Source organism: Thiocapsa sp. C2-2m, assembly GCF_041903745.1.
GTDB lineage: Bacteria > Pseudomonadota > Gammaproteobacteria > Chromatiales > Chromatiaceae > Thiocapsa > Thiocapsa roseilacustris.
The window spans coordinates 57,672-99,465 of the sequence record NZ_JBBWVD010000025.1; the positions used below are offsets into that span (position 1 = coordinate 57,672).

At 63.7% G+C, this 41,794-nt stretch carries 34 protein-coding genes and 3 pseudogenes (1 of these 37 running past the window's edge); 13 read left to right on the plus strand and 24 right to left on the minus strand.

All coding sequences use genetic code 11. The annotated features are described in order from the left end of the window. From AADX97_RS18805 to AADX97_RS18815, 3 genes are all read left to right on the plus strand, one after another. A protein-coding gene (locus tag AADX97_RS18805; protein WP_374235635.1) for a hypothetical protein crosses the window boundary here: on the plus strand, positions 1-617 show its 3' portion. The gene continues 7 nt to the left of window position 1, outside the view; 617 of the gene's 624 nt are visible here — the last part of the coding sequence; the start codon falls outside the window, past its left edge; its stop codon occupies positions 615-617. A gap of 348 nt (positions 618-965) precedes the next feature. Further along, on the plus strand, positions 966-3,404 hold the full coding sequence (locus AADX97_RS18810) for a diguanylate cyclase (protein ID WP_374235637.1): 2,439 nt from the start codon (positions 966-968) through the stop codon (positions 3,402-3,404). A gap of 186 nt (positions 3,405-3,590) precedes the next feature. Further along, positions 3,591-3,899 (plus strand): hypothetical protein, encoded by a 309-nt coding sequence (locus AADX97_RS18815; protein WP_374235639.1) that lies wholly within the window; start codon positions 3,591-3,593, stop codon positions 3,897-3,899. On the opposite strand, the gene AADX97_RS18820 is transcribed toward AADX97_RS18815, so the two are convergent. The 3 genes from AADX97_RS18820 to AADX97_RS18830 form a co-directional block, all read right to left on the minus strand. Further along, on the minus strand, positions 3,896-4,261 hold the full coding sequence (locus AADX97_RS18820; protein ID WP_374235641.1) for a DUF3800 domain-containing protein: 366 nt from the start codon (positions 4,259-4,261) through the stop codon (positions 3,896-3,898). The two genes, AADX97_RS18815 and AADX97_RS18820, sit on opposite strands and share 4 nt — an antisense overlap. Before the next feature lie 6 nt (positions 4,262-4,267). Next, entirely contained in the window at positions 4,268-5,080 is an 813-nt protein-coding gene (locus AADX97_RS18825; RefSeq protein WP_374235643.1) for a hypothetical protein, read from the minus strand. A gap of 74 nt (positions 5,081-5,154) precedes the next feature. Next, positions 5,155-5,568, minus strand: coding sequence for a DUF2177 family protein (locus AADX97_RS18830; protein ID WP_374235675.1), 414 nt, complete (start codon positions 5,566-5,568; stop codon positions 5,155-5,157). Positions 5,569-5,634: 66 nt separating this feature from the next. Between AADX97_RS18830 and AADX97_RS18835 the strand changes: the two genes are divergently transcribed. Further along, entirely contained in the window at positions 5,635-6,489 is an 855-nt protein-coding gene (locus AADX97_RS18835) for an aspartate/glutamate racemase family protein (protein ID WP_374235644.1), read from the plus strand. A gap of 167 nt (positions 6,490-6,656) precedes the next feature. Here the strand turns inward: AADX97_RS18835 and AADX97_RS18840 are convergent, their stop codons facing one another. From AADX97_RS18840 to AADX97_RS18860, 5 genes are all read right to left on the minus strand, one after another. After that, on the minus strand, positions 6,657-9,038 hold the full coding sequence (locus AADX97_RS18840) for a nitric oxide reductase activation protein NorD (protein ID WP_374235677.1): 2,382 nt from the start codon (positions 9,036-9,038) through the stop codon (positions 6,657-6,659). Positions 9,039-9,084: 46 nt separating this feature from the next. Further along, positions 9,085-9,444 (minus strand): four helix bundle protein, encoded by a 360-nt coding sequence (locus AADX97_RS18845; RefSeq protein WP_374235646.1) that lies wholly within the window; start codon positions 9,442-9,444, stop codon positions 9,085-9,087. Between the two features lie 60 nt (positions 9,445-9,504). Then, the gene (locus AADX97_RS18850; protein WP_374235648.1) at positions 9,505-10,311 is read right to left on the minus strand and encodes a CbbQ/NirQ/NorQ/GpvN family protein; all 807 of its coding nucleotides are present in this window, start codon (positions 10,309-10,311) and stop codon (positions 9,505-9,507) included. Between the two features lie 126 nt (positions 10,312-10,437). Next, a complete protein-coding gene (locus tag AADX97_RS18855) occupies positions 10,438-10,794 on the minus strand; it encodes a ribulose bisphosphate carboxylase small subunit (RefSeq protein WP_120795431.1) in 357 nt (118 codons plus the stop codon). Positions 10,795-10,951: 157 nt separating this feature from the next. Continuing rightward, on the minus strand, positions 10,952-12,370 hold the full coding sequence (locus tag AADX97_RS18860) for a form I ribulose bisphosphate carboxylase large subunit (RefSeq protein ID WP_093190954.1): 1,419 nt from the start codon (positions 12,368-12,370) through the stop codon (positions 10,952-10,954). Between the two features lie 386 nt (positions 12,371-12,756). Between AADX97_RS18860 and AADX97_RS18865 the strand changes: the two genes are divergently transcribed. The 4 genes from AADX97_RS18865 (at position 12,757) to AADX97_RS18880 (ending at position 18,840) form a co-directional block, all read left to right on the plus strand. Beyond that, the gene (locus tag AADX97_RS18865; RefSeq protein ID WP_374235651.1) at positions 12,757-13,710 is read left to right on the plus strand and encodes a LysR family transcriptional regulator; all 954 of its coding nucleotides are present in this window, start codon (positions 12,757-12,759) and stop codon (positions 13,708-13,710) included. 333 nt (positions 13,711-14,043) lie between these two features. After that, on the plus strand, positions 14,044-15,390 hold the full coding sequence (locus tag AADX97_RS18870; protein ID WP_374235678.1) for a glutaredoxin family protein: 1,347 nt from the start codon (positions 14,044-14,046) through the stop codon (positions 15,388-15,390). Between the two features lie 79 nt (positions 15,391-15,469). Then, on the plus strand, positions 15,470-17,446 hold the full coding sequence (gene dxs / locus AADX97_RS18875) for a 1-deoxy-D-xylulose-5-phosphate synthase (protein ID WP_374235653.1): 1,977 nt from the start codon (positions 15,470-15,472) through the stop codon (positions 17,444-17,446). Next, positions 17,443-18,840 carry a DUF945 family protein gene (locus tag AADX97_RS18880; RefSeq protein WP_374235654.1) on the plus strand — a complete coding sequence of 466 codons (1,398 nt, stop codon included), beginning with the start codon at positions 17,443-17,445 and terminating at the stop codon, positions 18,838-18,840. The genes dxs and AADX97_RS18880 overlap by 4 nt, the downstream gene beginning before the upstream one ends. A gap of 213 nt (positions 18,841-19,053) precedes the next feature. On the opposite strand, the gene AADX97_RS18885 is transcribed toward AADX97_RS18880, so the two are convergent. From AADX97_RS18885 to AADX97_RS18935, 11 genes are all read right to left on the minus strand, one after another. Next, the gene (locus AADX97_RS18885; RefSeq protein ID WP_374235656.1) at positions 19,054-20,292 is read right to left on the minus strand and encodes a DUF3322 domain-containing protein; all 1,239 of its coding nucleotides are present in this window, start codon (positions 20,290-20,292) and stop codon (positions 19,054-19,056) included. Further along, on the minus strand, positions 20,289-23,726 hold the full coding sequence (locus AADX97_RS18890; protein WP_374235659.1) for an ATP-binding protein: 3,438 nt from the start codon (positions 23,724-23,726) through the stop codon (positions 20,289-20,291). The genes AADX97_RS18885 and AADX97_RS18890 overlap by 4 nt, the downstream gene beginning before the upstream one ends. Then, entirely contained in the window at positions 23,698-24,135 is a 438-nt protein-coding gene (locus AADX97_RS18895) for a DUF29 domain-containing protein (RefSeq protein ID WP_374235661.1), read from the minus strand. Before AADX97_RS18895 ends, AADX97_RS18890 begins: the two co-directional genes overlap by 29 nt. Before the next feature lie 332 nt (positions 24,136-24,467). After that, positions 24,468-25,118 (minus strand): DUF4194 domain-containing protein, encoded by a 651-nt coding sequence (locus AADX97_RS18900; protein WP_374235662.1) that lies wholly within the window; start codon positions 25,116-25,118, stop codon positions 24,468-24,470. Positions 25,119-25,120: 2 nt separating this feature from the next. Further along, positions 25,121-26,575 carry a DUF3375 domain-containing protein gene (locus AADX97_RS18905; RefSeq protein WP_374235663.1) on the minus strand — a complete coding sequence of 485 codons (1,455 nt, stop codon included), beginning with the start codon at positions 26,573-26,575 and terminating at the stop codon, positions 25,121-25,123. Positions 26,576-26,644: 69 nt separating this feature from the next. Further along, entirely contained in the window at positions 26,645-26,851 is a 207-nt protein-coding gene (locus tag AADX97_RS18910) for a 2Fe-2S iron-sulfur cluster-binding protein (RefSeq protein WP_374235665.1), read from the minus strand. Positions 26,852-26,854: 3 nt separating this feature from the next. Continuing rightward, positions 26,855-28,336 carry a restriction endonuclease subunit S gene (locus tag AADX97_RS18915; protein WP_374235666.1) on the minus strand — a complete coding sequence of 494 codons (1,482 nt, stop codon included), beginning with the start codon at positions 28,334-28,336 and terminating at the stop codon, positions 26,855-26,857. Further along, entirely contained in the window at positions 28,333-28,674 is a 342-nt protein-coding gene (locus tag AADX97_RS18920) for a hypothetical protein (protein WP_374235668.1), read from the minus strand. The genes AADX97_RS18915 and AADX97_RS18920 overlap by 4 nt, the downstream gene beginning before the upstream one ends. Positions 28,675-28,744: 70 nt before the next feature. Beyond that, complete coding sequence (locus AADX97_RS18925; RefSeq protein WP_374235669.1) at positions 28,745-30,202, minus strand: N-6 DNA methylase; 1,458 nt, start codon at positions 30,200-30,202, stop codon at positions 28,745-28,747. 3 nt (positions 30,203-30,205) lie between these two features. Next, the gene (hsdR, locus tag AADX97_RS18930; protein WP_374235670.1) at positions 30,206-32,572 is read right to left on the minus strand and encodes an EcoAI/FtnUII family type I restriction enzme subunit R; all 2,367 of its coding nucleotides are present in this window, start codon (positions 32,570-32,572) and stop codon (positions 30,206-30,208) included. A 145-nt stretch (positions 32,573-32,717) separates the two neighbouring features. After that, complete coding sequence (locus tag AADX97_RS18935) at positions 32,718-32,999, minus strand: hypothetical protein (RefSeq protein WP_374238842.1); 282 nt, start codon at positions 32,997-32,999, stop codon at positions 32,718-32,720. Between the two features lie 53 nt (positions 33,000-33,052). Between AADX97_RS18935 and AADX97_RS18940 the strand changes: the two genes are divergently transcribed. The 4 genes from AADX97_RS18940 to AADX97_RS18955 are packed head-to-tail and all read left to right on the plus strand — an operon-like array spanning position 33,053 to position 37,298. After that, positions 33,053-34,777: a hypothetical protein gene (locus tag AADX97_RS18940; RefSeq protein ID WP_374239314.1), complete on the plus strand. Its 1,725-nt coding sequence runs from the start codon at positions 33,053-33,055 to the stop codon at positions 34,775-34,777. Positions 34,778-34,819: 42 nt separating this feature from the next. After that, positions 34,820-35,404 (plus strand): tyrosine-type recombinase/integrase, encoded by a 585-nt coding sequence (locus tag AADX97_RS18945; protein WP_374238890.1) that lies wholly within the window; start codon positions 34,820-34,822, stop codon positions 35,402-35,404. Beyond that, on the plus strand, positions 35,398-36,309 hold the full coding sequence (locus AADX97_RS18950) for a tyrosine-type recombinase/integrase (RefSeq protein WP_374238886.1): 912 nt from the start codon (positions 35,398-35,400) through the stop codon (positions 36,307-36,309). The genes AADX97_RS18945 and AADX97_RS18950 overlap by 7 nt, the downstream gene beginning before the upstream one ends. Next, entirely contained in the window at positions 36,306-37,298 is a 993-nt protein-coding gene (locus AADX97_RS18955; RefSeq protein ID WP_374238891.1) for a tyrosine-type recombinase/integrase, read from the plus strand. The genes AADX97_RS18950 and AADX97_RS18955 overlap by 4 nt, the downstream gene beginning before the upstream one ends. A gap of 78 nt (positions 37,299-37,376) precedes the next feature. Here AADX97_RS18955 and AADX97_RS18960 read toward each other — a convergent pair. The 4 genes and pseudogenes from AADX97_RS18960 to AADX97_RS18975 all read right to left on the minus strand — a co-directional run. Next, positions 37,377-37,931, minus strand: a pseudogene (locus AADX97_RS18960) (IS481 family transposase); the annotation flags it as partial. Positions 37,932-38,027: 96 nt separating this feature from the next. Continuing rightward, a complete protein-coding gene (locus tag AADX97_RS18965) occupies positions 38,028-38,222 on the minus strand; it encodes a hypothetical protein (RefSeq protein ID WP_374238887.1) in 195 nt (64 codons plus the stop codon). A 744-nt stretch (positions 38,223-38,966) separates the two neighbouring features. Then, positions 38,967-39,911 (minus strand): tyrosine-type recombinase/integrase, encoded by a 945-nt coding sequence (locus AADX97_RS18970; RefSeq protein WP_374238888.1) that lies wholly within the window; start codon positions 39,909-39,911, stop codon positions 38,967-38,969. Continuing rightward, positions 39,908-41,122 (minus strand): site-specific integrase, encoded by a 1,215-nt coding sequence (locus tag AADX97_RS18975; protein WP_374238889.1) that lies wholly within the window; start codon positions 41,120-41,122, stop codon positions 39,908-39,910. Before AADX97_RS18975 ends, AADX97_RS18970 begins: the two co-directional genes overlap by 4 nt. Before the next feature lie 129 nt (positions 41,123-41,251). Between AADX97_RS18975 and AADX97_RS18980 the strand changes: the two are divergent. Next, positions 41,252-41,470: pseudogene (locus tag AADX97_RS18980) on the plus strand (IS66 family transposase); the annotation flags it as partial. 8 nt (positions 41,471-41,478) lie between these two features. Here AADX97_RS18980 and AADX97_RS18985 read toward each other — a convergent pair. Next, positions 41,479-41,571: pseudogene (locus tag AADX97_RS18985) on the minus strand (transposase); the annotation flags it as partial. Positions 41,572-41,794 lie beyond the last annotated feature (223 nt).

A 41,794-nucleotide genomic window follows, 5' to 3' on the forward strand; every position in this document is an offset into this window, starting at 1 on the left:
TCATCAAGACAGCACTGACAGCCGGGCTTGCGAGCTTGGTCCTGAGCGGGCCTACATTCGCAGTGGACATGGGCGACATGATGAATCCATCCAAATGGATGGGCGGCAACAAAGATCGCCGCGGGGAGGGCGATTATCCGCCGCCTCAGGGCTACCCCCAAGGCTACTACCCACAAGGCGCACCCGGTTACGGTGGTGCGCCGGGATACGGCGCCGCACCCGGCTACGGAGCCCCGCAGCCGGGGTATGGCGGCGCACCCGGCCAAGGCTACGGTTCCCTGCCCGGTTACACTGATCCACAAATGGGCGGCGCTCCGATGCAGCAGATGCCCCTGCAGGGATACGGCGGTGGGCCAGGGTACGGCCAAGCCCCGGGGTACGGAGCCGGCACTGCGGAGGGCTATCCGCCTGCTCCCGCCTACGGGCAGGGTTACGGCCAAGGCTATGGCCAGGGCTACGCCCCGCCCCCCGGCGTCGGGCCGGGCTACGGTCAGGGTTATGGCCCCGAATACGGGCCCGGCTACGGACCCGGCGAGGAGGATCGCGGTGGAAGCGGCATGAACCCGATGAAGATGATGCCGAACCCGATGCAGATGTTCCGCGGCAATCAGGACTAGGATGGACCGGGCGGCCTTGGGCCGCCCCGGCTCGAGCTGACTATCCGATTGCGATCGTTTGCGTTTGCTGCAGCAAGATTAAGCGCAACCGGAGCGTCGGATTCATCGTCGTGGCGCTTGCACGCAAGACTCGACTGCCGGCTGTGGCGATCGAGCCTCATGGATGCCGAGCGAATCGGGAAGACCGCTGGAGCCACGCGCTCATTGCGGCGGTATGAAGGCTCCGGCCCGGACCGGGTTGGCAGCGGTGCCGGTGGGTCACGAAAACATCGTCTAATATTGAGTTCAAGATGTCATCATCATGTCACACTCGGATCGCTCCATCTTCCTCGGGATGGTTTCCACGTCATGACAGCAGTCGCCTCCGAGACCCCCGCCAGTCGCTCACCCGCGGCCGTGACCCTGGGTCCAAGGGGTTGGTTTGTCCTGCTCCTGCTGCTGACCACGGTGCTGATCGTCACCCTGAGCGTCGCTACTTTTCTTAGCTTTCGTACGCAGATTCAACGGGATGTCAACGATAACCTGACCCTGATCGCCGAACAGAAACGGCAACAGGTCGAGCACTGGCTCGCCCGCCACCGGATCGATGCCGAGTCCTACTTTTCCGGTCATGCGCAGATTCCCATGCTGTTGAGCCAGTATCTGGAGGGTGGACGGGAGGACGGAACCCTCCTGTCCAGGATGCGGGCGCGCATGGGGGAGGTCAGCCGGACCCTCGGCTTGAGCGGTATGGCCATGCTCGACACCGAAGGCCGCCTTCTCATGTCCATCGGCGATGTCGACACCCGGGACCAGGCGGACCTGCTTCAGGAGGCGGCGCGGCAGCCGCGCACCCAATTCGTTGATCTGTACCGCACGGCTGCAGGGGAAGTGGAGCTGGGTGAAATGGCGCCCATCAGTGCGCGGGGAGAGCCGCCCCTGGGCCTGATCTATCTGACCTGGCGGGCGGAGCAGGCCCTCTTCCCACTGGTGGCGTCCTGGCCGGTGCCGACCCGCACCGCGGAGACCTATTTGGTCCGACGCGACGACCACCAGATCCGCATCCTGACGCCGCTGCGCCACCATCCCGACGCCGCCCTGTCGCTGACCCAGTCCCTCACCGCGGCCCAGTTGCCAGGAGTCTGGGCGGCGCAGGGTCAACGCGGGATCCTGGATGACGCCCGGGATTTTCGCGACATCCCCGTCCTGGCCTACGCCACCGCGATTGCGGGTGCCCCCTGGTTGATGATCGCCAAGATCGATCAGGACGATGCCTATGCGGGTATCCGGACCATGGCCTGGGCCACGGGGCTGGTCGCGGGAATGGTACTGCTGCTGCTGTACGGGGCCGGCTATCTGCTCTGGCGCCAGGCCGCCGCCCGCCTGGCCGGCGAGCGGCGGCTGGCCACTCTGATCGAGCAGGGCCTGACCGGCTATGCCGAGGCGGACCTGCAGGGCCACCTGACCCGCGTCAACGACCGCTATTGCCAGATCGTCGGCCAGCCCCGCGAGACCCTGCTCGGCCGGCACCTACGCGACTTTACGCCGCCGGAGGACTGGGTGCTCAATCAGGCCCTGTTCGACCGCCTGCTGCGGGGGGAGGCGGCCTCCGGCATCATCGAGAAGCGCTACCAGCGTCAGGATGGCGGCCTGACCCATGCCCAGGTCGCGGTGGCCCTGGCCCGCGGTGCCTCCGGGGAACCCGCCGGCTACCTCGCACTGGTGGCCGACTTCACCGAACGGGTGCGGGCCGAGACCGCCCTGAAGCAGCAGACCGAGTTGCTCCTCAACGCTTACGCCGAACAAAAAGCCATCTACGACGCCGCCACGGTGGGGGTCGCCTTGGCCCAAAACCGGGTGATCCAGCGCTGCAACCGCACCATGGAGCAACTCTTCGGCTATGGTCCGGGCGAGCTCATCGGCCAGTGCGCCAGCCTCCTGTACGCCGACATCGCGACCTTCACCGCATTCGGTGGCCGCTTTACCGTGGGCCTGAAGCGGCAAGGCTATTATCAGGAAGAGATCGAAATGGTGCGCAAGGATGGCCGCCCGGTTTGGGTTCGCGTCTCGACGGTGCCCATCGACCCGCTTGACTTGAGCAAAGGTCTCGCCGGGACCTTCGAGGACATCTCTGCCGAGCGGGCGGCCCTCGGGCGCTTACGGGAGCTCAACGCCAACCTCGAACGGACGGTCGCGGAACGGACGGGCGAGGTGATCGCCGCCAATCAGGCGCTGCGGACCGCCAATGCCGAGCTCGCCCAGCTCGCCACCACCGATGACCTCACCGGCGCCTGGAACCGGCGTCACTTCCAAAGCCTTGGGGCGATCGAGATCTCGAAAGCTCAACGCTACGGGGAACCGCTGTCCCTGTTGATGTTCGATATCGATCACTTCAAGGCGATCAACGATCGATACGGTCACCAGGCCGGAGACCGAGTGTTGGTGGAGCTGACGAAACTGGTGCAACGCCAGCTGCGGACCTCCGATCTGCTGTCGCGCTGGGGGGGCGAGGAATTCACCCTCATGATGCCCCACAGCGATGCAGCCGGCGCCCGGGCCCTGGCCGAAAAGCTCCGCGTCCTGGTAGCGTCCTGGTCCTTCCCCGAGGTCGGCCGGGTCACGGTGAGCTGTGGGGTCGCACAGCTCAGGCCGCAGGAAACCTTCCACACCTGGCTCAAACGGGTCGACAATGCCCTTTACGCGGCCAAGGAAGCGGGGCGTGACCAGGTCATGGTTGACCTGGATGAAGCCGTGACCGATCCGGAACCCCCTGTTTTCGGGGTTGATGTCGGGAGTGCCCGGACTTAAACCGCGCCCGGTGCCGGTATGCGTCGTTTGTTGGCTTGGCCGCGCCAGATCCGACAACTGTCGGAGCAGCCGCCGTTGAACCGTCGTCACCTGCAACACCGACCACTTCACCAAGCTAACCGGCCTGATCGTCGAGGACTGGACACTTTGACTGTCCGTCCGGAGGGCCGGCCCGACACGGACACCATGAATCTCATCACCACCATCAAGACGGAAGCGGCCATCGACGTCCACGACATCAAGGCGCGAGGTCACCTCGGCGACATCTACGAGCAGGTGCTCAACGACCTGCGCAGGGCCGGCAACGCCGGCGAGTTCTACAACCCGCGCTTACCGCCGCCGTCGTCCATTTCGAAAAACAGCTCGATACGAACCCCGGTCCGGAAGACCGGGGCTTGTTTAGCTTTGTCGACGAGACTACCTTTACGGAAATGGATTGGGAGCTCCAGATCGGCGTTGGGGCGCGGTGCAGACCGTGCCCCTTCTGCTTTCTAGGGAAAGGTCTTCAGCCCATAGCCCTCGATTCGGCCTGCACCGTCGCGCCGATTCTTCCGCTCGACCACAGCATAGGCTCGGTTCGTCTGCTCCGGCTTGAGCAGATGGCGACCGATGGGATGACAGACCAGATCGGCCAGTTGCAGACCGGCCAGATTCTGTTTCTTGTCCACGAACACCACCTGGAACGGCAAGCGAGAGTCGCAGGCATTGGTCCCGTCGCAGATGCGGCAAAAAGCCAGCACGAACAGCGGATACTCGGGATTGATGCGCTCCAGTCCGTGGTCGCCGCTTTCGTCCACGTAGATGGTGAAGCGACTGAACCCTGGCGTACTGCCCTCTGATTGGACGGGTCGCATCATCAGCGATCAGTCCGCGATGAATCCATAGTAGATGGACACCTGTCGCTTGACGTCGCTGCAAATGCTGTGGGTATCGGTCAGGCGAAGCTGTTTGAAGTCGGCGAGATTGAAGCCGAAATCCTTGCTGACATCCCCGATGCTGCCATTGTGCAGAAGTAGAAAATTGTCGTGCGTTTTGAGGCGCGCTTGATTCAAGTCCATCAAAAGCCCGATCTCGTGATAAACATTCTTGTTTCCCGCCGTCAGATCGGCGATCAGATAGCCCGATTCCTCGATCAACTGAAAAATCTCGCTGCTGATCGGATAGGAGAAACCCTTGTCGAATTCATCGACGCGGATAGGCTTGAGTTTCAAGTCGCACTGGTACTCCTGATTCAATTCCGCGATAGCGGACTCGATTGCCTTCCAGTTCGGGTTGTCGAGCAGTTGGCCATTCTGGCCCGGAATCTTGAACTGCATGCACACGAAGATCTGTCGCCGGCGCGACTCGGCCACCTTCTCGAAGATGCGGATCAGGTCCGAGGCGTTGATGGTTTGCAGTTCGTATTGGTGGTTCTTGAGCACCCAGTTTTCCAACAGCCGGTAGCGTGGACCACCTTGGAGGGCAAAGAACAGGAACGCCGAGTTCGCCGATCTCGATTTCATGCGCATAAAGGAGGGCTCGGTGGGTTGCGCTCTTCGAGGCGTGGCGGGATCTGCCGGACTCCCAGCGCAATCTGTTGGCGGTGGAGTTGCGGCAGATCTTCGACATGAGTTGCCGGGGGGCGGCTGGCGATTCTCGACGAGGCGTGTTTGCAATTTGGCAAGGATATCGCCCACTACGCGACTTTCTCCGAGCAGCGCGCGGACGTCGCCATTCGCTTTCGGCGTCGCTGTGCTCGGGAGCCGGGTGATCAGACCCCGCCGAGCCATTTCCCGATCATGAAGCTGCCGGCGGCGACGCTTGCGCAGAGTGCGATGCCCCAGAGCGTATCCACGATCACGACCTTGAGCGGCCAGTCCGGGAGCGTGGCCATGTTGGTGAGCTCGTAGGTGATGTAGGTGAAGAAGCCGAAAAGTGCACCGTTGAGTAGGGCGCGGCCAAGTGAGTCCTGCGCGAGCGCGGGTGCGACGGCAAAATAGAGGATGCCGGCGATATAGAGGAGGTAGAAGCTCAGCGCGGCCGGCCAGTTCACCGTCGGGCTCAGGACATGGGCGAGGTTGTCACGATAGAAGGTTTTTGCGATGACGCCCAACCAGAGCAGATCGATGGCGAAGAAGACCGGGACGGTCAGGAGGTAAAGCTTGGCAAAGAAGATGGATTGCATCACGAGAAGTCCCTCGGTGTGATCTGGATCATCATGGTTTGAAAGAGGTGTCGCATGAATCGGCGGATGAGGTCTCACACATGGCTTGTTGCCCTGATCATCCTGATCGCGGGTATGTCCGTTGTTGGCGTGTCCTCGCATGTTGCTGCGGATGATGCGGCGAGTCAGCTCAGCCCCGATCCTCGTGTGGCGGTCAGTGTGGATGCACACATGAAGACCATCGGCATCATCGGCGGGATCAGTTGGGTGTCTTCGATCGAATACTATCGCTTGATCAATGAGCGGGTTCGGGATCAACTCGGGGGTGTGTCGTCCGCCAAGCTTCTGATGTATTCGATCCCCTTCTCCGAGTTCGCCCGCGAGGAGCGGCGGGCGGCAGACGGCGATTGGGCGCCTTTGGAGGCCACCATGCTCGATGCCGCGCAGAGACTGCAACGCGCGGGCGCCGACTTCATCGTGATCGCTTCCAACACCATGAACTCGAGCGCCGAGCTCATTGAAGCGAAACTGAACATCCCGGTGCTTCACATCGCCGATGCAACGGGCCGAAAGGTGAAAGCGCAGGGCATCTCGAAGGTCGCCCTGCTGGGCACCGCCTATACGATGGGTCAAGCCTTCTATCGCGACCGGCTGGAACGGCATGGACTTGAGGTCGTCGTTCCGAACGAGGCGGAACGGCAAGACATCAATGCAGTCATCTTCGACGAGCTGTGCGCCGGGCGTTTCCGGGACGACTCCCGCGCGCGCTTCGTCGAGATCATCGAGCGTCTTGTCAAGGAAGAAGGCGCGCAAGGCGTGATCCTGGGATGTACCGAGATCCCGCTCCTGATCAAGCAGTCCGACGTCAGTGTACCCGTATTCGATACCACCGCCATCCATTCCGAAGCGGCCGTGCGGCATGCCTTGGGGCTGGATGAGTGATGCCTCGAAGCGCCGCCGGGCCTCGCTCGTAAGACCGCCACCGAAACCGACAGACGCTCGTGACATCCGCTCCGCGGTGTCACGCATGCCCCGTGGCGCTCTCGCCAGGTGCCACGATGGCCGGCGTTACGAGCGCGGCCCGCCCCCGAGATAGCCGATCGGATCGATCAGCCCGTCAGCGCAGCAAAGACCGCCGGCAACCGCTCTGGAAGGCGCTCGACATGATCGACGATGGAATACTGGTTCTCGCCGAAGATCCGGGCGACATAGCGGTCGGCTTGCGGATCGAGCGTCAGACAGTAACTGTGGATGCCCTGCACGCGCAGCTCCTCGACCGCCTTCTTGGAGTCGTGGCGTAGGTACTGCGGATCGCGCTCGTCGATGTCTGCCGGTTCGCCGTCGGTGATGACCAGGACGAGGCGCTTCTGGGCGGGTTGGCGGGTCAGGTGCCAGCCGGCGTGGCGCAGTGCCGCGCCCATGCGGGTCGAGAGTCCGCCCTTCATGCCGGCCATGCGTGACTTGGCGTTGTCGTCGTAGGCTTGATCGAAGTCCTTGAACCGGAAGTACTGGACATCGTGTCGGCCGTCCGAGGCGAAGCCGTGGACGGCGAAGCGGTCGCCGATGCCGTCGATCGCCCAGGCCAGCAGCCCGCTGGCCTCGCGGGTCAGGCTCAGGATACTCGGCGCCGTTGCGTAGTCCGGGTCGTCCTTTTTGACCCCGACCTTCTCGTTGGTCGACTCCGAGAGGTCCATGAGCACCAGGATGGCAAGATCCCGAATCTGACGCGTGATGCGGATGTTGATCCGCGGATCCGGCATGGTGCCGCGTCGCACGTCGATCATGGCGCGCACGGCGGCGTTCAGATCCAGCTCCTCGCCTTCCTCGTAGCCGCGGCGGCGCACGATGCCTTGCGGCTGGAGTGCGTCGATCAGACGGCGGATGCGGTTGGCGACCGGTTTGTGCTTGACGAGGATCTCGTCCATCAGCGCCGGGTCGCCGCGGCCCTGACGACGCTCGATGACGGTCGCCCAGTCCGGGCGGAAGAGTTGGACCTGATAGTCCCACTCCTGATAGTGGTAGGGGTCCGAGACGGGCTCCTTGCCCTCCATCGCGTTGAAGGAGATACCCTCGTCTTCGTAGGGGAAGAACTCGGTGGCGCAGACCCAGATCTCTTGTGCGTCGTCGCCGGCGGTCTCCACATCGACCTCGTTGGCCATCTCGATGGCCGAGACGTACTTGCGCACCTGTTGTTGCGAGGCGGGCAGATAGTCGAGGCCGCGGCTCAGGAAGAGGTTCTCGCCGCAATCCCACACATAGCGATTGTCGTCGCGATAGGGGATCGGCCAGTTTTCCAGGACGCGCAGGTTGGGCAGGGCGACGGTCTTGATGGCCTGGTTATAGAAGGTGACGCCGGCGTCCCAACTGATGCGGTTGTCGTGCGGGCGCTCGGCCAACGCCGAGCGGAAGGCGACGGCGGTGTCGTCGATCAGCGGGAGTCCGTCGACATAGTCCGGATCCAGCAAGGCGCGCGCTTGGCGCAGCATCAGGTCCATCATCGGATGCAGATCGACGGCGTCGTCCATCGGCCCGATTTGGGCCGTGAAGAAGGACAGCCAGAGCTTTCTGAGCCCCGGAAAATCCCGGATCGCCAGCGCCTCGACACGCGCATCCTCGAACATCTCGATCAGTTTCATCTGCGCCGGCATGAGTTGTTCGGCGCTGATGGCGCTGGTGCCGTAGACCATGTGTGCCGCGCAGTGGGCGGCGGCGGCGCGGTAGGTCTCGATCCCGGAGATGCCGCGGAAGCTGTCGAAGGCATCCGGCAGGTGGATCTGGAAGTCTTCGATGAAGGGGCGCAGACCTTGGCGGGACTCATAGTCGCCCGAGGTCGGGCGCATGAAGAATGAGCGTGCCCAGAGCGCGCGCAGATAGAAGTTGAGCTTGCGTTGGTTGTCGAAGAGCAGGGTCCCGCGCCGTTCCTTCTGAAGCACCGCGCGCGAGGACTCCGTCTGAAGACCGAAATAGGCCATCTGACCGTCGAGATCGCGCGCATGGGCCTGAGCGCCCCAGAGCGCCCAGCGGCGCAGGCCGCCGAGCGTGAGTTTGGAGAGCAGCTCGTCCATGTTCTCCATCATCGGGCGCAGGCCACGCGGCGACTTGCCCGACAACTGATGCAGCAGGTTGAGATACCCGCGCAGCACCTCCGCATCCCCGAGCCGGCTCGCGGCCAGCGGCATGCTGGACATGATCAGCGCCACCACCGTCCCGGAGGTGTGCGAGGCCAGCTTCATCAGCGCGCTCACAACCTCCGGGATGATGTCCTCGCCCACCTCCTTGGCGACCCGCGGCATCTCCTGCACATAGGTCAAGACCAGGTCGACACCCTTGTTCAGGCCGCACATCGCCTTGATGCCGGTGAGGTAATGCTCCAGGCCGCGCGGCGACATGACGCGCGCGGCTTCGTGGTAGCTCGCTTCCAGCGCCTGGGTGTGCGGGTGATCCGCGTCGGCCTTGAGGCAGGAGAGGTATTCGGAGAAGTCGATCATGATTGATTGAGCCTTCAGCGGTCAGCTCTTAGCCGTCAGCTATCAGCTCTCAGCCTTGAGTGGTTAGCCGCTTGATTAACGATGCGAGCATCCGTTTGACTTCCGAGATTCGGTCCCGGACTTCCTGATGTTCGGGATCACTTAGATAGCCAAGATCCTTTGCCAGAAGCGCTTGGTACTCCACCTCCGAGGCGGAGCCAAACGCCATCGAAAGAAAACGAGCGAAATCTGCATCGCTTCGCCTTCCGGAACCCTCCGCGATATTCGAAGCTACCGAAACGGCGGCCCGTCTGATCTGAAATGTGAGCCCGAACCGCTCATCCGATGGGAAGGTTCGCGTGCAACGATAGACCGCCAGCGTGGCTTCATGCGCCTTCACCCAGACCAACAGATCGCGGAAATCCTGCATGAGTAAAACTTCCAACCACCCGAAACCGAGCTCCAATAGCTGACAGCTGATAGCCGATAGCTAAAAATACGTATTCACCGCAGCATCCAGCGTATCGCGCATATCCGGATCATCCGTCAGCGGCCGCACCAGCGCCATCCGACAGGCCGATTGGGGATCGATGCCCTTGCCGATGAGTTGGGCGGCGTAGACCAGCAGGCGGGTGGACATGCCCTCGTCGAGACCGTGACCCTTGAGGTTGCGGCTGCGCTGGGCGACTTGGACCAGCTTCTCGGCGGTTTCCTTGTCGACATAACCCTCGTGGGCGACGATCTCGGTCTCGATGTCGGCGGACGGGTAGTCGAAGTCCAGGGCGCCGAAACGTTGTTTGGTCGACTGCTTCAGATCCTTCATCAGGTTCTGGTAGCCGGGGTTATAGGAGATGACGATCTGAAAATCAGGGTGTGCATGCACCAGCTCGCCCTTCTTCTCGAGCGGAAGCTGGCGGCGATGGTCGGTCAAGGGGTGGATCACGACCGTGGTGTCCTGGCGGGCCTCCACGACCTCGTCCAGATAACAGATGGCGCCGATGCGCGCGGCCACCGTGAGCGGGCCGTCCTGCCATTTGGTGCCGTTGATGTCGAGCAGGAAACGTCCGACCAGGTCGGAGGCGGTCATGTCCTCGTTGCAGGCGACCGTGATGAGGGGTGCACCGATCTTCCAGGCCATGTATTCGACGAAACGCGATTTACCGCAGCCGGTCGGTCCCTTGAGCATCACCGGCATGCGTGCATCGTAGGCCGCCTCGTACATGACGACCTCGTTCTGCACGGGGCGGTAATAGGGCTCGTCCTTGATCAGGTATTGGTCGCGGTCGATTTCGCTCATCTCATTGCTCTCTCGTTCACAAGCCGATGACAAAAAAGCCCACCGCCCTGCACGTCAGGACAGGGGCTTTTTCCATCAATCCCTGATTGTTAAACCATCGGTTTTCGCTCAAGCGAAAACCGATCCTCAGACCGGCTTGCCTCGGAAGACGACCATCTCGGCGCCCTTGGACTGCGCGTAATTGTCGTAGCCGACCAGACGCACATGGTTGTCCGGGTGGGCCTTGTGGCAGGCCTCCGCCTCGGCCAGGATGGTGTCCACATCGGTCTCGCCGAACATCGGCAGCTTCCACATATACCAATAGTGGTCGAATGCGTTTTCTGGCTCGCTGTGCTCGATGGCCGGGTTCCAGCCCTTGGCGACGATGTACTCGACCTGCTTGCGAATGCGGGCCTGGTCCATCTCGGGCAGATAGGAGAAGGTCTCGAACTTACGGCTGCTCGGATCGTCGAGGCTGGATTGATAGTCCTGCATGGTGCTCATGGGTGTGACTCCGAAACTGGTTTCGTGGTGAAAATCGGTTGGAAAGTCGATCGTCAGCGTCGCTGGCGTTGAGCTTTCAACCGTCAGCTCTCAGCAAAAGGCCGGCGCTTCGCGCCGATCGCCCGTGTTTGATCGCCGACAGCTGATCGCCGACAGCTCACTTATGCGACACGTCGAGCTTATCGACGGTATCGAACTCGAACTTGATCTCCTTCCAGGTCTCCATGGCGATCTTGAGCTCGGGGCTGTGCTTGGCGGCGTTGGTGAGGATCTCCTTGCCTTCCTTCTCGATCTGCACACCCTGGTTGCGGGCCTCGACACAGGCTTCGAGCGCAACACGGTTGGCCGCGGCGCCGGCTGCGTTGCCCCAGGGGTGACCCAGGGTGCCGCCGCCGAACTGCAGGACGGCGTCGTCGCCGAAGATGTTCACCAGGGCGGGCATGTGCCAGATGTGGATACCGCCGGAGGCGACCGCGAAGGCGCCGGGCATCGCGCCCCAGTCCTGATCGAAGAAGATGCCGCGCGAGCGATCTTCCTTGATGTAGGACTCACGCAGCAGGTCGATCCAGCCGAGGGTCGACTCGCGGTCGCCTTCGAGCTTGCCGACGACGGTGCCGGTGTGCAGATGGTCGCCGCCGGATAGACGCAGGATCTTGGTCAGAACCCGGAAATGGATGCCGTGGTTCGGGTTGCGGTCGAGCACGGCATGCATGGCGCGGTGGATGTGCAGGAGCACGCCGTTGTCGCGACACCACTGGGCCAGGCCGGTGTTGGCGCAGAAGCCGCCGGTGATGTAGTCGTGCATGATGATGGGTGCGCCGATCTCCTTGGCGTACTCGGCACGCTTGAACATCTCGTCCGGGGTCGGCGCGGTGACGTTCAGGTAGTGACCCTTGCGCTCGCCGGTCTCGCGCTCGGACTTGTCGATCGCGTCCATGACGAAATCGAAGCGTTGACGCCAGCGCATGAAGGGCTGCGAGTTGACGTTCTCGTCGTCCTTGGTGAAGTCCAGACCGCCGCGCAGACACTCGTAAACGGCACGGCCGTAGTTCTTGGCGGACAGACCCAGCTTCGGCTTGATGGTGCAGCCGAGCATCGGGCGACCGTACTTGTTCATGATGTCGCGCTCGACCTGGATGCCGTGCGGCGGGCCGTTGCAGGTCATGACATAGGCGATCGGGAAACGCACGTCTTCCAGGCGCAGCGCACGCACGGCCTTGAAGCCGAAGACGTTGCCGACCAGCGAGGTGAAGACGTTGACGACCGAGCCTTCTTCGAAGAGGTCGATCGGGTAGGCGATGAAGGCGTAGAAGGCGTCGTCGTTGCCCGGGACGTCTTCGATGGCATAGGCGCGGCCCTTGTAGTGGTCCATGTCGGTCAGAAGGTCGGTCCAGACCGTGGTCCAGGTGCCGGTGGACGACTCGGCGGCGACGGCGGCGGCGGCTTCTTCACGCGGAACGCCTGCTTGCGGGGTGATCTTGAAACAGGCGAGGAGGTCGGTCTCCGACGGGGTGTAGTCCGGCATCCAGTATGTTTCGCGATACTCTTTGACGCCCGCGCTGTAGGTCTTTGCCATGTTCGCTTGTCCTCAGAAATGGTGAAGGAAATCGCCGGTCCAGTGGTCCTGGTCCGCAGTTCCGCTTGACGCGCTTCGCGCTTGGAACGTGGGGCGGCAGTATAGGCAAAAACCCTATATATACTAGTTAATATTGCTTATAGTCGACATAAGTATAGACTTATGTCTATGGTTCAGTCGCCGGTCGCCGGTCGCCGGTCGCCGGTCGCCGGTCGCCAGTCGCCTGCTATTAGCCATCAGCTTTAGGCTTTAAGCTCTCGGTTATCTGTGGAGCATCGAGCGGGTCCGATCCGCATGCGATCGGCAGTGGAGGATGATAGGTAAGCCGCCTGCCGGTCGCAGAAGGCAAGACGCAGGTGGCTCAGTAGAAATGAGGACAACCGCTCATGCATGTCTCACTCCGACAACTCAAGGTCTTCGAGGCGGTCACGCGCCATCTCAGTTACACGCGCGCGGCGGAGGAGCTGCATCTGAGCCAGCCGGCGGTCTCGATGCAGGTGCGGCAGCTTGAAGAGGAGGCCGGGTTGCCGCTGTTCGAGCGGCTCGGCAATCGGATCGTGCTGACCGAGGCCGGTCGAGAGGTCTACGATTATGGCCGGAACATCAACAGTGCGCTGCAGGAGATGGAAGAGGTGCTCGAGTCCCTGAAGGGGGTCAATCGCGGGCGGCTGCATCTTGCCGTCGCGAGCACGGTCAACTATTTCGCGCCGCGCCTCTTGGCGATCTTCCAGCAGCGCTACCCGGGGATCGGACTGCAGCTTGACGTCACCAATCGCGAGCAGCTGGTGCGCATGCTCTGCGACAACACGGTCGATCTGGTGCTGATGGGCGTGCCTCCGACAGACATGGAGGTCGAGTCCGAGGCGTTCATGGCGAATCCGCTGGTGGTGATTGCGCCGCCCGACCATCCACTTGTGGGCGAGCGAGCGATTCGTCTCGCGCGGCTGGCCGAGGAGATCTTCGTGATGCGCGAGCCCGGCTCGGGGACGCGTCAGACGATGGAGCGTTTCTTCGGCGAGCGCGGTCTGGCCATCCGTCATGGGATGCAGATGACCCGCAACGAGGCCGTGAAGCAGGCGGTTCGCTCCGGGATGGGCCTCAGCGTCGTGTCGATGCACACCATCGAGTTGGAGCTCGAAACCAGACGGCTGGTTACCTTGGATGTCGAGGGTTTTCCGGATCAGCGGCAGTGGTACCTGGTCTATCGCCGGGGCAAGCGCCTCTCGCCGGCGGCCAACGCCTTTCGGGAATTCGTTTTGACGGAGGCCGCGCTCATTGCCCCGCCGATCTTTCTCGGGGCCGGGGCGGCGCTGTCGAGTGTGTCGAGCCCCGGTCGCTAGTGGGCACCGGGAAGACCCGACCTAAACCGCGCCCGGTGCGGTATGCGTCATTTGTTGGAGTGGATCGGCCGCGCCAGCTCCGACGACTGTCGGAGCTGGCGCGGTTTAGAGTATTAAAAAATATTTAATTTTAAACCGCGTCTCCAAAAAGTTCGGAAAAATCCTTGAGCCCGCACAACATGAAAATAACGCATGTCGATCTGGACGCGGTTTAATGCTTGGAATGTGATCGAAATCCCGATTGTTGTGAACCAAGGGCAGGCCCTGCTCGATCGCCCTGCCCGCGATCGGTTTCGTCTCGGCGGCCATGGGCTGCCCTTGGCTTCGGAGGTGATGATGGCGCTGTTGATCGTTTTGCGGACCCTGATCCTCGCCTCGCTCTTGGTGTCCTCCTCCGTCGTCGTTGCGGCATCGTCCGATCCCTTCGCCGATCGGCTTGCCGAGCAGACCCCGGAATGGGTCATGACCGACGCCGAGGGCGAAATGAAGGTTCCGCTCTACGTCTTCTGGTCCAGGACCTGTCCGCACTGCGCGGTGGCGCTGGATTTTCTGGACACCCTGCGCGAGGAGCAGCCCTGGATCCAAGTTCGGTCCTACGAGTTGGCAGCCGATCGTGCGCATGTCGGGCGTTATGTCGCGATGGCCCGGGCGCTGGGCGAGGAGGCCCGCTCGGTTCCGGCCTTCTTCGTCTGCGGGCGGATGCTGACCGGCTTCGACGATGCGGACGGAGTCGGGGCGCAGTTGCTCGGTCTGGCGCGGTTCTGTCGTCAGGTCGCGGGGCAGGGTGACGCGCCGGGCGTCGAGATTTCGGCGCCGCCGTCGCCGGATAGCATCCGGTTGCCGTTCTTGGGGGCGATGGACCCCGCGGCCATGTCGCTGCCGGTCTTCACGCTGGTGCTGGCCGGGCTCGATGCCTTCAATCCCTGCGCCTTTTTTGTCCTCTTCTTCCTGCTGAGTCTGATGGTGCATGCCCGCAGCCGGGCTCGGATGCTGTTGATCGGCGGCACCTTTGTGCTCTTTTCCGGGGTGGTCTACTTCTTGTTCATGGCCGCTTGGCTAAATCTCTTTCTGGTCGTCGGCGGGGCGGCGGTGGTGACGACGGTCGCCGGGCTGGTTGCGCTCCTGGTCGGTGGGTTGAACGTGAAGGACTATTTCTTCTTTCATCGGGGGCCGAGCCTTTCGATCCCCGACCATGCGAAGCCCGGTCTCTTCGCGCGGATGCGCGGCCTGCTTGCCGCTGACCGTCTCGGTGCCATGTTGATCGGAACGCTCGTCCTGGCGTTGGCGGCGAACAGCTACGAGCTGCTCTGCACTGCGGGTTTCCCGATGGTCTACACACGGGTGCTGACACTTCATGACCTTTCCGCGCCGGCCTATTACGGCTACCTGGCCCTCTACAATCTGATCTACGTCCTGCCGCTTCTGGCCATCGTTCTGGTCTTCACCTTCACGCTAGGGGCGAAAAAGCTCACCGAGCGTCAAGGGCGGATCCTGAAGCTCCTCTCCGGTCTGATGATGCTGGGCCTCGGCGCTATGATGCTGCTGACGCCCGAGCTGCTCGTCCACCCCGGGGTCGGTGTCCTTCTGCTGCTGCTCGCGGTCGGGGCGACGATCGTCATTGCGGGCTTCGGCACGGCCCTCGATCGAGAACGACGCAGGAAGCGCTCGGGCAACCTCTAAAGAAGCACGCGTCGCTTAGCAGCCGCGCGGGGATTCGTCTAAACTAACCGACCGTCTCAGCTATGCGCGAATGCCGACCATGCCCGACCGCCCTTCGAGTGACACCGGTATCACCCTGCACCGCTATCCGTTGCTGGCTTCGATCAACTCCCCGGCGGATCTTCGCGCCTTGCCGGAGCATCTGCTGCCTTCGGTTGTCAACGAGCTGCGGGGGTATCTCGTCGACACCGTCGCTCAAACCGGCGGTCATCTTGCTGCCGGCCTCGGCGTGGTCGAGTTGACGGTCGGTCTGCACTATGTCTTCGACACCCCCGCCGACCGGCTGGTCTGGGACGTCGGCCACCAGGCCTACCCGCATAAGATCCTGACCGGGCGACGCGATCGCATGCTCAGCTTGCGCCAGAAAGACGGGCTCTCCGGCTTTCCCAAGCGCTGCGAGAGCGACTACGACTGCTTCGGCGTCGGCCATTCGAGCACCTCCATCAGTGCCGCGCTCGGCATGGCGTTGGCCGCAAGACAACAAGGCGAGAACCGCGATGCGGTCGCCATCATCGGCGACGGGGCCTTGAGTGCCGGCATGGCATTCGAGGCGCTGAACCACGCGGGCTCGATGGATATCGATCTGGTCGTCATCCTCAACGACAACGAGATGTCCATTTCGCCGCCCGTCGGTGCCATTACCAACCATCTCGCACGGCTGCTATCGGGCAAGATCTATACGACCATGCGCGAGGGTAGCAAGACCGCTCTGCGCGGGATGCCGCAGCTGCGTCATCTGGTTGGCCGCTGGGAAGAGCACATGAAAGGCATGTTGATGCCGAGCACCCTGTTCGAGGAGCTCGGGTTCAACTATATCGGCCCCATCGACGGTCACGACGTGCATTCCGTGGTCAAGACACTGCGCAACATTAAGGAGATGCGCGGTCAGCGCTTCCTCCATGTGGTGACTCAGAAGGGCCACGGCTACGAGCCTGCCGAGGGCCAGCCGGTGACCTATCACGGCGTCACGCCTTTCGATCGCCGCACCGGCGAGCTGCGCAAGGGCGCCTCCAAAGGCCCGACCTACACGCAGATCTTCGGGAGCTGGCTTTGCGACACGGCCGAGGCGGATCCGCGCCTGGTCGGCATCACGCCGGCGATGTGCGAGGGGTCCGGCCTGACAGTCTTCTCCAAACGCTTCCCGGAACGCTTCTTCGACGTCGGGATCGCCGAGCAGCACGCGGTGACCTTGGCGGCGGGCATGGCCTGCGAGGGCGTCAAACCCGTGGTCGCCATCTACTCGAGCTTTCTGCAGCGCGCCTACGACCAATTGATCCACGACGTCTGTCTGCAGGGGCTGGACGTGACCTTCGCGGTCGACCGCGGCGGTCTGGTCGGCGCGGACGGGGCGACCCATGCCGGCAGCTTTGATCTGAGCTTCGGTCGTCCGCTTCCCAAGCTCGTCATCATGGCGCCGGCCCACGAGAACGAGTGTCGCGCCATGCTTCGGACCGCCTACGAGTATCCGGGCCCGGCGATGGTTCGCTATCCGCGCGGCGGCGGGCCGGGCGTGGCGATCGATCCCGAGGCGCCGGCCCTGCCGATCGGTCGCGGGGATGTCGTCCGGCAGGGGAGCCGGGTGGCGCTGCTTGCCTTCGGTAGCATGGTGACGCCCGCATTGAAGGCAGCGGAGACCTTGGATGCGACTGTGGCCAATATGCGCTTTGTCAAGCCGCTGGATGGCGCGCTGATTCAGGCGCTGGCGCAGGGCCATGATCTCCTGGTGACCGTCGAGGAGAACAGTATCGCCGGAGGCGCCGGGAGCGGCGTGGCCGAGTGGTTGGCCGCCGAGGGTGTCGACATTCCCTGCGTGCATCTCGGGCTGCCGGATCGCTATATCGATCATGCCGAACATGTCCAACAGCTTGCCGCCTGTGGTTTGGATGCCGACGGCATCCTCGCCTCCGTGCGCGACGCCTACGGGCTTCGGTTTCCCGATCGTGACCTGTCGGATGTCGCGGACGCCGGGTCCGCAGGCGGCGCTCGGGTCAGACACCAAGGCGCCGGCGCCGCATGAGGCGATTTCTCGGCGGGGCGGTCCTGACGGTCGCGATCCTCTTCGGCCTGTTCCTCGCGGCCGGGCCGGTCGCGCTAGGATACCTGGCCAAGGCCGGCTACGAGGATCTGCTGGCCGATCTCATCGATGACCTGTCGGACCGGGAGATCCTGGAGAACAGCTACGACCGAGGCTGGTTCGCCTCCAGTGCCGCATTCGAGGTGCTGATCCAACCCGATTCGGCGGTGCAAGCGCCGCTGCGTCCCATCCGGATTCGACTGGACAGTCGCATCGAGCAAGGGCCGTGGGTCTGGCTGACGACACGCCTTCCGCCCGTCCTCGGCCGTGTCCACACGCGGCTTGAGGTCCAGGGATTCCCGGTTGCACTGCCGGTGCTGCCGATGAGCATCGATCTGTATGCAGACGGCTCCGGCCGGATAGAGCTGCGGGTGCCGCCGGGCGAGACCCTGCCGACGTCACAGGTGATGGGGCTGCGACACGGGCCGCTTGACGGCGATCTGGTCGTGTCCTCGGGACAGGAGGCCGTCGAGGTTCGGCTGACGCTCCCCGAAGGTGTGGTGACGACACCGACGGGACCGCTCGCCCGTCTGTCCGATCTTCGATTCGAGGTCGATCGGCCCGATGATTCTTCCGGCACGGGTCGCTTGCAGGTGGCCTTGGTCGAGGTCGATGGCGCAGTAGGCGCCGTTGGCTCGGCGGGAACCGCACCGCCGTCGCTGCGGATCGAGGGCCTCTCGGCGACCCTGTCGCGAACGCTTCGCGAGGGTCTCTTGGATCTGCGTCTCGGACTCGCCGCGAAGCAGCTCGCCACGGCTTCCATGACCTACGGTCGATCGGAGCTCGGCCTCTCGGGTGAGCGTCTGGACGCCGAGGCGCTCGCCGATCTGGGCGAGGGCATCCGCCTGCTGGCCACCGACCAGGTCGCGCAGGAGATGCGGGGCCTGGTCACGGCCGGCCTGATCGCGAGTCTGGCCCCGCGTTTCATCGAAAGCGCGACGCGGATCGGCGTCGAGCCGATTCGGATCGAGACCCCCGACGGCCTTGCATTGGGGCGGCTCGATCTGCGTTTGGACCCGGGCGCCGCTGCAACGAGCCGGCTGACCCCGGGTGTCGTCGATTGGTTGATCCTGCTGCGGGCCGACGGCGATCTGGAGCTTCCCGAGGCGGTCGCACTGGACGGGATCGCGCGTTCGCTCGAACCCGGATTCGAGGACGAGTCTCTGCCGACCTCGGAGCCAACGGCAGAGCAAGCCGCGCGGCAAGAGGCGGAGAACCTGCTTGCCGGATGGATCCGCGATGGCTGGGTCACCCGGCGCGATACCCGGATCTCCTCGGCATTACGTCTGGGCGACGGGCTCTTGACCATCAACGGCAAGACGGTGCCGCTTCGGTAGATGATCCTAAACCGCATCCGGAGCGAAATGCGTCATTTTAATTGCGTGCAGCCCGTAGGTTGTGCCGAGCCGTGCGAGGCACAATCAACCGTCGGCGCAAGTTGTGCTTCCTATCGTCAGCACAACCTACGGTATTGAATCGCTCCGTAAGCGGAGGCTGTTGCGCCGATGACGACGGGCATCGAGCACGATTGATGCTGGCTGTGGAGCGGCTCAAGGGGCGGCGATCGAATCGATCTCCTCCACTGTCCGGCCGCTGTTGTCGAGCAGCGCATCCGCGAGCGCAGTCTCCACCCATCGGAACCCGACCCGTTCCTGCTCCAGACGCAATCCCTTGCGGATGCGGTTGTCCCGCAGGTCGTCGAACAAGGCCCGCTCCGAAGCCGTGAGCCGCGGCAGATCGTGCATAACTTGATCTGGCTCCTCGCCCCATAGGGTCTCGTGCGCCATCAGGGTGGCGCGATCCATCAGGAAGGAGGCGAACCGGCCGAATCGACCGCGGAGCTGGTCGAGGATGGCGAAGCCGTGGGTGTCGATGTCGCCCCAGTAGTGCAGGGTGCAGGTCCCGAGCCACTCGGCCCGGGCCAGGGCATCCCAGCCATAGCCGGCGCCGAAGACGATAAGCGAGGCGGCCGCGTCCGGGAAGGCGAGAAAGTTGGTCTCGTTTTCGGTGACGAAGACGCGTCGAATCGGGATCGCAAGCCGGGCGAAGCTATCCGCATCCAGGGTGACATCGGCTCGCACCGGTCCGGGCAGCAAGCGAACGGTGTCGTCGAGCAGGCGAAACCGGACCCGGTTGGGCTTGTCGAGAAAGCCGTAGCGCGCGGCGAACCGACCGACGCCGACGCGATCCGTAGCGACCGCCTCCGCAGGCAAGACAAGATCCAACAGCTCCGAGAGGACACCGCGATGCGCCTCGATGAACTTGCTGTGGATACCCGGGATATCGACCTGCCGGATGTAGATCCCGGGACGCGGGTGGCGGCGGAGCCAGTCCACCACCGCCAGCAGGCGCTCCCAGTCGTCGGCCAGCGCGATCGCCTGCAAGGGGCGCTTGCCGAGCCAGTCGAGCAGCGCCGGTTGTTTCGATCGGCTCATCTCCACGCAACGGGCGAACTGGGTCGCATCGCCCCGTCTGCCGATCAGGGCGAGCGCGTCGTCGAGTGTGTCGACCCAGATGGTCTCGGGCAGACGCTGAGGGCCGAGCACGCGATGATTGACCGCGCGCCAAGCGATCCGCAGACGTGGAATGGCCACCAGCTCGGCGATCCAGGCCCGCACCGCCTCGAATCGATCGGCCAGATCTGCGGAGCCGGGTCCTTTCAGGCGCAGACGCAGCGGGAATCCGCTCGCGCCGGCCACGTCGTCCGTGACCAGCGGGCGCAGCAGCTCGCCGCGCTCCCAAAGGCGGATCAATTGCGCCTTGAGATCCGCCGCCGTCGTCCAGATCATGCCGCTATGGTTGTACTCGGCTCGGCCTTGCGCGCTCTGGACTCCTCGCGATACTCCTCGATCGTCAGATTGCGCAGCTTGGACTCGCGACCGCCTTCGTTGTGGACGAAGCCGACGGCGGAGACGAAGGGCTCGATGATGTGGATCTTCTGCAGCGGCGTGACGATCAGCAGTTGCAGGTTGAGCTGCTGAAAGAGCCGCAGACCGTACTGAGCCGACTCGTCCGAGCCCCGCCCGAAGGCCTCGTCGATCATGACGAAGCGGAAGGATCGCGAGCGTACCGCGCCCCATTCCAGCCCGAATTGGTAGGCGAGGCTGGCGGCCAGGATGGTGTAGGCGAGCTTCTCCTTCTGACCGCCGGATTTGCCGCCCGAGTCCGAGTAGTGCTCATGCTCGCTCCCGTCCTCGCGCCAGCGCTCGCTCGCGGCGAACAGGAACCAGTTGCGCACGTCGGTGACCTTGGCGGTCCAACGCCTGTCCGCATCGGTCTGGCCCTCGCGTCCTCGGAAGCGCTCGATGATGGTCTTCACCTGCAGGAACTTGGCCTCGGAATACTGCGCGTCCTCGGAGCCGGTCAGGGCGCCCTCGGTGCAGGCGCGCAGCTCGGACTGGAAGTCGCGGATCTCGGCGTCCGGGCTGATCTGGGATTCGAGCGCAATGTAGCGCCCCGGGTTGTAGTCGATCTGGGTAAGCGACTCGTTGATGCGCCCGATGCGCTCCTTGATGGTCTCGCGCTCGCGGGCGAGCTGGGCATTGAAGTTGGCGATCTCGTTGATGGTGTTGACGTTCAACAGCTCCTTGAAGCGCGCCTCGAAGCGGGGCAGGTCGTCGCGTCCCAACTGATCGAGCTGTTGTCGGTACTCGAAGGCCGCCTCGACGTTGGCGTCGAGCTCCTGGGTTTCGAGCTCGAAGGCGTTCTTGTAGGCCACCATCGCGGTGATGATCCGGTCGCGCAGGCCCTTGATCTTGCGTTCTTCGCTGTCGATCCGGCTCTGGAGCCAGGCGCGCATGTCCTGCTCGCGGTTGTCGCAGGACTCCACGGTCAATTGATGCTCGCCGAGCGCCTCGGTGCGCATGGCCTCCAGCCGTTCGGTGAGCTCGGCCGATGGCGCGGGCCGGTCCTCGTCCCCGCTCGGCGCGAGGATCGCTTGGGTCTGTACTCGGAGGGCCTCGGCATCCTCCTGCTTCTGATCGATCTTGGCGCGTTTCGCTTTGGCCTCTTCCAGCTCGCCCTCGATGAGCGCCAGCGCTCGGACGGCCTCGCCCAGGCGCTGATTGAGCTGCTTCAGCAGATCGGATGCCGACTCCAATCGTTGCCGCTCGTCGATCAGTGCGGCGACCTCGGTGGCGACCGAGGCCCAGTCCAGCTCGTTGAAGTCGACAAACTCTTCCAGTCGCGTCAGTGCGTTCAGGCGGGCACCGAGCGCCTTTCGCTCGGATAAGAGCTTGCCCGTGAGTGCGCCGATCTCGGCGAGATGCGCCTCGAGCCGGCGACGCTTGGCCTCCAGCGTCTCGATCTTGGCCGCATTGGTCCAGCCCAGGACATAGCGACTGCGGTCGTCGATGCGGTGACGGTCGTCCTTCTCATGACGTCCGGTCGGGTCCTTGATCTGGCCGGCACGGGTGATGGCACGGGTCTCCCGCCTGAACTGCTCCTGCGTGATGCAGCAGGCCACGTCGAAACGATGCGCCAGCTCGCGCTCGAGCCAGTCGTAGAAGGGCGAGTCGGGTTTGACGGCGATCTTGCGCACCAGCGAGTCGCGGTGCAGCTCGGGCAGGTCGCCCCGGCCTCGGGTGCTCGCTTGGGCACGTACATGGAAATAGACCAGCCGACCACGCAGATGGCTGCTGTCGACCCACTCGGCGACCGTCTTGTAGGCCGTGTCCGGCACCAACAGGGACAGGCCGAAGCCGCGCATCAGTCGCTCGGCCGCGCCTTCCCAGTCGCGTTCGTCCTCTCGCACCTGCAGCAGCTCGCCCGCGAAGGGCATCGCGTCCTCGGAAAGACTCAGCGCCTCGCAGAGCGCGGCACGGATCCGGATCTGCTGGTCGTCGATATTGCTGCGGCGGCGCTTCAGGCTGTCGATCTCGGCCTGAAGGGCGTCGTGCTCGAGCTGGCCCTGGCGCAGGGTCACGCTGTGCTCGGTGACCTCGTTCTGCAGATCGACATCCCGAGCCTGCAAACCCTCGCGGATCTCCGCGAGCCGACGCCGTTGCGCGAGGAAGGCCGTTTCGTCAGCGGCGGGCCTCTCGTCGAGATCGGCCGTCAGCTTGGCGTAGCGTCGTGCCTTGGCCTGCCGAGCGTCGCGCAGCGCCTCCAGCTTCTTGATCTCGGCGGCCAGGCGTTCGAGTCGGTCCCCGCCGTTCTCGGCCACCGCGCGCTTGAGCTCGTAGACCTGGTTGCCTTGCTCCTCGCGGCGGCCCTCCAGGCGCTTGACCAAGGCATCGACGCGCTCCCGATCCTCTTGCAGGTGCGCCAGACGTTTCTCGAGCAGCGCCAGTTTCAAACCCGCGAAGTAGACACGCAACCCGGCACGGCAGCCTCTGAGATCCTCGACCTCCCGCGTCAGGCCGGCGTGACGCTCGCAGTCCGCCACCAAGGGCGTGAGCATCTCGACCTGGCGCTTGGCCTTGAGCACTGCCTCGTGCGCGCGGTTGAGGTCGTCGAAGTGTGCGATCAGCGCCTTGATGCGTGGCTCCACCGCGAAGGGCTCCAGCATGTGTCCGCGCACGAAATCGGTGAGGTTGCCGACGGACTTCATCGAGACCGTCTGATGAAAGAGCTCGAGCGCCTGCTCGCTGTCGATGCCCAGCCGGCGCCGAAACCATGCGCCATATTTGGGGAAGCCGTCCTCGATCTCGGCACCGAGCCCGCGCAGCTTCTTGCGCAGTTGGGCGATGTCGGTTCCGAAGCGGGAGAAGTCGGTCGCGATCGAGAGATCACGCTCGGCGCAAACGAAGAAGCGCGCCGGCTGACCCTGCGCCTCCTTCATCCACAAGACCTGCGCGAGTGTGACGGTCTGGTCGTAGCCGGCGTTGTGGAAGACGCCGAGGATGACGGAGTAGTTGTTGTGATCGCGCAGACTCACGGGCTTGGCCGCCCCGGTCACCTCGTTGCGCTCGGATTTGTAATGCCCGAGCACGTAGGAGCGCAGCGTGCGCTCCTTGCTGTCGGCCCCCGCGGCCTTGTTGTAGGCGATGCGCTGGGCCGGGACCAAAAGGGTCGTCACGGCATCCACCAGGGTCGACTTGCCCGAGCCGATATCGCCGGTCAGCAGCCCGTTCTTGCCGTCGAGCGACAGGGTCCAGACGAGCCCGTCGAAGGTGCCCCAGTTGAAGACCTCCAGGCGCGACAGACGAAAGCCGGACAGGCGGTCGTCGGCGACGAAGTCCAGATCGAGCGATTCAAGCGGCTGCATCGGGCCAGTGATCATCGAGAATCTGTTCGACGGTGAAAGGGCATACGGCGGGAAACAGCGTCTCCTCGACGCCGATCTCCCATGCGGCCTGCAGTTTTGCCTTCGCGTAGGCGTCCTGGATAAACGCATCGAGACGGGCTCGTAAGCTCGGATTGTCGCGGAGTAAGGCGGCAACATCGAGTCGTTGGATCTTGATGGTCAAACGCCAACTGTTGCCGCGTCGCTCCGGCTGATAACGCCACTTGAGCTGGTGGGCCAGGAGGATCGCCAGACGGTTGATCAATTCGCGCCGCTCGCTTGCCCCCATGCTGTCCAACTCCTCGATCAGATGCGCCACATCCAAGTCGTCGAACCGCCCTTGCCGCAGGAGGCTCGCCTGGCGCTCGGCCCATGCGGAAAAGTCCTGCTCGTAAAGAGGTGTCATGAATCGCCTCGCACCCTTTGCGTTGAATTATCGCGCCATCGTCACGCGATTGCCGAATGGTTTCCACTCCTTGCGTTCGTCGCCCCGGCTTTGGTCATCCTTTCGTCCAGGCCTCTCGGGTTCCCCGACCGGATGCCAAACTCCGGCCGCACGCCCGGGTACGCCGACTTCAGTCGGCTCCCGGGGAGGCGGACTTCAGTCCGCCGTGCGGGCGCGCTCGGGCGATTGAAGCCGCCCAAGCGCGTGAGCCGACTGAAGTCGGCGGACCCGGGGGCGATCTGAACACTGCCGATGTGGCCGAGACGATGATCGATGCCGTCGCCCCTGACGGCTCAAGCGCTCTTGTCCGGATCGACCTGCGCCCGATAGACCTCCAGCCGTGCGTCGAAGTCCGCCAACCATTGTGCATCGACGAACGCCTTCAGGAGCCGCCGCACCTCGTAGCTGTCCGGGCCGCGGGCGGTGCCGCCGGCGGCCTTCAGACGGCGCAGAAAGCCGAGCTCGACGACCTTGTTGATGTGGGTCTCGATCTGGTCGATGAGTCTCGCCTCGTTGCTGCTCTGCGGGAGGAAGACACGCACCAGCTCGACGATCTCGTCGCGCGAGAGCACGAGTCGCGTCTCGGCGCCGCCGGCATCGAACTCGGCGAGCTTTTTCCGGAGCAGGGCCAGCAAGAGGCTGACCGGAAACGACAGCGGCCGACGCGCGACCAGACGCGGCAACTTGGCGGCGGCTTCGTCCTCGGCGATCTCGGCACGGCTCTTGAGAAAGGCATAGCCTTCCGCCTCGTCGAGCACCAGCTCCAGTCCGAGCACCGACACATAGTCCCGCACCCGCGCCTGTAGGTCGAGCAGCGTGCCCCAGAGTCGCTCGTCGCCCTCGCGATAGAGGACCCCTTTGAGCAGGCCGATCACCAGTGTGGACAGCTCCGCCCCGGCCGCGAGCGCCGGGGTGTCCCGGGCCTGTCCTTGGTCGTCGTCCATCCTCACCTCTCTCTGACAAAGATGACGCGGGGAAGTCGGGCGGCCTTGCGGACCGTCATGCCGTCGCTGGCGCACGCCTCCCAGACAATCACCTCCGGGGCATTCTCGTCCAGAGTCGTCCTGAAGGCGTCGCTGCCCAATTGAAGGTAGGCCACCAGCTCCGCGAGACCCTGCGTCAAGGGCTGCAGCTCGGTCAGCTCGCGCAGCGTGACCTGGGAGCGATCCTGCAAGGCATGGCGGATGTGGCGGGCAAGCTGCGCGCGGTCGACCACGACCTGCGCATAGAGCGCATCGGCGTCCAGATCGGCGTCGCCTGCCTGCAGCTCCAGATCAGCGATGACCGGCTTCAGTGGCGGGGTGTAGAGCGGGCGCTCCATCGGCAGCTCGACCGCGGCGGCGGACTCGGCGATGCGCATCACCTCGCCGGTCGGCTGATGCTCGCGCAGGGCCAGCGCCTTGGCCTCGATCCCGTGCAGGATGTCCATGATACGCCGGTTCTCCAGCCACGCCTGATCGTCGAGAAAGCGCCGCAGCTGCTGCGAGAGCTGCGCGACCGTGCGTTGGGTGTGCTCGCCGGCCTCGAGCCAGTCGTAATGCACGCGGCGGGTGCGCGCATCCGGCTTCAGCTCCGCGACCGGGGGCAGGGCGAGCACCCGGTCCAACAGCTCGGTCAGCTCCTCCTGGCGGCGGCTGGACATGAGGAAATCCCAAAAGGCCCGAAAGCTGCGTCCCTGGTCGGAATCGGCGATGGCGTCGCGCTCGCCCATGATCTCCTCCAGGAGCGCGCCCTTGGCACCCTCCCAGAGCGCGATCCGCTCGCGCACCCGCCGATCGAGCAGACGGAAGTTGTGCTCCACCTCGCGAAAGTCGGTCAGCAGCTCGCGGGCCAATTGCATGAACTGCTGGAAGCGATCCTTCAGCGCCGTGTCGTCCAGCAGCGGCACGTCGCCGCCCAGCACCCGCGAGATCTCGGCATCGATCTCGTCGCGCCGCTTCGTGAGCTCCGCGATGCGCTTCTCGGGATCGGCCTCGCTGCCCTCGCTCATCTGCTTGAGCAGCTCGAACAGGGTCAAGAGCCGCGACTCCGTTCCCACGAAACTGCGCTCCGAGAGGGTGCCGAGCCAGGCGATCGCCTTCTCGGTCGCCGGGGTCAGGTCGAATTGCGGCTCGTCCGAGTCACGGGCGTAGAACTTACGGAGCCAGCCCTTCTCCGGGCCGGCCCAGTCGTTGAGATACTCCAACGCCGGCTTCGGGAAGCTGCCCTCGCCGAGACGCTCGCGCAGTGCATACAACTCGTCTTCCAGCGCCTCGGCCAGATCCGCCGCCGACATCACCCGAACATTCGGCTGCACGAAGACGCGGTTCAGAAAGCTCGCCACGAGCGACGCATGATCCGAGCGCAGCAGCCGCCACGCGGGGTGGTGGGTGCGCAGGGTGTCGAGGGTCGTGAAGTCCATGATCCACGGATGATGCCTCAGGAGCGGATCGGCTGCGACCTTTGATGGACCGAGGGTGCCGACCTCGGATCAGCTCATGTGCTCTTCTTCCACTCGGCACGTCCCGCACCCTCCGACATGCCGGCACCCGCGAACGAGAAGACGAAACCGCGCGGACAAGATCGCTTCAACGTCCTCATCGTCGACGACCGCGTCGAAGCGGCGGTTCTTCCCAAAGCCCGCGGGCTCTTCGAGATTGGCTTCGTGCTCAAAGGATCGTTGTGGACGAATCGGCATCGATCAGGCTTGACCGGTGAGCTCGGCGACGAGGGCAGAGAGGAGATTCGCGGCGGTGGCGCGGGAGACGGCGAGCTGGGTTTCCAACTCGTCCACCAAGGCCATCAGTTGGTCCACTTTGGCCACGATTCGGCGTTGTTCGGCGAGGGGTGGGATGGCGAGGACTATCGGATTTACCTTGGCCCCAGATATGACAGGCTGAGCGGTGGCGTTGTCACGTTCGCGGAGGTCGGTTGCCTTGAGGAGCCAGCTTAGAAAACTAATCGCGACGTGTTTCTCATCAAATGTTGTGATGAACGCGTTATCCGTGACCCACGCCTTTTCCGGCGTCATGTGAATGCTGCCGCAATAAAAGCCGACTCGGCCGATGACGAGCGTCCGCTTGGCCACATTGTGCCTGTCATGGTAGCCGGTCACTCCGTTGCCGCCGTATACCGGTATTGGTCCTTCGTTCATATTTCGTGCAGTCAGGCCATCGCCCGAAGATATGCGTATGAGCTGTCCAAGCCGGCACCATACCCAGCCTCTTGGCAACGAGAATGGCAATTCCTCTTCCTCAATAGCCGGAAGCGGTTTTGGTGCGGAAAGTCTCTTGGCGGCAACTAAGTGCTCAAACAGGGAGCGCGTGGCTCGGAGTATCGATTCCGCCGGTTCGTCGTTGGGATCTTGAGGGACGAGTTTGCCTTGGACGGCAAGGGTGAGGATTGACTTTCGTAAGTCTGAAGGTTGAATGTTGAAAGATGAATGGAACAGGAATTGGAGGTTGGCCGGGGTGGGCGCTTCTGCGAAGCGGGCCAGCGCCGCGCGGGCGAGCGCGGTGTGCCGCGTCTCCCGTTCCTGCTGCTGCGCATCCAGCCGATCACACAACGCCATCAGCTCATCCACCTTCGCCACGATCCGCTTCTGCTCGGCGATTGGTGGAACTTTCACGATCTCTTTGTGCACGACGTTCCGATTGAGTGTCGGCACTGCGGTTGCAGTGCTGAAACGATCAAGATTCAGGGAGCGAAGTAGCAGGCATATAAATTGAGGATAATTTCCGAAAAAGTCTTCGACGTAGAGTGCCGTATTTAACGGCCAGAAGTCTTCGTTAATGAAGTGAACCTTTCCGATGCTTCCACTTCGCCCAGTCACAACCCCCGGTCCCTTCACCATGTGGATTTCGTGAACTCCGACAGGGCCGTTCGCAGCAAAGATTGGAACCGACCCCTGTCTGCGAACCTGCGTCGGCAAATCGTATCCACGACGAAGGCGCGAGACTTCCCCGAGTAATGATTCGGTCCACGCATCTTTGTCTTCTTCTGATAACTTTCCTGAAACCGCCATGTGCAACACCAACTCACGCATCTTTGCCACCGCGCCAGGCGCGTCGGCGAAGAGGTCGAACTTCTCGAAGAAAGTATGAAGGTTCAAGGATGAAGGATGAGGGGATACGGATGAGAGTTGAAGGGCGAGAGATGACGTGGCGGCAGGATCAGCTTTCATAATTCAACCTTCATCCTTTCCTCGCTGTCCCACATGCCCCGGTAGGCGTGGACGTAGCCGGCGGTGGCGGCGGGATTGATGGCGTAGTAGTAGCGGCAGAGGGCTTTGAAGAGAGCAAGTCCTTCCGGAATGCAGGCGCAGTCGAGCAGGTGAACCAGGGTGTGCTCGATGTCCTGAGCGGCCCGGGACTGGGATTGGATGAGGTCTTGCGCGATGGGAGTGAGGGCCGCGACGCGTTGCCGATGGAGATCGTTCAGCGTGGCTGCGAGGGCTCTGATTTCTGCGAATTCGGAAGCCACAGGGGCAGGTGCAGGCTTGCGGACCGCTTTAGCCTTCATGGCCGATCTCCTTTCCGAGTTGTTTGAGATTCGGGAGACAGTGTCTCCCGAATTTGCATTCCCTGCTTTTTCATCGGTTCAATGCCTCCACGAGCTGTGCCTTCAGCTGGGCGCGGGTCTCGGCGATCTGGGCCAGCAGCCGTTCATACTCCGGCAACAGATGATCCAGGTCCCCCGGTCCGGTGTCCGGATTGTGCGGGTTCTTGAGATCGAGGTTGAAGTTGCCGGCCTTGATGGTGTCGATGGAGACGCGCCAGGCCTGCTCGTTTTCCATGCGGGACTTGAAGCCGTCCTTCTCCTCGCCCCACCAGGCGCGCTCGGCCTCGAACTCTTCGATGCGGATGGGTTTGCCCTTGTTGTAGCTCTTGGTGCCGGGCGGATAGGGGTGCTCGTAGTACCAGACCTCCGTCGTCGGCCGGCCCTTGGTGAAGAAGAGGAGGTTGGTGCGAATGCCGGTGTAGGGATTGAAGACACCGTTGGGCAGACGGACGATGGTGTGGAGGTTACAGTCGGTGAGCAACGCTTCCTTGATGCGAGTCTTTACGCCTTCGCCGAAGAGGGTGCCGTCCGGCAGGACCAGACCGGCGCGGCCACCGGGCTTGAGGATCTTCATCAGCAGCACGAGGAAGAGATCGGCGGTCTCGCGGGTGCGGAATTCGGCCGGGAAGTTGGCCTCGATGCCGTCCTCCTCCATGCCGCCGAAGGGCGGGTTGGTGACGATGACATCCACCCGTTCCTTCGGCCCCCAGTCGCGCAGGGGACGGGCGAGGGTGTTGTCGTGGCGGACGTTGGACGGCACATCGATGCCGTGCAGGAGCAGGTTGGTCATGCACAGGACGTGCGGGAGATGCTTCTTCTCGATCCCGGCGAAGCAGTCCTGAATGCTGCGCTCGTCGGCCTCGGTCTTGGCCTGCTTGCGCAGGTGCTCGATGGCGCAAACGAGGAAGCCGCCGGTGCCGCAGGCGGGGTCGAGGATGGTCTCGCCGAGGCGGGGATTGACCTGCTCGACGATGAACTGGGTGACGGCGCGCGGGGTGTAGAACTCGCCGGCATTACCCGCGGACTGGAGGTCCTTGAGGAGCTTTTCGTAGATGTCGCCGAACATGTGCCGGTCATCGGAGGCATTGAAGTCGATGCCGTTGATCTTGTTGATCACCTGGCGCATCAAGGTGCCGTTCTTCATGTAGTTGTTGGCATCCTCGAAGCTCATGCGGATGAGCCCGCTGATCCGGTCGCCGCTGCCGGTGAGGGCCTTGAGCCTGGGCAGTAGGCTGTTGTTGACGAAGTCGAGCAGGGCATCGCCGGTGATGCCTTCGTCGTCCGCAGCCCAACTGGACCAACGCAACCGCTCGGGAAGCGGCGAGCGGTAGTCGTCTCGCAACAGCTCCAGCTCCTTCTCGCGGTCGTCGAAGATCTTGAGGAAGAACATCCAGCCGAGTTGTTCGAGCCGCTGTGCGTCGCCGTAGGTGCCGGCGTCCTTGCGCATGATGTCCTGGATGGTTTTGACGAGATTCGAAACATTCGGCATGGGTCAGGCGGCCTTCTGATACAGGGCGGTTTCAAGTTGACGCACGGCGGCAAGATAGGCGCTCTTGCCGCCGAAGAGTTTGACGATCTCCACCGGGGTGCCCAAGGTGGGCAGCGGGTCCACCTTGAGGATGTCGAGTGACTCGACGCTGCGGATGCCGGCATCGGCGTATTTCTGGAGCAGGGCATTGAGGACAGCGCGGGCCTGGTCGCCATAGGTGCCGAAGACGTTGCGCTTGCGCACCTTCTCGGCCCGTTCCTGCCGCGTCAGGGGCGGTTGGTCGAAGGCCACGTGGCAGACGAGATCGAAGGCGTCGTAGTCGCGGCCAACCTGCTCGGCGAGCTCGTCGAGGAACACGCCTTGGGCAACTAGCTCCTCCAGGATGACCTGCTTGCGGTCGGCGTCGTTCCAGGCGTTGAGGAAGGCGTCCAGGGAGGTGTAAGCCTTGCGCAAGGTCTTGCGGGAGTAGTCCCGCAAGGACTCGGTGATGAGCTTGCCGTCCGCATCAAGGTACTGCACGCGCTCCGTGACGACGCGGACCTCGACGTCGTCCACGTAGTAGCGCGTGACGCCTGGGCCAGACGAAGGTTGCTGACCTCCGAACGGATCGGCATCGCCCGCCCCGCCGGCCTCTCCTTCGCCTTCTTGCGGCTCATCGTCCGGTGGGATGGGCGGCTGATCGGGACCTGGCTCGAAGATCTGCACGGGATCGCCGTCGAAGTCCGGGTCGGCGAAGAGGGCGGTCGCGCGCCGAAAATCCATGATGGTGAAGTAGAGCTTGTTGTAGTCCTCGTTGATGCGGGTGCCGCGGCCGATGATCTGCTTGAACTCGGTCATGGAGTTGATGCGCTTGTCGAGCACGATCAGATGGCAGGTCTGGGCATCCACACCGGTGGACATGAGTTGGGAGGTCACGGCGATGACCGGAAAGGTGGATTCCGGATCGATGAAGTTGTCGAGCTGGGCCTTGCCCTCGTCGTTGTCGCCGGTGATGCGCATGATGTACTTGCTGTTGGCGGCGGCCAGGTCCGGGTTGGCGTTGACCAGGGCCTGACGCATGCGCTCCGCATGATCGATGTTCTGGCAGAAGACGATGGTCTTGGCGAAACGGTCCGTCGCCTTGAGGAACTCGGTGATCTTGGCGGCGACCAGGGTGGTGCGTTGGTTGAGGACGAGGTTCTTGTCGTAGTCGGTGTCGTTGTATTCGCGGTCCTCGATGGCATGACCGAACCTGTCGGTTTGCCCGGACTCCGGGCGCCAGCCGTCGAGATCCCGATCAAGCCCGATGCGTACAACCTTGTAGGGCGCGAGAAAGCCGTCCGAGATGCCCTGCCGCAACGAGTAGGTGTAGATAGGCTCGCCGAAGTAGTCGATGTTCGAGACCTCTTTGGTCTCCTTGGGGGTGGCCGTCATCCCGATCTGGGTCGCCGTGGAGAAGTATTCGAGCACCTTTCGCCAGGCGGCATCGTCCGCGGCGCTGCCCCGATGACACTCGTCCACGAAGACCAGATCGAAGAAATCCGGGGAGAACTGCGTGTAAATGTTCTGCTCTTCCTCGGTACCGGTCACCGCTTGATAGAGGCAGAGATAGATCTCGAACGCCTTGTCCACCGTGCGGTTGGTGATCTTGGTCATGGCCTGACCGAAGGGCTTGAAGTCGTTGGTCTTGGTCTGGTCGGCCAGGATGTTGCGGTCCACCAGAAAAAGGATGCGTTTCTTGGCGCCCGATCGCCACAGCCGCCAGATGATCTGAAAGGCGGTGTAGGTCTTGCCCGTACCCGTGGCCATGACCAGCAAGATGCGGCTCGCGCCGCGGGCAATGGCCTCCACGGTGCGGTTGATGGCAATGCGCTGGTAATAGCGGGGGGCCTTGCCGGAACCGTCGTCAAAATAGTCCTGAACCGCGACGGCCTGCCCTTCCGCGACCAACCCCTTGGCCTTGCAGTAGCGCGCCCAGAGCTCGGCCGGGGTGGGGAATTGGTCGAGCGGGATTTCGCGCGTCACGGCCCCGGTGGTCACCGTGCGGTCGTGTTCCAGAAAGGCGTCACCGTTGGAGCTGTAGACGAAGGGAATATCGAGCATTTCCGCGCAATCCAGCGCTTGCTGCATGCCGTCGCCGACGGCGTGATTGTTGTCCTTGGCCTCGATGAGGGCGAGCGGGATGTTGGGCCTGTACACGAGGATGTAGTCGGCGCGTCTGGCAACGCCACGCTTCACCGTCTTCCCGCGAACGATGACCCGGCCTCTGGTGAAGTAGACCTCCTCGCGCACCTGTGTCAGGAGGTCCCACTTGTCCCCATGCGCACCGACCAGCGCGGGCGTGATGAACTTGGTGCGAATGTCTGCTTCGGTCAGTGCCTTCTTGTTCATGCCCGTATGAGCTTCCCTGTTGGATTCACGGTGCGCGGGGCTTCCAGCGTGCCTGGATCGCGTACGCCGGGCGCTCCGCCGTAACGCCGTATCAAGACAGTGTCCATGCCAAGGACGTCGGCTAGGGTTGGAAAATCGCGGTCGGTCACTTGGCCAGTTCGCGATAGAGGCTGTCGAGTTCATCGAGACTGAAGGCGAACGCGGTCATGACATGCCGTCGCGGCCGATCTTTCTGCTGGCGGTCGATGTACTCGCGCAGGGCTTCGTCCAACACGGATTGAAATTGGCGCCCTTGGGCTAGGGAGTTCAATCTGACCCGATAAGGCACGAAATAGCTCATGCCGGTCTCGTGTCGCGGGGTGCGGGTGGTGATGCGCCGGCTGTCCTCCCGCCGGCCGCCATCGACAGCCCCGTCGCCTCCGGGCACACTTCGCGGCACCGGGATCCCACCACCAGCCGAATCCGAGCCGATACGCACCGATGGACACTTTCAAAACCCCCGTGGCCCGATTGGCCCGACTGTTCCGGGCATCGCGCGATGCGTGGCGGGCCAAAGCCCTGGACAAGCAACAGCGACTGCGCGCGGCTCGGGTCAAGATCCGAGATCTGGAAGCGAGCCGCACCTATTGGAAGAACCGGGCGCTGGCGTCGGAAGGCGGTGAACAGCCCGCGGCATCGGCAGCAACACCCGCCGGCGAGGCGGAGGACCCGGACGATGCGGCTCGGCAGCTGGTGCGCTTGCCCCCGCCCGGTCACCGGCATTCGGTCCTGGTCATTCAACTGACGCTGCGGATGTATCTAAGTGCCGGACTCGGCAGCCGCGGGGTGCCCCGCGTACTGGGTCTGCTCGCGCCCTGGATGCCGGTGAGCATGCCGGCGCATACGACGGTCCTCAACTGGGTTTACCGCTGCGGATTGGCGATCCTCCTGCAGCCGCCGCAGCGGCGCGAGGATTGGATTTTCGTGGCCGATCATACGCTTGAACTGGGCACATCGAAGTGTCTCGTGATTCTGGGCATCCCCGCCGCCCGACTGCTCGAGACCGGCTACAGCCCGTCGCACCGGGCCATGCAGGTGCTCGCCGTGAAGGTGACGACGCACAGCACCGGGGAGTGGGTCGCCACGGTGCTGCGCGAGGTCGCCGAGCGCACCGGTGTGCCGGTGCAGATCGTCGCCGATCACGGCAGCGACCTGCACAAGGGGATCACGCTGTTTCGGCAGGAACAGACTACAGACTGTGTGGAAACCTATGATATTTCGCACCGCATCGCCACCCTGCTCAAGGCGGAGTTGCATCCGGACGGGCGCTGGCAGACCTTTTTGTCGCACTGCACGCGGACCCTGGCGTCTTTTCAGCAAACCGACTTGGCCTTTCTGTTGCCGCCGCGTCAGCGCACCAAGGCGCGCTTCATGCACGTCGACACCCATGTCGAGTGGGCGCAAAACCTACTCGCCTACCAGGAGCGGGGAGATTTCAGTGCCGTTCGGCCCACCTGCGTTCTGACGGTCGCCGCCCGGGACCACCTGCGCGATCGCTTGGGCGTCGCCCGCGTGCGTCCCCTGCACGTGCTGCTGGGCCATCGGCATCCCGATAAGGCAGCCTTCTGCGAGGCCCTGCAGGCGGCCTCCGACCTACAGCTCGCGGATCTGGACGACGCCTTTTGGGATCTCGCCGACACCGGCCGCGCGCGCTTTCTGGAAGGCTTCGCCTGGGTGAGTGCCTATCGCGAGGATCTGGCGGTCTATGCGCAGATGATGGAACAGTCCAAGGCCATCCAGAGCGTTCTCAAGTCCGAGGGACTGCACGCCGGCGTCTGCGAATCGCTTCAATCCACACTCGCCCCGCGCACCGCGCTCGCTCCGCGAGCCGCCCGCTTTACCGACCGGGTCCTGGAACAAGTCGCGGTACAAGCCGCCAAGATCCCGCCCGGCGCGACCTGGCTGGCGTCCTCCGACATCATCGAATCGGTGTTCGGAAAATACAAAATGTTCACCGCACGCGGCCCCCTCAAAGAGATCGGCCGGCTGGTGTTGGCGATTCCCGCCTTCCTCACCGATCTGACGAGCCCGGTTATTCACGAGGCGATGACCTCGGTGCGCACCCTGGATGTCGAGCAATGGGTCAAGACGCATCTCGGCGACTCTATGCTGGCCCGGCGACGACAGGCGTTCAAGGCGCCGAAGCTCGACATGAAAACGGCATGAAGGTTTTGATGGGAAAGCCTGGGCGATTGAACATCCTAGCGCCTGGCGCCACTCCCACGCTACCTTGAACTCGCGGAGGTGGAGCGAATCATCGACGCATGCGACCCAAGTACGCCGCTGGGGGCCCGCGATCACGCAATCGTGCTCCTGCTTGCCCGTCTGGGCTTACGCGCCGGCGATGTCGCCGGCTTGCGCTTGAATGACATCGACTGGATACAGGGTCGCATTCGGGTATCAGGCAAGTCGCGACGCATGACCTGGCTACCGTTGCCCCAAGACGCCGGTGATGCCCTCCTACATTACCTTGAAACCGGGCGTCGAGCTGTCGGTGGCGATGGGGTCTTTCTGACCGCTCGGGCACCCTATACGCCAATCATTGCACGTCAGGTGTCGAGCACCGCCGAACGCTCCATCCGACGTGCCGGAGTCAAGGCGCCTTCGTTGGGCGCTCACGTGTTTCGGCATTCCGCAGCGACAGCGTGGTTGCGCCAAGGGCTCACGCTGCACGCCGTCGGCACCTTGCTGCGCCACCGCGACGTCGACACGACAGCGATCTATGCCAAGGTCGATGTCGATCGACTGAGGCGGATCGCCATGCCCTGGCCGACGGAGGGGGAGTCATGCTGACATCCGCCATCGATCGCTACCTCGAGCTGCGTCGCGCCTTGGGTTACAAGCTCATCACGGAGGAGCGCCTGTTGCGCTGCTTCGCAGGGTTTGCGACGGCGTGCGGGGATCGCCATGTGGTGAGTGAAACCGTCCTCGCCTGGGCAGCCCGCAGCACGACGGCACGCCAGCGCGACAAGCGAACCCGGGTCGTGATCGGGTTTGCGCGGTTTATGCACGCCGAAGATCCGCGACACGCAATTCCACCGCCACCGCTGCCGAGTGCAGCGCACACGCGGCCCCTCCCTCACATCTTCTCCCCACAGGAGATCGTGCAGTTGATGACGGCCGCAGTACACCTTCCGCCGGAGGAATCGCTGCGACCGCTGACGTTCAGCACCCTCTTCGGACTGCTTGCGTGCACGGGGTTGCGCATTTCCGAGGCGCTCTCGTTGAGGCTCGACGACCTCCGGCCCGATGGACTGATCATTCGTGAGACCAAGTTCCAAAAGAGTCGTCTCTTGCCGTTGCACGCAACGACAACGTGTGCGCTGAACCGCTATCTCGAACGCCGTCTGTGTGTCGTCGGCAAATCCGATCACCTGTTCGTCTCACTCAAGGGCACACCCGTGTGCTACGACACGGCCAGCCGAACCTTCCGACACCTGTGTGCCACTGCCGGGCTTGACGGTGTGCCGCCAGTGCGCCGTCCGCGACTGCATGACCTGCGTCACACGGTCGCGGTCAGGGCCCTCGAGGCATGTCCCCATGTGCGCGACGATGTCACGGCCCACATGCTGGCCTTGAGCACCTACCTCGGCCATTGCAGCGTACGGGGCACGTACTGGTACCTCCAGAGTTCACCGCAGCTCATGCAAGACGTCGCTGGCGCTGCTCAAGACTGGCTGGCGGGAGACGCACCATGACGCCGATCGCTCCCCACATCGAGGCCTTCCTGCGTGACCGGTTGCCGCGGCAACGCGGCGCCAGTCAGCACACCTGCGAGACCTATGCGTTCGCGCTCAAGCTGCTGTTCGAGTACGCCAGCACACGCTTCAAAGTACGCCCGTGTCAGCTCGCGCTCGAACAGATCGACGCGCCACTGATCATGGATTTTCTCGTCATGCTGGAGTCGCAGCGCGCAAACTGCCCCAGCACGCGCAACGCTCGACTGGTCGCGATCAAGTCATTCATGGCCTTCATTGAGCATCGTGCCCCGGCGTTCCTCGAGCAGTGCCGCCAGATCCGCGCGATACCGGCGAAGAAGACCGTTGTTCCTCTCGTCCAGCATCTTAACCGTGAGGAGATTCAGGCGCTTCTCGATGCCCCTGATCCCGCGACGCGAGCCGGGTTGCGTGACCGCGCGATGCTGCACCTGTGCTTCGCCGCCGGGTTGCGTGTCTCCGAGTTGGTCGCGCTGCCAATGGCGTCGCTCAGCCTGCATGCCAACCCCAGTCTGCGTGTTCTGGGCAAGGGTCGTCGGGAGCGCACGCTTCCCCTCTGGAAGCAGACCGCCGCGGACTTGCGCAGTTGGCTCGCCGTGCGCAATGCGCAGCCCGGAGTGACCGAACTCTTCATTAACGCCCGCGGCTTGCCGATCACACGCTCCGGATTCGAATGCATCCTGGCCAAGCACGTGAGCACAGCCCAGACGCAGTGTCCATCGCTTGCCACCAAGCGAATCTCCCCGCATGTGCTCCGACACAGCTGTGCCTTGATGATCCTGCAAGCGACCGGCGACCTGCGCAAGGTGGCGCTGTGGCTGGGCCACGCCGACCTCCAGACCACCGAAATGTATTTGCGCATCGACCCCGCCGAGAAGCTCGACGCGCTTGCTGCCGTCATTCCTCCGACACTGCGACCAGGTCGATTCAAAGCACCCGATGCGTTGATCGCGATGCTTAGACCGATCTGAATATGTCCAGCGAATAACGCCCGGAACGCCCGTTGCGGGGACGGGTGGGAATCCGACTGCACATAATGCGGGACTCCACATATGCCACAGCGCGGAGACGTACTCGACCTCGAAGCTGCGCACCTCGCGTTGTTCCAGGCGATCGCGTGCGGCCAACGCGCCGGCGGTGTCGCGCTTGGGGGTGGCGCGGCGCACCATCCCGTGGGCCTTCAAGTAGCGCCGCACGCTCGGATAGGAGGGCACCGGGGTGGCGGTGCCGGCGAGGGTCGCGGCCAGGTTGTCGCGATGCAGCTGGGCGGTCCAGCCGGGATGATCGCGGTACTGCGTCTGCAGGGCCTCGCGTGCGGCGGGCAGCACACTCGGGAAGGCCCCGCGGTCGGCGCGCACGCGATTGCGCAGCACCGCCACCGGATCGGGCGCGGTGCGCGCGGCGTCATACCAGCGCTCGAGGGTCGACACACCGAACCGAACATCCAGGCCGGTGACGGGATGGCGCCAGGTCTTGGCGGCCAGGGTGGCCAAGGCCGCCTGCAGGTCACCGTCCGGCGGCGGTGCGGCGAGTAGGGGGCCAATGATCGCAAAGCGCACGCGGGCCCACCGCTCGCGTTGCGGAACCTCGATGGGGATCGGCATAGGGGTCTCCCGGCCACGGTGCCGGGGGTTCCGACACCTTCGCGATCAGCCTAGCGGGGTGCCCCGGCGTCTTCGAGCGACATCCTCTGCGTGGCGTCAGCCGCCCTCGTGCAGCCTGCACGAACGACTCGTCAAGGGGCTCAAAAAGCGCAGCAACGCCACCAGGGCGTCCGCGGCATCGCCGAGGAAGCGCTCGAGCAGACTCCCCGGCGCCTGCTGCAGATCCACCGGCGGCACAAAGCCCCCTGCGCGCCGCACCACAGCGGGGTCTGCCCCAACTGCTCCCGCCACCAGGTCTGCCAGCGCCGCAGGGTGCGGATCGGGACCGCCAGCGTCGCGGCCAAGGCGTCCGCTTGGGGGTGATGCCCGGTATGGCGCACCGAGGCCACCACGACGATGAGGCCGAGATAGACTCGCCGGCCCGGGAACCGCACCGAGCGCGGCGTCAGGCGCCGCCGACACTGCGCACAGCAGAAGCTGCGACGCGTGGCGAACGCCGCGCGCCAGGGTTCCGGACAGCCGCGGGGTTTACGGGGGTAGTCGGCCTAATGCAGCGTGCCGCCGCAGGCGGGACAACCCTCCTCTCGGGCGGCCTCGGCGAGGTCCTCGTCGATGTGCAGCAACACGGCGAAAAACGTGAGGCTTTCAAGGAAGGCGTGGCACACTGATGGCGTCTCTTTGTCTTCGCAAACAAGAGACTCTCCCGACGGGTGCTGTTGTTCAAGCACCCCGAGGGAGGCACACCGCTCTCCCTCATGAAAGATGACGATTTAAGGGGGAAGAAACATCAGGGAAGGTGACCGTACTCACTGGCGCGTTGATTCTCGAGATGATCAAGAAACGTGCTCAGGAATGCTGCATCCAGATCCTCCAGACGCAGATGCGATGGCTCCCGAGCCAGACGTGCCGACGCGAAGGCGAGCAGTCATCGGAAGGTGTCGCGATAGGCTGCCACGGTATGAGGACTTGCGCCGAGCTCGGTTTGCAGCCGCCGGGTGAAATAGCGCTGAATGAGCGCCGCGAGAGAGGTTGCGCTCATGGCCGGTCTCCGCTCGGGGCGGTCACCAAACGCTCGCTGGCCAGCCCGAGCAGCTCCGGAATGGCTTGAATGTACCAGTAGGTTTCGACGCTGCTGACATGCCCCAAGTAGGTCGCCAACCACGGCACGAGTCGGTTCACATCCAGGCCCGCTCGGTACCACTCGATGAGCCGATTGGTGGCGAATGTATGCCTCAGATCCTGAAGCCGTGGACCGTGCCCACTGCGACCCTGCAGGCGAGGCCGCAGATCAATGCTGTGGCATAGGCGTGCAAATGTCCGCCGGACCGTGCTGCCGATCAATCGCGAACCGCAGGATGTCACCAGAAACGCCGGCGTCTGCCGATGGGGTAGAAGGGTGTCGCGCAGCCCGGCATAGTCCTGCAGCGCCGCACCGGTGGAGGGGTCGAACGGGACCAGACGCGACTTGCCGCATTTCGACCCTCGAACCACGAGGACGCGGTCCCGCAGATCAACATCGTCCACGTCGAGCTTGAGCGCTTCACCCGGGCGTAGCCCGGTCGCGGCCAGCAGCCCGATCAGCGTCTTGAAGGTTGCACCGCGAAGCCCGCTGGCCTGATCGAGTTGGTTCGCCGCCGACATCAACGCAGCGATCTCGGCCTTGGCGTAGATGTGAGGTGTGGGTCTGCGGTGCGAAGCGGGTAAGAGTCGCGGTGGCGGCACCTCGGTACGCGGATCCGTCGCCTGCAGCCAGCGCGCGAACGCGCGCACGATATCCAGCCGTCGTGCATAGGTCCCGGGCTGCAGAGCGACAGACTGGAAGGTCCAGCTCAGGGCCAGCGCCGTCGTGACCACATCGGCACCCCGGGCGATCATGAAATCGACGAACTGGCGCAATGCCGATTCAGGCCATTTCAGTTGTGTCCCCAAGGCCCGACGCGTCTCCAAGTACTCGGATAATGCCGCGTGTAGGTCGCTCATGGCGTCACCTCCGCATCGGGCCAGGATCGGGCGACGCTGCGCAGGTTTTCAAGGTCGAGCTTGGTGTAGCCTTCGGTCGTGCGGATGCTGCGGTGACGCAAGATTTGGGCGATCTCAACCAACGAAGCACCGCGACGAATCATCCGTGTCGCAAGACTGTAGCGGAAGAGATGCGCACCGACGCGACCGCTCGGCAGCAATCCGGCACGCGCGAGGGCACGGCGCGCCATCCCGCTCACGTTGCCGGGATCTTGGAGCTCGACGTACGGTGCCCGGTGGCGCAGAAACACGGCGCGCGAGTCGTGCTTGCCCCGTGCCGTGAGGAGGTAGTCTGCAATGGCCTCTCCAACCTCCCGTGGTAGCGGCAGACAAGCGACTTGTCCGCCTTTGCCGCGGATCAGGATCTCGCCGGCCTCCCAGCGCAGATCCTCGAGGCGCAGCGCGAGAATCTCGCTCGCGCGCAAACCAAGGCGCGCCAAGAGTTGCAGGATGGCGAAATCGCGGCAGCCACGGATTGTCGAGTGATCGGCCATCGCCAGCACGCGTTCAATCGCTTCGGCGCTCAACACGGGCGGCATCGGCGTCGGCTGCCATCGGCCCACCGGCGGTACTGCGAGAGAGAGATCGCGCGTGATCGTACCCTTCAGCAGACAGAAACGCAGAAACGAGCGCAGCGCCGCTGCCTGTAACTTGACGGAGCTGACGGCGTGATCCCGGCTGTAATCGAGGAGGTAACGACGGATCGCCGGGGCATCGACGCGCTTAGCCTCTGCCGGGAGATGCATGGCATCAGTGAAGCCGCGCGCACCGACCGAGTAGGCTGCAATCGAATGAGTGCTGAGTCCCTGCTGCGTGCGAAGGTGGTCGATATAGCTTTGGCAGAGCGCCCGGGCAGGTAACGGCTCGGCCGTGCGCGGCCGCAAGACGTCGATACTCCGAAGGTAGGCCAGAAAATCCTGCAAGGCACAGCGGTGCTTGTAGCGACGGCGCGTCGGGCACGCGAGGAAGGAATCGATGCAGCCCTCGTCAATGTCGCTCGGCGCGATCCCCGCGACCTGGCTCCATTGAATGAAGGGCCTGATCAGGCGCACCTTGTCGCGGCGGGTTTTCCGGGCATAACCGGCTTGTGCGAGGGATGCAATGAATGCCGCGAGCTGGTGATCGAGATCCGCTTCCCCGGAAGGTCTTACGTGTGCGTTCTGTTCGGACATGTCGTCTCTCCACTGATCTGGCGGTGTTGCCAGACGAGAGAGCCGATAGGATTATGCCGCGCACGTAAAGTATGCATCCCGCTGAGGACGACTTGCCTGAGGTGCTACGCGGCATATCCGGGAGTGCGGCATAACGACGCCGAGCGGGCCCTGCGTCACTGGGTCATCGCCCGGCGTCTCAGTCACGGCACGCGCACCGCCGTCGGCTCATGCGTCTTTACCCTGCTTGCCAGCGTCATCGAGACCTGTCGTCAACGCGGCCACTCGCCTTGGGAGTATCTGGCAACCGCCATCGCCGACCGGCGCGCCGGACTACCCTTGCCGCCTTTGCCGCAGCCGGGGGTGTGAACGAGTACCTCGTCGCAAAAAAAGGTCTGCTGGCGTCGATTACCGCGCTGGGTCACATGATGCGGAAGCCCGGGGACAACCACTCTTGGAAGTCTCGCCATCGGTCGGTCAATCCCTCGTCACAGAAAGCTCACTTTGTGTTCTAACCGTTCCGTAGTATCTCGTCTAGGGTATTCAGTAAACCGTCCCCGGAACTCCAGGTTTACATGATTCGGCATGAGGCAGTAGACCAGAACCTGCGTGACGCACGCTCGACAGGACGTCGAGAGCAGTCGCCGATACTCGGCATAGTCCTCGTCGCAAAAAAAGGTCTGCTGGCGTCGA

Coding starts and splice junctions, on each gene's coding strand:
- AADX97_RS18910 (WP_374235665.1), bottom strand. CDS start 26,851: ATGCCGATTCGTCCACAACGATCCTTTGAGCACGAAGCCAATCTCGAA.
- AADX97_RS18920 (WP_374235668.1), bottom strand. CDS start 28,674: ATGAAGGCTAAAGCGGTCCGCAAGCCTGCACCTGCCCCTGTGGCTTCC.
- hsdR (WP_374235670.1), bottom strand. CDS start 32,572: ATGAACAAGAAGGCACTGACCGAAGCAGACATTCGCACCAAGTTCATC.
- AADX97_RS18845 (WP_374235646.1), bottom strand. CDS start 9,444: ATGCAGGATTTCCGCGATCTGTTGGTCTGGGTGAAGGCGCATGAAGCC.
- AADX97_RS18870 (WP_374235678.1), top strand. CDS start 14,044: ATGATGGCGCTGTTGATCGTTTTGCGGACCCTGATCCTCGCCTCGCTC.
- AADX97_RS18900 (WP_374235662.1), bottom strand. CDS start 25,118: ATGGACGACGACCAAGGACAGGCCCGGGACACCCCGGCGCTCGCGGCC.
- AADX97_RS18865 (WP_374235651.1), top strand. CDS start 12,757: ATGCATGTCTCACTCCGACAACTCAAGGTCTTCGAGGCGGTCACGCGC.
- AADX97_RS18855 (WP_120795431.1), bottom strand. CDS start 10,794: ATGAGCACCATGCAGGACTATCAATCCAGCCTCGACGATCCGAGCAGC.
- AADX97_RS18830 (WP_374235675.1), bottom strand. CDS start 5,568: ATGCAATCCATCTTCTTTGCCAAGCTTTACCTCCTGACCGTCCCGGTC.
- AADX97_RS18975 (WP_374238889.1), bottom strand. CDS start 41,122: ATGTCCGAACAGAACGCACACGTAAGACCTTCCGGGGAAGCGGATCTC.
- AADX97_RS18815 (WP_374235639.1), top strand. CDS start 3,591: ATGAATCTCATCACCACCATCAAGACGGAAGCGGCCATCGACGTCCAC.
- AADX97_RS18850 (WP_374235648.1), bottom strand. CDS start 10,311: ATGAGCGAAATCGACCGCGACCAATACCTGATCAAGGACGAGCCCTAT.
- AADX97_RS18885 (WP_374235656.1), bottom strand. CDS start 20,292: ATGATCTGGACGACGGCGGCGGATCTCAAGGCGCAATTGATCCGCCTT.
- AADX97_RS18820 (WP_374235641.1), bottom strand. CDS start 4,261: ATGATGCGACCCGTCCAATCAGAGGGCAGTACGCCAGGGTTCAGTCGC.
- AADX97_RS18950 (WP_374238886.1), top strand. CDS start 35,398: ATGCTGACATCCGCCATCGATCGCTACCTCGAGCTGCGTCGCGCCTTG.
- AADX97_RS18890 (WP_374235659.1), bottom strand. CDS start 23,726: ATGATCACTGGCCCGATGCAGCCGCTTGAATCGCTCGATCTGGACTTC.
- AADX97_RS18905 (WP_374235663.1), bottom strand. CDS start 26,575: ATGGACTTCACGACCCTCGACACCCTGCGCACCCACCACCCCGCGTGG.
- AADX97_RS18925 (WP_374235669.1), bottom strand. CDS start 30,202: ATGCCGAATGTTTCGAATCTCGTCAAAACCATCCAGGACATCATGCGC.
- AADX97_RS18810 (WP_374235637.1), top strand. CDS start 966: ATGACAGCAGTCGCCTCCGAGACCCCCGCCAGTCGCTCACCCGCGGCC.
- AADX97_RS18895 (WP_374235661.1), bottom strand. CDS start 24,135: ATGACACCTCTTTACGAGCAGGACTTTTCCGCATGGGCCGAGCGCCAG.
- AADX97_RS18880 (WP_374235654.1), top strand. CDS start 17,443: ATGAGGCGATTTCTCGGCGGGGCGGTCCTGACGGTCGCGATCCTCTTC.
- dxs (WP_374235653.1), top strand. CDS start 15,470: ATGCCCGACCGCCCTTCGAGTGACACCGGTATCACCCTGCACCGCTAT.
- AADX97_RS18860 (WP_093190954.1), bottom strand. CDS start 12,370: ATGGCAAAGACCTACAGCGCGGGCGTCAAAGAGTATCGCGAAACATAC.
- AADX97_RS18940 (WP_374239314.1), top strand. CDS start 33,053: ATGGACACTTTCAAAACCCCCGTGGCCCGATTGGCCCGACTGTTCCGG.
- AADX97_RS18970 (WP_374238888.1), bottom strand. CDS start 39,911: ATGAGCGACCTACACGCGGCATTATCCGAGTACTTGGAGACGCGTCGG.
- AADX97_RS18955 (WP_374238891.1), top strand. CDS start 36,306: ATGACGCCGATCGCTCCCCACATCGAGGCCTTCCTGCGTGACCGGTTG.
- AADX97_RS18915 (WP_374235666.1), bottom strand. CDS start 28,336: ATGAAAGCTGATCCTGCCGCCACGTCATCTCTCGCCCTTCAACTCTCA.
- AADX97_RS18835 (WP_374235644.1), top strand. CDS start 5,635: ATGAGGTCTCACACATGGCTTGTTGCCCTGATCATCCTGATCGCGGGT.